The following is a 57,671-nucleotide window of genomic DNA, read 5'->3' on the forward strand; positions in this document are numbered from 1 at the left end:
TCACCTCACACTTCAAGTATGGACACATATAGAGAGGGCTAAAAGCTTATACCGTCTAAAGACGGTGGAGTTGGACCACGCATTTGTAAATTAAACAGCCGCTAAAGAAAACAAGGATCATTAAAGTACACAACCTCAGAAAGAATCTTGCAGCCTTGAATGTTTTCGAAAGCTTCTCTTGCTTCTTTTTCCGTGTCAAATTCAAACATGGTAATATTTAAATTTGAAAAGAGAGTGATGACCCACATAAAAATTTCCCCCAATTAAAAGATAACTTTTCCTTTTCCCATAGACTGATAGATAATTTCAACAGCAACATCATTTTTTCCTCATCATCATGAATCTACTTTTTTATTGCCATCATTATTATGTCAATACTTGATAGATTTCTGCACCCTATCAATCTGTTAGCGTTATATTTACAACATTATCGAATGACTCCTGCTTCTATGTACTCGTCAGTAGGAATTTAAGATTTGGCTTCTCAATAAGAATCTAGCGAGCTTCTTTTTGAGAAGCCATCTCTAAAAACTTCGTTTATTAAACTTTTACCCTTCTAATAATAAAGATTCCGGATCTTCAAGAAGCTCTTTAACAGTTGCTAAGAAACTAACTGCTTCTTTACCGTCAACAATACGGTGATCATATGAAAGTGCAATGTACATCATCGGACGATTTTCAATTGTCTCTTCATCAATTGCAACTGGGCGAAGTTGAATTTTATGCATTCCTAAAATACCAACTTGAGGTCCATTTAAAATTGGTGTTGAAAGCAAAGAACCAAAAACACCGCCATTTGTGATTGTAAACGTTCCACCTTGTAAATCAGATAAGCTTAGTTTATTGTCACGTGCTTTAGTAGCTAGGTTAAGAATTTCTCCTTCGATACTAGCAAAGTTTAGACGATCCGCATCACGAACAACTGGTACAACTAAGCCTTCAGGTGCTGATACAGCAATACCGACATCATAGAATTTCTTTAAAACAAGTTCATTCCCTTGAATTTCTGCATTTAATAATGGGAATTGTTTTAAAGCGGATACAACTGCTTTTGTAAAGAAAGACATAAACCCTAAACGCACATTATGTTGTTCATAGAACTTGTCCTTACGGCGTTTACGAACTTCCATAATCGCTGTCATATCAACCTCATTAAATGTTGTTAACATTGCCGCTGTTTGTTGTACTTCTACTAAGCGATTAGCAATTGTCTGTCTGCGTCTTGACATTTTAACGCGTTCAACAGGTTTACCTGGTTGTTCTAGCTGGACAGCAGATTGCTCAGGTGCTTTAGCTGCTGGCTTAGCTTGCCCGCTTTGAACTGGTTTTGTATATGCTTCAACATCTTGTTTACGAACACGACCAAGTGGATCAATTGTTTGAACATTTTGGAGGTCAATTCCACGTTCGCGCGCAAGCTTTCTTGCTGCTGGTGAAGCAATGACCGCCTGTTTTTTTACTTCCTCTTTTACTACATCGTTTTGTTGAGCTGGTGTTTCAGCAGCTGTTGGCTCCGCTTGTTCGGTTTTTGATTGCTCTGGTGTGGAAGCCAGGGCTTCTCCACTTTCGTCGATTACCCCAATCGTTTCTCCAACTTCAACAGTATCACCAGATTCTTTAAATAGTTCTTTTAAAACGCCAGAATATTCAGCAGTTAATTCTACATTAACTTTATCCGTTTCCAATTCTATAAGATAATCACCTTTTTCAACCGTATCACCAGGCTGCTTAAGCCATTGTGCAATTGTTCCTTCCATAATGGATTCTGCTAGTTCTGGTACTTTAATTTCAACCATGTTTGATTCCCCCTTGAGATCTTCGTTAAATAATTTTTATAGTTAAGTTTCAGTAATAAATAACGTTATATTTATCAAAACATTATTTGGAAAACAGCAAATTTCTTCATTTATTTTAATTCAACAAATGATTGGTTTCGTACTTTTTGCGTTAAGGCATCCGTTACAATTCTTTCTTGTGTCTTCTTATGAATAGTTGGATCTCCTTCAGCAGGACTCTGTCTTCTTCTTCTTCCAATATATCGAACCGGAACACCTTCTGGAGCAATTTCACGTAATCTCGGATCAATGAATAACCAAGAACCCATATTTTGCGGTTCTTCTTGAACCCAGACAATTTCTTCAAGAGATGTTAAACGATCAATAATGGATGTAATAATCTCTTTAGGGAATGGATAAAGCTCTTCTACCCTTAAGATGTGCACCCAATCTGTATTACCATCAAGTGTATTTAATTTATCAGCTATATCAATTGCGATTTTTCCACTACATAACACAAGTCTCTTTACTTTTTCAGGTCTATGACCGAGTCCTGGTTGTTCAATGACAGGTTTAAATCCTCCTTCACTTAATTCATCGATACTTGAAACTGCATGTGAATGACGTAATAAGCTCTTTGGAGTCATAATGACTAGCGGCCTGACTTCTTCACGTTTCAACAAATCTGCCTGACGACGTAAAATATGAAAATACTGAGCCGCGCTTGTAAGATTTGCAACTTGCCAGCTGTCTTCTGCTGCTAGCTGTAAGAAGCGTTCTAAGCGACCGCTTGAATGCTCAGGACCTTGACCCTCAAATCCATGTGGCAATAGCATAACCAACCCTGACTTTTGCCCCCATTTTGCGCGGCCCGAGGCAATGAACTGATCAAAAAATACTTGCGCCGCATTTGCGAAATCACCAAATTGCGCTTCCCATAAAACTAATGTTTCAGGTGCAAACACATTATACCCATATTCAAATCCAATTACAGACCCCTCAGATAATGGACTATTATGAACGACAAATGATGCTTTCGTATTTGATACGCCATGAAGTGTCGTGTAAGATTCACCATTTTCCACATCATGAAGAACAAGATGTCTATGTGCAAATGTACCGCGTTGTGAATCTTGTCCAGTTAACCGGATAGGAGTACCATCTTCTATAATAGAAGCAAAGGCTAATGCTTCTCCCAGACCCCATTCCACTTTCCCTTCTAAAGAAAATGCTTTTGCTCTTCTCTCGAGTATTTTTTTCAATTTCGGGAATACATGAAAGCTTTCTGGCCATTTGACTAGCTCATCATTTAATTGTAACAATCGCTCTTTGTCTACAGCGGTTTTTAATTCCGGCAGCCCGCTGTTCACAAATTCAGGAAGTTTGATTTCATGAGCCTGAGCCACATTTTTACCAGGTACTTTTTGATAGGCTTTTTCTAACGTTTCGTGAACATCCTCGTTTATTTTCTCAATATCTTCAGACTTTAGAACGCCAGCACTTTCCAATTTTTTAGCATATAATTCACGAACTGTTGGATGTTTTCGAACCTTTTCATAAAGCTTTGGCTGTGTTATCGAAGGTTCATCCATTTCGTTATGTCCAAAACGTCTATATCCGATTAAATCGATTAAGAAATCGCTTTTGAATTTTTTTCTGTATTCCATTGCAATATAAACCGCGGCCAAACATGCTTCCGGATCATCCGCATTGACGTGAACAATCGGAATTTCATATCCTTTTGCTAAGTCACTTGCATATTTAGTTGAACGAGAATCACGGCTTTCTGTTGTGAAGCCTATCATATTATTAGCAATAATATGTATCGTTCCACCTGTTTGATATCCATTTAACTTATTTAAATTAAGTGTTTCCGCAACAATTCCTTCTCCAGGGAATGCTGCGTCACCATGTATCAAGATGGCCATAGCCGCATTAACATCTTGTTTAGGTAATCCGCTTTCAGTGCGCTTCTCTTGAGCCGCGCGCGTATATCCTTCAACAATTGGATCAACAAATTCTAAGTGACTTGGATTGTTTGCTAATGTTACTTTTGCACGAGCTATATTTTCATCTTTAATTTGCTTGTAAGCACCTAAATGATATTTAACATCACCGCTCCAGCCGTAGTTAATACCAATTGAACCTTCTGAAGGAACTAACTCTTTATTTGGGGCATGTTGGAATTCAGAAAAAATAATTTCATATGGTTTTCCAAGGACATGAGCCAAAACACTTAGGCGGCCGCGATGTGCCATTCCAATATTTATTGTATCTGTACCAGCTTGAACAGCATTTGAAATCAATTCATCAAGAATTGGAACAAGCATATCCAATCCTTCAATTGAAAAGCGCTTTTGCCCTACAAATGTACGATGGAGAAATTGTTCAAATTCTTCGACCTCTGTCAGCCTTTTCAAAAGGCTTGTGCACCCTTCTTTTGATAACGAACGATGCAAAGAACCCGTCTCCACCATCTGCGTTAGCCATGTTCGCTCTTCGATATTGTGTACATGGTTAAACTCGTAAGCTAAAGAGGTCGTGTACACGTCTTTAAGCCGGTTTATTGCATCATATGCTGTTTGGACTCCTTCTGGTGCATCGGTCCACACCGCTTTTCCCGGAATCGCTTTCAAATCTTCCTCACATAACTCATATCTATCGGGACTCAACAAAGCGTGATCATTTGCTGACATCTCTAAAGGATTCATGTTTGCTTCCAGATGCCCGTATGAACGAATGGCCTCGAGCAACTTTACTACTTTCACGACTTTTTCTATACTCACCGCATTGTTAAGAACAGGAGATGAAGTTTCGGTATTTTTTTGAAATTGGTTTGTTTCAAAGGAAAGAGGAGAACCCCACTTTATAAAAAGTTCCTTTAATTCCAGATTAACAGGGTCATCTCCATTTACATACTTTTCGTATTGTTCCATTACATACCCAAGGTTTGGTCCATAAAAGTTTCCCCATGGATTTTGTTGGTTTTTCTGTATTACCATTTACATACCCCCATGATTGTGTTTCTTCTTACTATTTTGTATCGCATAATTTGGAGAAGTTATTATCGATTGTTTATGGATAAGGATAATGTAATAATTGAAATAAATAAAATGCTAAAAAATTATATTTAAATATAAATAATTTTTATATGGCATAGACTGGGGGAAAAAATGGATTACCGTGATTGGGAAATACTAAAGGTTCTCTATAACCAAAAAAACCTAACGAAAGCAGCCCGGATTTTGTTTATTACCCAACCCGGATTGACTAATCGTTTAAAACATATGCAGGAAGAACTAGGTGTTAAAATAATAACCCGTGAAAGTAGAGGCGTTCATTTTACCCCACAAGGAGAATATCTTGTCCATTGTGCTGAGGAGGCCCTTGCTCATTATCAAAAAATAAAAGAGAATGTTCGCAATATGAGTAAAAACGTAAGTAATGAAGTTGCAGGTACGTTGAAATTGGGTGTATCCAATTTTTTTGCAAATTATGAACTTCCTTATATTTTGAAATTATTTAAAATGCAGTATCCTCATGTGGAATTCAAAGTGATTACAGGATGGAGCAGAGATGTAACTCAACTAATTCACAATAAAGATGTTCATATTAGCTTTGTTAGAGGAGACTATGGTTGGAGGGGATTATTAAAACATTTATTATTTGAAGAAACAATATGCATTGCGTCAAAGGAAGAGATTGATATTACGGATCTCCCTCATCTTCCTAGAATCGATTATAGAGGGGATTACTTATTAAAATCATTAATTGACAATTGGTGGGCCGAAAACTATGCGCAAGCACCCTTTATCAGTATAGAAGTCGACCAAGTTGATACTTGTAAGGAAATGGTTATAAATGGTTTAGGCTATGGCATCTTGTCCAGTAGAATACTTACCGGGATAGAAGATATTCGTCTAATTGACTTAACTGATCAAAAAGGGAATCCTTTATTGCGAAGAACGTGGATGTATTATCATCAGGAATCTCTAGAATGGAATGTCGTTAAGGCATTCGTACATTTCATAGAAAATTTTGATTGGAAAGATAATTGAATAATCACTGATACTCCCACAGCTTAAGCAGTGGGGTTCTGAATCCATTGCTCTCATCCGACCAGCAGCCACAGTTCATACAAAAAAGTATGCTCGGCAATTAGGGTTGAACAGGATACTGGGACAATTTTCTTCAGAACGTTCACGGCCAAAGCAACCTTCTGTTGCCATTAGCGACCGCATCTTTTGGCTATCGTAAGCCCGGTTGTATCAAACCGCCTATTTTAAATCTATTCCTAATTTACGATGATTCCTGAATTGAGGTTCTCCTTTTTTTGTTTCAAAATCTGTTGAATCTTTTGATCGTGCAAGTTTTTAAATAAAGGAAAGGTTTCATGACAACGTTTTTGATCAGCTTTGGTCCCTGCGGAATTGGAGTTCATTAATAAGAAGGCCGAATATAAATCCCGCTGAATTTTCGTGGTGTTATCGATGATATGCCATCGCTCTGACAAAGGTTTTTTCATGTAGTCATTTCTGATATGACAATATTGACAGGTTAGACTTCCATCAACTAGCAATTAACCGCTTTCTGGGCACGCGTTATAAGAAAAACCGGGCATAAACCGCCCGGTCTTTTTTTGTCTAGCGAATGCCTGATAGCTTGTACTCTAGGCCATATACTCCCTTATAATATTCTGGATACATTTATTTGTTCACCACATTTCTCACATCCGAACATTGGAGGAGCCGTTGGATCTCCATCATCCATCAAGTCAAGATCTCTTACTACGTTTTGCAGGTTTTGTTATAATCGAGAACACTGAAACAGCTTTTGATTGTTCAAATGATTGTTAGCCTTTATAACTAACTTTTCCTGTCTCAACTAATTCCTTAAGTCCCATGAACATTAAATTCCAACCATGTTCAGATCCATCGTGATACTCTCCAAGAGCTTTTTCGATATCAGATTTTGTCCAATTTTCTTCATGAGGAACGATAATGTTTTGTGTAAATGTCATTTCACAACCTTGTTTTAGTTCTTTTAGCTCAACTGTAATCGTATCTTCTAATTCGCTAAACTGTGGCATTTTAAACGTAAACACTAATTTTTTGGGAGGATCAATTTCAAGGTACTCTCCTATTGCTCGATAATCTTTATCTTCTCGATGATCAATAATTTCCCAAGTTCCTCCTACTTGAGGATTACTGTGTGCCGCTTTATTTGTCCCCTCCAATGTAAACAACCATTTTCTCATCATTTCAGGGTTCAGCCATGCATCAAAAACTCTTTTAGGTGCTACATCAAAAATTCTTGTCATTTTTAAAGTCGTTCTTGAATAGTTGTCCATCTTCATGCTCCTCTAAGTCATTTAATGTTCTTTCTTTTTTGCTTTCAATAACTCATTCTCAAGAAGATCAAAACGATTACTCCAAAATTTCTCATAAAAACTCAGCCACTCTTTAGCTTGCGATAATGATTCGGCATTTAAGCGACATATGTGAGTTCTTCCATTTACAATCCTATCAACTAAATTTGCTCGTTCCAAAACCTTTATGTGCTTTGAAATTGCAGCCAAAGACATATCAAACGGTTTCGCTAGTTCGGAAACTGTCCTTTCTTTCAGAGCCATCATATGAACCATTTCTCTTCTTGTTGAATCAGCTAAAGCATGAAAAATTTCATTTAAATAATCTTCATTATAGTTAACCATGTAGTTAAATATAACAGATTATCCACCTATATTCAACTGATTAGTTAAATATAAGCAATAAAAATACAATTATTTGCTCGGCGTTAAGAGAAAACATGTAAAGAAGGAAAACTTCATTATAAAGAAAATGCTGAAAAAATTCCTGATTACACCAGAGGCTATCCGAAAAGGACAAATTCATTAAAAATTGAAAATCAAGAATGTTAATAAATCAGTCTTCTGAAATATGTTAAGGGGCAGTTCATTATTGGACTGCCCCTTTATTAAAGGATTTTCTTGCAATATTTGTTCATTATCGTATCTTTCATCGGATCCCCACCGGAATTAATAGACGTATCCACGTACTCAACTGCAACGTTTTTGTAATCCGAATAAGATTGGAATAAAGGCTCTGACAGTATACCGATGTTCAACTTGGAACTGTTTTCACATATAATCTACTTAATGAGTTTCATTTGTAATAACTATACACGATTCGTTGTAAAAAGCGCAGCAAGCATCTTATTTTTTGCGAAAAAAATCAAAAAAGGCATGCATAACCTCTACCCCTTGAAATAGAAATAAACTGAAGGCTGTGAATGAAAAGAATGTAATGAAAATAATTCTTACCCAAAACATCATCATGTTAAAATCTCCCTACTATTGTTTTCCTCAGGTCCAGGTAAAAGTTGCATGTTCTGAAGCGCCCAGGATGCAGCTGCTTCGTTTGGATTAAATGGCAGCAGCTACAGTCGAAATGAAAAGTCCTATTAAGGATATGACCACCACGTTTTCTTAACAGAGCCACTAATAAAGAGGCTAGGGCAAATTCATTGATTTTGTAATCTGCCTTGGCTTTAAGGTTTTAACTTTGATGGGTCGGCACCACAAACGCAGTAAGCGCAACCGCTTGCTTATCTGATTAACATTGGTCATATGAAGTCCGTTAACTGGCCTTCTTTAATTGATTTTGATTAGCTTTCATTCTCTTTTTAAGATACAGTAAGGCAGAAAGACATAACCCTGCTCCAATTCCCATTGTTAAATTCGTGAAGACGGTCAACATAAAGGTCATCATTAAAATCAATGAATGCTCTGATTTTTCTTTAAGAATACTAGCAAATTGTTCCTTTTTACATATATTCCATGACACGACCATCAAAACCGGAGCTAGGCTGGCAAGCGCAACATGTGAAGCAAAGGGTGCAAGTAATACTAATACGATCAAAACGAATAAAGCATGCGTTATTCCTGCAATGGGCGATGAAGCGCCATTTTTGATATTTGTTACGGTACGTGCTATCTCCCCTGCTGCCGGAATTCCATGAAATAAAGGTGTCACCATATTTACAATGCCTTGACCGATTAGCTCTTTTTTACTGTTATGCCTTGTACGTGTCATTTCATCCCCGACACGAGCCGTTAACAATGACTGCAATCCGACAAGCACGGCAATTACTATGGAAGATGGCAAAAGGGCTAGGATTTTTTCAATGGTCACCTCGGGAAAATGAGGGACTGGGAATTGATTTGGGATGTTCCCATAAATCGAACCGATGGTTTCAATTTGATTCGAAAAGAATAAAGACGAAACCAGACTTGAGACTAGGATACCAATTAGAAAGGAAAGTCCTCCAGCCTTAGGAAAAAAACGTTGAACCATCAAAATAATTACTAAACAAAGAAGGGCAGTGATGATACTATAGATGCCCACGTGGTGGAGATTCTTAGTAATTTCCATTATATTCAAATGAAAGAATTCGTATCTCTCAATATGATGCAGTCCCAGAAAGTTGGAGATTTGGCCGCTGAAAATAATAACCGCAATCCCAGACTGAAAACCTATAATAATTGGCTTGGGAAAATGTTTAATTAACTCACCGGCCTTGCACAGCCCAAAGATGATAAGCAAAATACCCGCCATGAACCCGGCAATTAATAGGTTTTCATATCCGAATTGTAAAATAATCCCCAGTAAAACAGGAACAAAAGCACCGGTAGGTCCTGCAATTTGAAATTTGGATCCCCCCAAAATGGCAATCAATAAACCGGCTACAATCGTTGTATAAAGTCCCGTGACAGGAGTTGTTCCCGAAGCAATCGCAAACCCTAATCCCAATGGAATAGCAATGATACCGACAACGATTCCCGATAACACATCTTTTTTAAAGTTGTGTAAGGAATAGTCTCTAAACGCTTCTAAATTCATAACCGTACGTTACCCTCCCTGCTTGAAATATTTAAAATTATTATGCTAAATAAAACTGCCTAAAAGTTGATACAAGCAATGCCAGCAACACTCCGGGGGTTTCCGGCAAATATTTCGGTGTCAAAATAACGATAGCTTAACTTATCAAAGCGAAAAGTACACGATAGACACACCATTTCTCCTGCTAGAGGTGTAAAGTCATATTCTGACCTGCCCCCTGGAGCCTTAGCAAATGCCATCGCTTACAGAATCGTTACAATCCCGACTGCCAAACCAGCAATCAAATCCATCCCGAAAACAGCCGGGATTGTACCCAAACCCGTTTGCCAACCTCATTCTTTACATACTCAATTGTTCTGTTTTCTTTAAATCGTCATGGCTGTATCCATCTGCGACGAGATCTAATTTACCCGTTTCAGGACAGATCACCATCCCATGAACGGCAATCTTGTCCGGCATTAGAGGATGATTTTTGATCAATTGAACACTATTCTCAACACTCTTTTCTACACATTGAAAACCCGTAAGCCATTTCGATACATCAATTCCGGCGTTAACAAGAGTATCAATTCGAGCTTCGCTAACTCCATTTTGCTTTGCGGCATCAAGAATGGATGCAGGCTCAAGGCCAACCATTCCACATCCGTGGTGCCCAATCACTATGACTTCTTCAGCTTTTAATCCATAAATAGCGACAAGAATACTGCGCATAATGCTGCCAAAAGGATGAGATACCACAGCGCCTGCGTTTTTGATGATTTTCGCGTCCCCGTTTTTTAAACCCATTGCTTTTGGAAGCAATTCCAACAAACGAGTATCCATGCACGTTAGAATAACGATTTTTTTATCTGGATACTTTGATGTCTGGAAGGCTTGATAATTCTTTTGATTGACGAAAGAATGATTCGTTTCCATAATTTCCTGAATAATTGACATAGATTTTCGACTCCTCTATAACAAGTTTTTTTATCCTTATCTTTTAAAACTTCATACTACCGAATGAAATAGATACAAAGGCAAATGGCAATTTCTATACGATGGACCTCTGCTGGCGGTTTAAATATTAGCAACAATGAAATGGAACGTCTATTATTCTCGGACAACAAGCTGCTTTCATAGGATAAGAGAACGTTACATTCGGATGAATGAATGGTTAATCTTTTTGTAAATTTTGATTGATCAGATTATTTACAATGTAATGATAATTTAACAAGATTATCAAATTGCAAATGAAGTCACCTTTTCATGGTTTCTTTTTTCCTAATTCTGTCCCTTTCCGTTAGGGAGATAGATAGGAATTTAGGTTTATGTAAGGGTCCATAGTACGAAGGAAGAAGAGGCGCTAATCAAAATTCGGTGAGAAAAGAAGCATCATTTAGGGATGATGTCCTAATTTCGAGCATAATTGATCAAAATCTACAAAATTTTTAGAATTCATGCTATGGATTTTTACATTGAGGCTTTATATTGAGAGTATCCGAAGGAAATCAAATCAATTGCCATATAAGCTGTTTTCGCCCCTGACAAAGTGATTGGAGTGCCATTGGATGGACTTGCATCTATGTAAGAGAATTTATACAATCTAACAGTAACCTTTGTGTGGAGGAGGAACCCTATTGATCGTTTTTTTGGTTTTCATCCTCAAATCTTTTGTCTATTTGTTTTTGACTTATATTCTGTTTGGTATCGATTGGTCCTATTTCAAGAAACAGATGATTTGGTGTATATTTCTATTTTCTTTATTTATGTTTTTATTACTATTTTTAAAATTGCCAATTGAAATGACCGTTGTTGCTTATACCGTTTTCAACCTTTTTTTATTCAAAAGTTTTTTTCCTTTCTCTTGGAATGTTGCTGCACTTATGAGTCTTTCACGTTCGGCTATCCAAACCCTGGTGGAAGGTTTGATGACTCATTTCGGAGTCATTTCCCGTCATTACATAGATAAACTAATGGATTTTCCAACACAGGAACTTATCATCACATGCGGGGTTTACTTTTTGATGTTATTGATCGGACTTTTTTTGTATACGAAAAAAATCTCACTCTTTAAATGGTTTACTGTAAGACATACAGAGTACACCAATTATTTGGTTGTGCTCATGATTATGTTTCTTTTGCAAGATGATCTTATCCACTTGATGAGCATACGAAATTCAAAAATGGCACAGTATACCGCTGATTATTTTTTAATCATCTCGATGATTTCAATTTTTATTATGGGGATTACCATATTTTCGATCTACTCATTTGGAAAACAGCTTGAATTTCAAACCATGCAAAAAACAGAAAGAGTGTATTTGCGGAATATTGAGGAATTGATTTTTTCCGTTCGTTCCCAGCGGCATGATTACCACAATCATCTGCAGGTGATCTCTGGTTTATTACACCAGAAGGAATACGAAGAAGCGGATGAGTATCTAAAGGAATTGAATCTTGAATTGCAGTCCCAGCAGGCTTTAATGCAGTTAGACCATACTCCTTTGGCCGCATTAATTCAGGCAAAAAAAGAGATTGCACAAATTCATCATATTGTGATGAAGGTCGAAGTATATACATTGATCCCCCCCTTGGAAATTAAATCCTATGAACTGGTACAAATCCTGGGAAATTTACTTGATAATGCCATTGAGGAAGAACTTAATGTTCCTCCAGAAAGGCGGATCATCACATTAACGATTGATCGAATGTTGAATTCATTGGTCGTTTTTCGCGTTCATAACGCTAATTCATGGATTGAAGAGAACAGGATCGAAAAAGTTTTTCAAGAAGGATATACAACGAAGGAAAACCATAAAGGGCTTGGTTTAATAACAGCAAAGCGGATCTCGTGCAAATATCAGGGGTATATTGACGTTGAAAGCGATCCGCATTCTGGAACCATGTTTTCTGTATTTATTCCATTTATCGAAAAGAACAGACAGGAGGTAAATTCGAAGTGTCCTATAACGTAGTCGTTGCCGAAGATCATGAGAAAATAAGGAAAAAACTGGTTACCTTTCTGAGAGAGAATGGATTTACCATTATGGCTGAAGCAAAATCGGGAAAGGAAGCAAAAAATCATGTTCAAAAGCTGCGCCCGCAGGTTTTGTTTGTGGATATTGAAATGCCGGATGGAGATGGGTACACGATAGCCAAGCAGCTGCGTTTACAAATGCCGGACTTGCTCATTGTGTTTATTACCGGCAAGGCAGAATTTGCTTCGAGGGCTTTTGACATTGAGGCTACTGATTATATTGTAAAGCCTTTTAGCCAGGAACGTTTATACCAATGCTTTAAGCGTATCGAAAACTCAATTGGAATTACAGAAACGCAGTCTTTTCCCCGCTTAAGTATCCGAAGCCGGAACAGTGTGGAAGTCATAGATCAGGAAGAAATCGTATTTATTAGTTCAGAAAATAAATCTACAAAAATTATCATGGATGGAAAAAAAGAAATCAGAACATTGGAATATTTGAAAAATTTGGAGGAAAAGCTTGATTCGGCTCTCTTTTTACGTACCCACAAAAGTTACATTATAAATATCAAACATATCAGCCGAATTGAACCTTCGGGTCAAACGTATATTGTGTATTTCAAAAACACATCAAAGATGGCGTTTGTCAGCCGGACTCATTTATCTAGCTTGTATAAGAGGTTACAGATATCGTAACCTTTGCCTTGTATATTCTCCTGTCTTTTACGCTGAAAAGCAGCGGCGAGTATTGATTGTAAGGTTCTTGAAGCCACTCGTTTTTAATGATCTATAGCTCACTTTAACCTGAGGAAGACTTAACTTTTCATTTAGATATTCTAATTCACAACTTATAAAAATGCAGAACGAAATCCCTCATCTACCAGAAATCCCATGCCTTTTAATTTATATTTTAAAACCTGTTTTATTATACATTTTTAACTTCCTCAACCAGTATGTTTATCATACTCCATTTATTTATCCACTTTTGCAGCATTTGTTAAAAAAAAGCTGTCGAAAGCGTCTCGACAGCCTTGGATATCCTTTTTAATTAAACTGGAACCGCTGCACTCTCATTGACTTTTTTCAAAGTTGGTTTCCCCTCTTCTACGATAAAAGAAGCTGCTGTTTCAATTGGTGCACCCGGTCTTGTTACGTATGGAACAGTCAAATAATCAGTTTGCCATTTTTGTTGGGTTAATTTGCATCTGACATAGCCGCGGCGGTTGCTGAAAAATTTAATATGGGGATTTTCTTGTAATATTTGTTCCGTATCGGGTCTTACATCAGATCCGTCACCACCGGAAGTGATGGACGTACCAACGAACTCAACTGCCACATTTTTTGAATTTTCATCGTCAAAGTCGGCTTTAACCTCATTCGCCCAGCTTGAATGAACATCCCCTGTTAAGACAACAGTATTTGTGAGATTCATCTCTGTAATATGATTTAGAATTCTTTGTCGAGCGGCAGGATAACCATCCCATGAATCCATCCCATAACGCTCAGCATCAGGACCTAATCCATAATCACGACGAGCAAAAAAGACTTGCTGTGCAAGAACATTCCATTTTGTTTTTGAAGCGGACAAACCATTTAGTAACCAGCGCTCTTGTTCTTCACCTAGCATAGTACGTGATGGCTCCATCGATTCAGGTGTCGGCGGGCCCCATCCGTCCCCATCCGCTTGGTCATCTCTGTATTGACGAGTATCAAGCATATTAAACTCTACTAAGTTTCCAAAGGCTAAGCGTCTGTATAATTGCATACTGTTTCCATTAGGATACGATGTTCTGCGGAGAGGCATATGTTCATAATAAGCTTGGAAAGCAATTGCTCTGCGTTTTAAGAAATCTTCTTTAGACTGCTTTTGCGGATCTTGCGGAACTTCCCCTGCCCAGTTATTATCCACTTCATGGTCATCAAGGGTAACCAGCCATGGAAAGTTGGCATGTGCAGCTTGCAGGTCACTGTCTAACTTATATAACGCATACCGGTTTCGGTAATCGTCAATTGTATAGATTTCAGGAAAATCCTGATCAATCGGCCTGACACCGCTGGAGTTATGTCGGCCTTCGTAAATATAGTCACCTAAATGAATAACTAAATCCAGGTCATCCTTCGCCATATGCTGATAAGCTGTATAATAGCCGGTTGGCCAATTTTGACAAGAAGCAAACGCAAATGCTATCTCATCTACTTGGCTATGCAGGGCAGGAGCTGTCTTTGTTCTTCCAACTGGGCTCAATTCTTTACCTGCTTTAAAACGGTAATAATACCATGTTGCCGGTTTTAGTTTATTGACCTCGACATGTACGGAGTGACCGAGTTGAGGCTTTGAAACCTCTGTTCCTCTCTTTACAACTTTTTTGAACTCCTCATCAAGAGCTACTTCCCATTGAACTGGAAATGGATGGGATGGCATTCCTCCTCCATTAAGTGGATCCGGAGCAAGTCTTGTCCATAAAACTACACCATCTGGCAGTGGATCACCAGATGCTACACCAAGCGTAAAAGGGTACTTTAAGTACTTCGGTGCAGCAGAAGCTGTATTCACAGGTAAGGAATTTGCGATTGAAACACCAATAGCCAGTCCAATTCCTTTTCCCGCATTTTTCAAGAAATCCCTGCGATTCGTCTTGCCTAACTGGTTAGCATCATTCACTTTTTTTGCCTCCTTTAGTTTTCTAAAACTATTGTAGGCTTGCAACTGTAAAGGGAGAATAAAGTGGTTGTAAAAAATTCGTGAATAATGCCGAAATAGAAATGTCCCTCTGAGGTTGCTCCATTCACCTCTTATTATTCATTAAGTATACAGTGTAGTTGGCAGTACTTCTTCATATAAAGGTCATAAATAAACGTTTGTTTAAACATCTGGACGATTAAAATTCGCTAAGGACACTGGATTTTTCTCCCTATTTCGCAGGTTATAATTACCAACATTGGACGAGATAACAAAGCAACAACATTCTCATATTAATAAAGTAGGTTTTCTAACCATTTTGAAACGTTCAACTATGCGATATGGCAGGTTTTCTAACATTACAGAAAGAATAAACTTTACGAGGGGGGTTTGAAAAATGAAATTCACTGGTATCGTTCGGAAAATTGATGAAGTAGGCCGTATTGTAGTTCCAAAGGAAATTCTTCGTACACTCAATATTAGAGTAAAAGACCCTTTGGAAATTTACGTGGACGGAGGTCACATTATTTTAAGTAAGTACCATGCTTATCAGGCATGTCATTTGACTGGCGAGGTTTCAGAGCAAAATATTGTTTTGTCTGGAGGGAAACTCGTACTAAGTCCGGAAGCGGCAAAAAGGTTAGTGGTGGAATTAAAAAAATACCTCAACACAAAACGATAATTAAAAAGGTGTGAAGGAGTTAGCGACGATTTATCGTAATTTTGGAGAGATTCTATGAAAATAAAAATAACAACATTAGATTACCATCTTCAGAAATTTCCATTAAAAAGAGCTTACCCATTTAAGGAATAAACTCTTTTGATCGATTAAAAATATTATTCAACCGGTGATCATTCACTTTCTGTTATCCATTTATGATTTTTAACTTTTTCTCCCCCGGTAGTCGGAGTGAAATCAACCATATATACAGTCGTTTCTTCGGCTGAGTCAATTTCTGCGGTTGCGCCATCCATTCCTTTCATATGACCTGCATTTACTTTAACTTCTGTTCCAGGTTCTAGTGGCGCATCACCAGCATCTTGTAACTCCTCATGAATAACCCACTTATGATTTTCTACTCTTTCTCCACCAGTTGTCGGAGTATATGAAATCGTATAAACGGTAGTATCATATGCACCCACAATCGTTGCCTCAGCACCCTTCATCCCTTCCATGTGATCTGACTCGATTATTGCTTGACTTCCAACTTCATAGGTTGGGTTTTCTGCCTCTTTCAAACCTTCAGGAACTTCACCTGAGCCGGAATGGTTCATATTATGATGATCCATTCCTTCCATGTTTTCCGTGCTTTCTGTGTTTTCATCGTTGGCGCAGGCTCCCAGTACTAAGAAAAGGGCTGCAACTAATAATACGATTGGTTTCCTTATTCTCTTTTTCAACATGTACATAACTCCTCCTTTGACGATTGACAATATTCTATCAAAAAAATATCGCGTAAGTTCAGGGGAAAACAGAACGCCTTACTCTATTTCCCCATAAAATATTAATTTATTCCACTTTTCTTCTGTGAGTTCACTGATATCATTCTTTGAACCTCGTCCCCAATCCAGCTGCTTTGTGTTTATACTTTTAAGTTACCATAATTCAATTATACGAAGATAGAAAAAAACAAACCCATACACGTATCAAAGAAACGTCTAATTGGCAAAGGAATCTTATTATTAGAAAAAGACCTAGAAGCTCTTAAAAAATGAATTTTTTGACTATGAAACCTGTCCAATCTAACTTCTACTATTTCCATATTATATATTGTTAGTTCAATTTAATAGAAGGGGGGGTCTTTAATGAGTTATCGTAAGAAAAAAAAGCATCATTGCGATTGTTGTGTTTGTTGTGATTGTTATGATCCTTGTAAGAAGAAAGATGATCATGATCATTGGGATGATTGCGATCCTTGTAAGAAAAAAGATGATCATCATTCTTGGAAGAAGAAATGCTGTTGCTGCTGGTATTATTAGTAGAAAAAAAGGAATATGTCAGCTCTCCCCCTAATGTATAGGGGGATTTTTGTGACTTACGGCATTTTTACATAGTATAAACATGTTATTCTTTGTATGTTGGTCACATGAATATATTTAGGTTTCGGGGTGAGAGATTGTGAGGGAGCTAAATAACCATGAGATACGAACAAAACGAAGCAAACATTTTGGAATATCTTTACACGAGTCCTGTCTGAGGTATTCTGAATGGTTGTTATAGGGCAACCATTATCTATCATGATAGTCGAGTAACCTGCTGCAAGATTTCTGATTTATTGAGATAAGGAATCAGAATAAAATACATATGTCTTGCTTTACGAAATCTTTATATACCTGTATTTATCATATTTATCAATACTTTTATTAATGAGTTTGAGTGAATTCTTCGTTTCCTTAATTTTTGTTTCAACACTATTTAGAAGATGTTTTAGTTCTTCAATTTTATTAGGGCTCATCGTTCAAACTCCTTTTCATGATTACCATTTTGTATTACCGACGACTTAGAATGATGTCATTTCTTTCAATAAAATTTTATAGGGCGGGAAGGATTTTTTCACCGAAAGGTTTTTGCATAACGGATTATACGGGACACCGCAAATAGCGCAATAGTCCTTTATTCACATCCACCCAAAACTTTCCCCCAATGTTAACACGTCCAAACAAGAAATTTCATTCTACTATTTCTGTGATAAATGCTTGCTTAAAAGGCCTTATCAACTTTCGATAAGACCTTTATTCATATCAACTATTTGTTTAAGATCCATATATTCTTCTCTATCAAGAATATCGATTTTTTTATTAGTCGTTAACAAGATTTGATCCCTGCATTTAGAAATTCTCTCAATCATGGGGTGAATATTTAAACTAGTTAAGCCAACAAAATCATAAAGGTCTTCTATACTTGTGGGCAGCTTATACCCTTTATTACTGCTCGCAATAAGCAGACCCTGGTCCCGCAATTTTGAAACAATGTTCGATCTAAAATAATGAATTTGCATTTTCCTTTTCCTAATAGCGTTTAGGTTCGCTAAGATTTCTTCGGTATAGACATATTCCCTTTGATTCTCTTTTAATTTGAACAAAAGAAATTTGATAAAATCCACCCGATCTCGCTCATCAATCTCCGGATTTTTATTATGAACCCGAATATAGTCGCAAGCGAGATCAATCGATTTTCTTGCAATGAGTTTATCCATTTCCGAAACATTAGGATCGTTTTCAAAGTCATAGTTGAAAGTTCCATAATCCAAAGGCCAATAATTCATTTTATTTATTTTGCTTTTCAGGATTTTTAAAAACTCTTTATTATTTTCTGCTATCTGAGTTTTATCATTACTTGTATCAAAACTCCCCGCAATAAAATTGGCAAGCTTCAGAATCTTATCCGATCCGCTTTCAGTAAATCCAAATGGAGTGTAATCAAATAAATCGCGAATACTATTTTTCTCAACGAATTTCTTAAATTCTCCCAAAAATTCTTTGTTATCATTTGCACTAAGGTCCAATTCCTCAAAAGCACCATGTAAATGATCATAGAGAAACCTTGTTAGAAAATGAATAAACTGTTCCTTATTACGGACGCCTAGCTCTTCTCTAATCCTTGTTTTATCAATTACATAAGCATCAACATAGAACGGCAGGTCTTTAAGCTGATTTAGAATTTCTATTCTCCTTTGATCGGTATTAGAATTCACTTCTTCCTTTTGAAAATACTTTATTTTTTCTAGCCCTATTTCCAAAGGTTGTTTATCATCACCTTTTACAAGTAAAACAACAATAATAAAATTCCTCGAAACATCTTTTTCATCAAAGTCCAGCCCATAATCACCAATCTCATCGATACATGCATATGGAATGTTGTTCAATTGGACCCACCTCTTTAAAAATAGATTGATCGATTTTTATCGTATTGTCCCTTTCATTCAGCAGATATCCTGTTCTTCTTAATATAATTCGTCAAAATTTGTATTTCACCTCTAACCTTCTGTTCATGCTTATAAACTACTCAACAGACTTTATCTGCCTATTATAAAAATTGAGCAGAGCTGCTTAGAAGTTTAGTGTATTTCGCGGTTTGGTTAAGGTTGACACTCAGCTAATACTCATACCTAACAAAATAGCAATCTAAAAGAAATCTCCAATATTTTAAGATGTTAAGATTTCTGTAGAGGATAGAACAACAAATGATCGAGAGGAGATTCCCATGACAAGTAAAATGAATGCACTTCCGAAAATCGTATCAAAAGATGAGTGGCTCACAGCTCGTGAGGAAATGCTTGTAAAGGAGCAGGAAGCAACAAGTGCGTTAAATGCGCTTGCCGCAGAGCGCCGCAGACTGCCGATGGTCGAGCTTGACAAGGAGTACTCTTTCGAGGGGCCGGAAGGTAAGGTGAGTTTGCTTGATCTATTCGATGGCAGGCGTCAGCTTATCCTATACCACTTTATGTTCGATCCGAGCTGGGACGAGGGCTGCGTCGGCTGTTCCATGCTAGTCGACAGCATTGGCCACCTCGCTCATCTGCACGCTCGCGACACCTCCTTGGCCCTAGTATCCCGTGCCCCGCTTTCCAAAATTAAGCCGTTTAAAGAACGTATGGGCTGGACCGTGCCGTGGTTTTCCTCGTATAGCAGCGACTTCAACTACGATTTCGGGGCCACGACGGACCGCGGGGAGCAACCAAGCTTGAGTACCTTCCTCCGCAATGGAGACAGAATCTTTCAAACCTACAACACAGCGGATCAAGGGCTTGCAGGGATGAATGGGATTTTAAACTTACTCGACATCACTCCATTTGGACGGCAGGAGAACTGGGAGGATTCACCTGAAGGGTGGCCGCAAACCCAGCCTTATGAGTGGTGGCGCCACCATGACAAGTATAGAAATGACCCTAAAGGTCCGGAATCCTGTTGCAGTTCAGGGGATCAATCGTAATAATTGGTGATGGAAAGTCAATGATTCGAAGCATCTTCTTTTTAAAAATGGAAGTTTGATTAAGTGGACCACCTGAAAAAAAGTAGATTTATATAAAGCTGTCTTCAAACTCACTTCATTGGTGTTTTATTGGATAACAGGGCTGCCCCAAAAGTCTTTTTTGTAGACTTTTGGGGCAGCTTTTTTCTTCTTCAACAAACTTCTATTGTGATTAAAAAGAGTACAAACAAAAGTTGGTTTTCCATTAAAAAACAATTTATTATACTTTTACCTCTCGTTTGTATTATAATATTATATAACGACTTATTCAGAAGGGAGAGACCTCATGAAGTTAAACAATTCAAGTTCACGACCTTTATATGAACAATTATTGTTAAATATAAAGGATGAAATAAATAATAACGTATACCGCTTGGGGGAAAAAATTCCAAACGAAGCTGAACTATGTGAAATTTATAAGGTTAGTCGAATTACTGTAAGAAGAGCGATTCAAGAGTTAGTGGATGAGGGGCTGCTAGAGCGAAAGCAAGGAAAAGGTACGTTTGTATCAAGAAAAAAAGTTTCAAGAGAATTAGTTACTGTCGAAGGGTTCTCTGACTTTAGCAAACAGCTGGGCAAAAACTCCTCGAAACGAATTTTAGCGTGCGAAGAAATAAAAGCTACCAAGAAAATAGCAAATAAACTGCAAATCGAAATGAATTCACCAGTTTTGAAACTTTCAAGGTTAATGTTACTCGACGATCAGCCATTTACAATTGATATTACCCATTACTCACTTGATCGTTTTCCAAAATTGACCGAACGTATTTTTGACTACGAATCTACTTACGATGTTCTAAAAAATATCTATCATATCGATATGAAAACTACTTCTCAGACCAAAATTCTCACAGCTGTACCAGCTACAGAAATAGAGGCTGAATATTTAGCTTGTGACATTGGGGATACCCTTTTTAATATTGATAAAACGGTCTATGACGAACAACGTATCCCTATACATCTTTCTACTTTTAAAACACCAACAACACTTATCGCTTTTACCATTTCAACATAGTCAAGCGCTAGTAATAATATACACAAATGTATTCAAAAAGGAATGGAACTAACCATTGACTACCTGGATAGTTCCATTCCTTATTACAGAAAGAACAGGAGAATCGGGGCTATCTGATAAGTCCCTAAAAATAAAGCAGATCAGGAAAACAGTTTGTTTTTCCTGATCTGCTTTTTCGTTTTTTCTTTAGTTCAGGGCAATAGCGGGCGAATACCTGCTACCTTGAGCAGATTGTGTGCTTGTGCCACAATCCAAATCAGGTTATTAATTGTTTCCCATGTCCAAATGCACCATTCACTTCACATGTTAGTGCCGCTTTCACTGCACCAACTTTCAAAGAGTGTTTAACAGAAAAACCATCTAGATAGCTCGTTAAAAACCCGGCTATGAAGGAATCACCTGCCCCTAAAGTGTCAATCACATTTGCTTTTTCAATGCCTTGTAAAAATCTATTATGTTGATTGGACATGATTATTCCTTTAGAACCTCTTGTGACAATTACATTTAAGGTACCTAATTTATGAATGAAAAGGATTAAATCTTCAATTTCTTGGTCTGAGAAGTCGCTCCCCGAAACAAATGCAAAGGTAATATACGGACATACCTTTTTAAGTGTCTCTTCTGTAAAGTGATTCGAGAAGTCGTATGAAATTGGTAAAAGCTTTTGCAATTGCGGAAGTTCTTCATCCAGATTGCTGTATATACTTGTGTGTAAAACATCATAGTCTTTTATATACTCATAATCTTCTTGACTTAACCTTAGTTTGATCTTTGATTGAATTCCTCCTTTATTGGAGCAAACAAAAATCCGATCCCCTTCATCATTAAGATCTACATAAGCCTTTCCGCTTTCACCGTATGCTTTTCGAATTTTACTGATATCCACATGATTTGACTTTAGAGATTCTACGATATGCCCGCCTTCAACATCATCTCCAACAATCCCTATAAATGCGGTTTCTGCAGCACCATATTGTCTTGCTAAAACCGCTACATTCAATGCATTTCCCCCAGGAAACATTTCATTACGATCTTTATATATATCAACAACGTTATCCCCAATTGCAATTAGTTTCATGTCATTCAACCCTTTCTTATCCTTTCACACTGCCTGAAGCAAGACCGCGGATGAAATATTTTTGCATAAATAAAAACAGTACGATAATCGGTGCCGCAGATATCATTAATCCTGCTAATAAAACGCCCCAATTTGTTTGTAAGGCATCCCGAAATTGCATTAACCCTGCCGGAATCGTTTTTAATGCTTCCGAATCAACAAAAATTAAGGCAAACATAAATTCATTCCAAGTAAAGTAGGCTGTTAAAACGATTGTTGTTAATAAAATCGGTAAGTTAAGCGGAATAAAAATTTTTGTAAAAACTGTCCACGTATTACATCCGTCTAGAAAAGCTGATTCTTCCAATTCTTTAGGTACTTCAAGAAAAGCAGCTCGAATAAGCAGGATCGTAATTGGAATCCGATAAGCAACATACGGCAGAATTAACGCTAAATACGTATCGTGTATTCCTAATGCCTGGATCAATTTGTATAAAGGTACTAAGCTTACTTGAGGGGATAACATCATCCCGCCCATACAAAAAATAAGCAGGAGATTCTTCCCTTTCATATCAAATCTCGTTAGTCCGTATGCGCCGAGTGCACTTAGGAAAACGGTTAGTAAACAAGTGCTTAACGTTACCAATGTACTATTAAAGAAATAACCAGAAATACCAGTATTCCATGCATCAATATAGTTTGAAATAAGCCAATTTTGCGGCAGGGACCAGCTGTTAGAAAAAATCTCTTCCGTTGTTTTAAACGAATTGATAATCATCCAAAATAATGGATAAGCAATGATAATGAAATAAACAAGTAATATTGTATACAAGGGAACAGATCCAAGGATGGCTGTTTGCTTGAATGGCATTTTAATATCCGAACGATATTGGTAGTTTACAGTTTCTTTATTCGTTTCCATGTTAACCATCCTTTCCTGTTCGGAATAATTTCATTTGTACTAACGAAACAAGTAAAGTAAGTAGTAAAATAACTGTTGCAATTGCGGAAGCGTAGCCCATTTGATCTTGGAAAAATGCTGAATGATAAAGAAGTGTTCCCAGCACTTCACTTGAATTTCCGGGACCTCCGCCTGTTAAAATGTATGGTTCATTAAAGACAGTAAAAGCTCCTGTCAGCGTAATTAACGTGGCAACAAAAAACATTTCTCTCACTTGAGGAACTGTTATTGAAATAAACTTACGAACCTTACCAGCCCCGTCAATGTCGGCTGCTTCGTATAATTCTTTCGGAATATTCTGAATTGAGACGATAAATAGCATCATAATATAGCCGATACTTTGCCATTGTGAAACAGCAATAACTGCGAAGATCGCTGTTTCCGATTCTCCTAACCAAGCTCTCGCCCATTCCTCTGCTCCTATTAAACTTAAAAAACCATTTAATATTCCTATATCAGGGTTATAAACAAAGCTAAATAATAAGGCAATAACCGTTATTGAAATAACGACTGGCAAGAAAAATATCGTTCTAAAAAAACTGCTGACAAATCTAGTTACTGGATCCTCAAGAATAGCTGCTAAAACCAGTCCGCCAAATACTTGAAAAATGATGGAGATAACCGCGTACCAAATATTATTTTTTAAAGCTATATAAAAAACCTCATCTTTAAACAGATTAAGGAAATTTTCAAATCCAACAAATACTTTATCTGGAGAAAATGCTGAGAATTCATAAAAACTAAATCTGAAATTTTCTAAAATCGGATAATACACGAAAAGTCCCAAAAAGAGGATACATGGAGTAATATATAAATAGGGAACGATTTTATTGCTAGGCAATATTGATCACCTCTTCATTTTGAGAAAAAGGTGGCCAACATCCAAACCACCTTTTCCACTGATAGTTTTATTTCTCTTTCACTTTTTTGTTAGCTTCTATTACATCAGCCATCACTTCTTCAGGGGTTTTCTTACCGTCTAACATCTGTTGTGTACCATTTAGATAGGCGTCTACGATTGAAATATCAACTGCAGTATCAAACCATAGATAGGTTTTTTCAGCATTAACAATTAAATCAATTGCTTCTTGCTGAAGGGGGGAAGCGTTTTCAGAATTGGTTGTCCCTTTCACAGCACTATATTCGCTTACTTCAGTCAGTTGTTCTGTTCCCTTTTCTTTAGAAGTTAAGAACTTGATAAATTCCATTGCTTCCTCAGGATGTTTTGTTTTTGAAGCGATCATGATTCCTTCAGGTGCTGCTGTAATGGAATTAGGGTTACCTTCCCCATCCCTAATCGCAGGAGTATTAAATACACCTAAATTTTCTTTAAGAGAAGGCTCTATCAAGCCAATTTCAGCCAATTGAAAGTAGCCAATTGCCGCTTTTCCACCATTAAATAACTCACGAGCATATTGGTGATCGACAGAGTTAACTCCGGTATTAAAGAAAGGCTCAAGCTCCATGAATTTCTCCAGAGCCTTCACATATCCCGGATGGGTAAAGTCACCCTCTGGATTGTTGCGATCATAGTCTTTGGCAATCACCTCTTCTGGAACCATCAGTTCATTTAATGAGCCAATATAATGAGAGATCGTCCAAGGTGCCTTGCTTCCAAACGCAATCGGTGTCATGCCGGCTTCTTTTATCTTTTCTGAGACTGTAATTAATTCACTCCACGTCGTTGGAACTTCAAGATTTAAATCTGTGAAAATCTTTTTGTTATAAAAGAAGGCTTTTCCATCAGTGGACCAAGGTATTCCATAAATCTTTCCGTCAAGGGTAAATGGTTTAAACTGGGACTCAATGATTTGGCTTGACCATTCTTTATCGTCATTCACCGCTTGTGTTACATCTAATGCTTGGCCGGCACGAGCAAAGTTATATGCAAACTCACCGCTCCAAGAAAAATAAACATCTGGTGGGTTTTTAGAACCTAATACGACTCGAATTTTTTCTTTATATGAGTCGTTTAACACGGCTTCCGTTTTAATTTTAATATTTGGATGTAATTCCTCAAATTCTTTTACTGCGTTTTCAAAGTACTGCTTTTTAGGCTCGGTAGGCCAGCGGTGGAAAAATCGAAGTTCGACGGTATCATCATTTGAAGAAGTTTCAGTAGATGAGGAACAGCCTGCAATCATTGAAAGGAATAGAATGGACACAATACTTAGAATTAATAACTTTTTCATAACCTTCCCCCTCCTAATAAAGCTATCAAACATCATGTATTTAATAGTGAAAAAGTGAACGCTGTTCACTTTTTCACCTTTTATTCTAGTATTCTACTTTCCACATATATCTCCGTTTAGATAAAGGATGGTTACGGGTTTCTGCTAGATTATCCGCGTACTTCCTCAGCACATAATTTAACACTAGAGGAGCAATATATCCTTTTACCTCTTCCTTAATTCCGCTAAAATCAAATTCTTTTGCATCGAGGACAACAAGTTTTTTCCCATATCTCTTTGAGAACTCTAAGGCTCTTTCTTCCAAATGTCTTGTTTCATCCAATCCAAGGAGTATGATAAATGGTGTTTCTTCATCAATGATTTCAAAAGGACCGTGGAAGTACTCACCTGCATGAATGGCATGAGAATGGATCCATTGCATTTCCATTAAAATACAAATGGCATAAGAATAAGCTACACCGTAATTTGCACCGCTGGCCATTGTATAAATTATTTTTTCATCTTTATAATCTTGACCAAATTTTACAGCTTTCTCGTGTGATTGTGAAGCAGCTTTTTCATAGACGGTTTGGAGGTTTTCCAAGCTCTCCTCTATCAAACCGAATTTATCATTACCTTCTACCGTTTTAAGGATTCCAAAGACCAATTGATAGAGTACTGAATAATTCGTCGTAAAAGCATTTGCCTCTTGACCCCATTCATATTTCAGGACAACATCTGATGCCTGTGCTAAAGGAGAACCTATTTCATTAGTTAAGGAAACTGTCAACGCACCTTTGGATTTAGCAAATTTTGCTGATTCTACTGTTTCAGGAGTCTTTCCAGAATGAGAACATAATATGACAAGAGAGTTTTCACCAAGTTTAGAATGATTGCGATAGATAAATTCATTAGAACTATAAAGGTGAGCATCCATCTTCTCAGCTTCCCGATCTATTACATATTTTCCCGGATACATAAGAGCGGAAGAACCTCCACAAGCTACAAAGAAAACGTTTTCAAATCTTTTTTTCTTAACCTCTGCTAGTGCATGTTTTATTTGATTTTTTACATCTACTACTAATTCAGTTCCCATTTATTGAAGCCTCCCTAATAATTTTTGGATAAGTAATTACTACTTACCATTTAACAAACAATTCACAACGTTATAATACGTTATATATTGTTATATTTGATCATATAATATAATAACGTTTTGTAGATGTCAATATAGTTTTCAGAAATTTCAATCGACATTTTTTGCAACAGATTTACTTCTCTTGGACTGCTATATTTAAACACAGCTTTTTTTCGTTACACTGCGGAAATGATTATAATTGGAGTTTTACGGGAGACAGTATTTGTATTCTGCATTTTGGAGGAATATAAAACCAGGGGATGTGCAGCTTGAAAGAGTAAAACGGTTTTTAAGTTTTTCACATTCAATCTCATGGTTAGAAAATAGCAATCCGAGAGAAATCTGAATTATCCGATAATGGTATCCTTGAAGATAGAAGAACAACTTAAAATATACCAGAAAGGGGAAATGATGATGACAAAGAGTAAGATTGCCCTGCCGAAAATCGTTTCACGAGATGAGTGGCTCGCATCTAGCAAGAAGCTGCTCGCAAAGGAGAAGGAAGCCACCCGTGCGTTAGACAGGTTGGCCGCTGAGCGCCGCCGACAGCCGATGGTTGAGATTGACAAGGAGTATTTTTTCGATGGCGAGAATGGCAAGGCGAGTTTGCTCGATCTGTTCGACGGCCGCCGTCAGCTTATCGTGTACCACTTTATGTTCGATCCGAGCTGGGAGGAGGGCTGTGACGGCTGTTCGATGCTTGTCGACAGCATGGGCCACCTCGCTCATCTGCACATCCGCGACACCTCCTTGGTATTGGTGTCTCGTGCGCCTCAGGCAAAGATAAAGCCGTTCAAAGAGCGAATGGGCTGGAACGTGCCGTGGTTTTCCTCGTATGGCAGCGACTTCAACTACGACTTTGAAGCAACGACGGACACAGGCGAGCATCACGGCTTGAGTATCTTCCTCCGCGATGAAAGCCGCATCTTTCAAACCTACAACACAAAGAATCGCGGCGTCGACAGATTGAACGCCAACTTCAACTACCTCGACCTGACTCCGCTTGGCCGGCAGGAGGATTGGGAAGACTCACCTGAAGGGTGGCCGAAAACCCCGCGTTACGAATGGTGGCGCCATCATGATAAGTATAGCGATGACCCTGGAGATTCAGAATCCTGTTGCGGTTCGAGGGACGACTTATAATAATTTTGTGACTGGGATGGAAGGTTAATTATGGAAAACTCTTCTTAATTATAGTTTAATCCTTAAACATAATTTTTCTTGGTTCATAGAAAAGAAGAGGATGTTCGTCCATATATTGAACGAACCATCCTCTCCTTTTCTTCCCGGTTGGACATCATAACTGACCTATGATTCCCGGTTTTCCTTTTTCGACCCGGATTCGGGCACCATAACCGATTTATGATTCCCGGTTTCCCTTTTTCGCCCCGGTTTCGGGCATCATAACTGACTTATGATTCCCGGTTTTCTTTTCAAGTATGGACACATTTTATCGTATGAACTCTCTCTTAAAGAACCGCCCCGTTTTCTACTAAATATGATTGAAGCTTAGTAATGTCTATATCTTTTGGTGCAACACTCTCTATTATTGAAAGTGCTGCAGCTGTTCCGGCAGCTTGCCCGGTTGCCATTGCGCTTGGAGTAAGTCGTGTCGTCGCTAATGCCTCGTGTGTAGTGGAGATACATCTCCCTGCTACTAATAAATTTTCAATTTGTTTTGGTACAAGACTTCTGTATGGGATGCCATAGCTTCCATCTCCTTCGATGTCGTTCGCTTGCACACCTTTTCCTGTTGGATCATGGATGTCAATAGGGTAGCCGCTAAGTGCAATGGTATCCTCGAATTTCTTACCAGCAATAACATCGTCGATTGTAAGGGCATATTGCCCGTCAATTCGCCGTGTTTCCCGAATACCTATTTGCGTCCCAACAGCAGATATTGAAGCTTTTTCAAATCCGGGAATTTCCTTTTGCAGAAACTCCGCCATCATGAGAACTTGTTTTCTTCCTTCTTTTTCACCTTCTGATAAATCAAACACGTCTGTTCCATCTAAGCCTTGAACACGCGTGCAATTGATCAGAACCTCATCTTCCTCTGGCCCAGCAAAAAAGAGCACCTGATCTCGGTTTATCGGTACACCCGATTCATTCCATTCCTTATAAAAGCCTTGTACTCCTGTTAGTGGTAGTTCATCTAATTCATCAATCGGAGTCTTTTTGTAAAAGTTACTTGGATCAGCTTTCATAGCCTCTTTTACTTTTGTAAGATCCACGCCTCTCATCCGAAATTTCATCGTCATTGGCTGTGTTTTATGATCACTGTCTCTTCCTTTTAAACAAGGAGCACCGGAAAGGTAAGCGATATCAGCATCTCCGGTTGTATCGACAAAACGTTTTGCAGATACACTTATTGGGCCCGATTTAGTTGTTAGATTGATTGAGGTAATGATATGACTCTCGACTTCCACCTTATCTACAAAGCTATGAACGAGGACATCAACACCAGCTTCTTCTAGCATTTCTAAAGCTAATAATTTATATTTTTCAGGGTGATAAGGGGTAAGTGTATTCGTAAATCCTACAGTATCACGCAAATGCCCGGGAGAACCGCCAGCTTCCATTAACCGTTCGACAATTTCCTGTGCAATCCCCTTAATCACTTGTTTACCAGATTCCGTGTGAAACGTCATCCATGGGTAGACAAGGGCAACCGTAGACATTCCACCTAAAAAACCATATCTCTCAATCAGAAGCGTTCTTGCCCCTGCCCGTCCTGATGCAATCGCTGCATTGATCCCGGCAGGACCTCCTCCTGCTACCACGACATCAAATTCTAGTTCCTTTTTCAAAATCGACACATCCTTTCTAGAGATCAGAGGTGTAAGGTGGGAATAGATGAAATCAGCGAAAGAGCTGATTTCTTTTTTAAAAACCACCCTTTAACCTTTTAGTGCTTAATAATTCTGAATTTATGGCAATCGGTGGCTTGCCGATTGTTTCGATAAAAACCACCTTCCACCATTTAGTGCTTTTTAATTTAAACATTCCAATCTTATAAAATCATGGACCCAATTACTTTCCACCTGTCATTGTCACTCCCTCAATAAACTGCTTTTGGGCGAAGAAGAAGACAATTAACAATGGAACTGTGGCCATTACAGATGCACTCATTAACAGCTCCCACTTCGTTCCGACTTCATCCGTAAATAGAGCCAGTGCTAATGGTAAGGTCATCAGTTCTTTTGAATTAATGTAAATAAGTGGTTCGTAAAATTCATTCCAGCTTGTTAGGAACGTAAAAATTGTTAGTGTAGCGATTGCTGGTTTTGCCAGCGGCAGCATGATATTCCAATAAATTCGGAAATAAGAGCATCCATCCAATTTAGCTGCTTCCTCTAATTCTTTAGGTACCAACAGGAAAAATTGTCTCATGACAAAGACGCCAAACACTCCCGCCGGACCTAAAATAGGAATGGCTATTAACGGGATATGTGTATTGATTAGCCCTAGATCTCTCATAAATAAGAAGAGAGGGATCGTAATGACTTCTACAGGGATCATCATTGTGCTCAACAAGCATAGAAACAAGACTGAGCTTCCCCAAAATTGTAATTTTGCAAATGCGTAGCCTGCTAAGGAACCAAAAAAGATTGTTCCGATTGTTACTAGAATAGCAATATATAAGCTATTAAAATAGAAAAGGTGAAACGGAGTAGATTCCAACACATTTAAATAGTTTTCCCACCGAAATGGGTCAGGAATGAACTGAAAGGTAAAGATTTTTGTTGAATCCTTGAATGACGTATTCATCATCCATAAAAATGGTACGACCATAATAAGAGAAACGAGTGTTAATATTCCGTAAAATGAAATCTTCGTAAGGATTCCGTTTTTCTTTTTATTGTTCATGGAAGACCCACTTTCTTCTCGCACCCCATTGAATGAGTGTAAAGAATAAGATAATCACAAATAAAACAATGGCAATCGCTGAAGCATAACCGAAATCAAATAGCTTAAATGCATTTTCCCAAATATAATAGACTAACACCTTTGTGTGATTTCCAGGTCCGCCGTTTGTCATGACATAGATTTGCCCAAACACCTTCATCGATCCAATAACGGTTAAGATTAACGTTAAAAATAATGTAGGCGTGATCATCGGCAGTGTTACATGCCAGAATTGCCTTACTTTATTAGCTCCATCTAAATAGGAAGCTTCATAGAGATTTTTATCTACCTGCTGTAATGCCGCTAAGAACAGGACCATATTTAGTCCTACATTTTTTAAGGCACTTACAACGATAACAGCTCCCATCGCAAGATTTGGATCATATAACCAAGCAGGACCATCTATACCGAAGACACCGAGGATTTGGTTAATGAAACCTTCATCGGTACTAAACATGTACTTCCAGATGATCGACCACACAACAATCGAAGTCATGACTGGAATAAATATGGCTGTTCGGAAAAGACCGATACCAGGTAAATTACGCTGCAAGAGCAGCGCCAATAATAGGGCAAGAACAATATTGATCGGTACTAGGCCTCCTGAAAAGAGAAGCGTGTTTTTCAAGACGACTAAAAAGTCTGGATCATTTACTAAACGCTGATAATTTTCCGCCCCGATAAAACTCGGATCACCTAGTAGCTGCCAATCTGTCAAACTAATATATAACGAATAAATTAAAGGAAATAACATCACTAATAGGAAACCCAGCACCATCGGACTGACAAATAAATATCCGTAGAACGCTTCACTTCCTAAAAATTTGCGCCGCCTTTTGATACGTTTCAAAGACAGGACTCCAGTTGCTTCCACTTTTGATTCCAACTTATCCAGCCTCCCTTATAACGAGTCGATTGCATTTCTAAAAGATGCTATTGCTTTTTCTATCCTTTCTTCGGTATCTCCGATTACGATTGCCCCCAGCATAACGGCCTTTATGCCCGCTTTATGCAGCAAGGGAATATCAGAAGGCGCGAGCTTCCGTTGAGACGGAACTAGGACAGGAACGTCCACATTTTCCACGATTGATTGATAGGTAAGGACATCTTTGAATGAGAGCGGGGTTCCGTATTCCTCTCCGGGAATAATCGATGCCTCAATGCCTGAAGCTCCAAAATGCTTCACTTTTCCTAAGCCGGCTGCTGAATAATCGCTTGTTATGGCAAATGTTTTATCCATGTTGTCGAGCTCAAACATCCAGCTTAGCTTATGGTGTGCGTATATGGAATAAAAGTTAAAGCCCAGATCTATTAACTGCTCCATTTCTGTTCGTTTAATCTTTTCAATAGAGTCGCCCGGTACAATTCCGAGTGGTCCTCTGAACTCGCTCCTAATTGTGCGAAAAACCTCCTTATAGGCTTCAACTGGTTCAAATCGATTTCCTGATGCACGATGATCCACATTGACATGCATTTTGACAGCATCTACCCCAGAACGAATCGCTGCTTTGGCTAGCTCCACATTATTCTCAGGTAAGCTAACAAGCAGCGTCATTTTTTTCTCTTGTAACAAACTGCCTAGAGAAGTTGACAACCTTCATCACCCCTTGTAAAAGGTAAGCGGTTAATCCTGATAAAGGTTAACCGCAGCCTTTTCGTTATTTCATTAATGGATTAATCTTTTCTTCCATGCCTTTTAATATGTCGTCAGGTTCTTTCAGCTGTCCAAACAATTCATCAAAACCAAATTGGATCGCACTATCAATTTTTTGCCACTCAGAGTGACCTGCTTGTAGTCTTGCGTTATCCATTTCATCAATAACCGCTCTTTGAATGCTTTCTACCGGCGGATTATTTGGTTGATTGACAAATTCATCCGAGCTTAGGACTGACTCACGCGGCGGTACAAAGAATGTAGAGGTTGCTGTGATACCCTCTTGACTTGTAAAGAATTTAAGAAGCTCTTTTGCTTCCTCTGGATACTTTGAACCTTTAAATAAGCCATATCCCGCTTGTCCTAACATAGGGAATCTGCCTTCCGGACCTTCTGGAAGAGGGGCAATGTCCCAAGCAAAATCTTTTACTTCACGAGCACGTGAAACGTAGCTGTACACATCAAAGAACATCCCAATTTTTCCAGACTCGAAGCTAACCTGCTCTCCCGCTTTTGGGTGTGAGGTATCTTCAAACATCATTCGATCAAGCATCTTAATTGTCTCTTCACCTTCTGGGCTGTTCCATGTGAATTTCGTTTGCTCTTTATTAAATAGGTCTCCTCCATAACTCCATGTATGTGAAAGTAACGCAATCCATGTATTCCAGTCGCGAAAGAAGTTCGCCCCATAGACACCATCAGCTGAAACGGCCTTTGCAGACTTTTCAAATTGCTCCCAATTCCATGTTCCAGCTTCTACATGTTCATTTGGTGTTTTTTCTCCCGCATTCACAAACAAATCTTCGTTATAAAACATTACCATTGGAGGGGTAGAGAACGGAATTCCGTACAATTTATCCTCTTTCTCAAATAAATCCAATGTGGATGGGAAGAAATCATCCATGTTATATTCCTTATCCTCCTTGAAAGAAGAAACATCATCTAAGAGACCATTATCCATAAATTGAGGCACCATACGTTCCGCAACCCAGCCAACGTCCGGCAATTCCTTACCAGCAGCTAAAACTGTAATTTTCTGCTGATAATCTGGAAAAGGTACACTTTCCATTTTCACTTTAATATTTGGGTGCTTTTCTTCAAATTTTGCAATTAAATCGTTGTATACTTCCTGGTGAGGTTCATTCCCCCACATCATAAATGTCAACTCAACTTTTTCATCTTTTCCATTCGAGCCGCCTTCTGTCGTTCCACTTGTTTCAGCTCTGTTGCACGCCACTGAAAACGCTGTCAAAATTATAGCTAGAAAAATAATCCCCAGTTTTCTCTTCATTTGTAATACCTCCCTTTGTGTTCATTTTAAGAAAAAAATGCAGTTAAAAATATCCTCTAAAAAAGAGATATAGTTCGGTAATCATAGAATTTTATTTATGTTAAGAAAATTTACGGAATTGTACGGGAGTCATCCCTACCTCTTGTTTGAACACTGTCATAAAATGCTTTGGGCTTTTGTATCCTGATAGCTGTGCAACCTCATATACCTTTAACCTTGTATCTTTTAGTAATTTTTTCGCACGTTTAAGACGTTCTTCTGTGATGTATTCTGTAAAGGTTTGGTCAAGCTCTGACTTGAATAATTGTCCGACATACTGCGGGTTAAGATACACATATTCCGCAATATGCTTTAATGTAATTTCCTGTCCTAAATGATCATCTATATAGTGAAGAATCTTTTGAAACTGTTTTGAGGTTTCTATACTTTCTTCCTCATTTTCCTTAAATAACTTTGAAATGGCCTCTGATAATTCAACTCGGTTGATCGGTTTTAGAAGATAATCCGTTATACCATAACGCATAGCCGTTCTTGCATATTCAAAGTCACTATGCCCGCTTAAAATAAGAATTGGAACATCATTAGATACTTGTCTTACCTTTGAAATAAAGGTTAGTCCGTCCATGCCTCCCATTCGAATATCAGTAATAATTAAATGAGGCATACGCTGGTGAAAAAATGATAACCCTTCTTCTCCACTTTTTGCTTCCACGACTTGATACCTGCCAATTACTTGTTCTAGCAGCACCTTTAGTCCCTGTCTAATAATTGCTTCATCTTCAACGACTAATATTTCCTTCACTATCCTCTTCCCCCTTTTGCCTGATTGGCAATGTTAACGTAACTGAAAAACCCTTTTGTTCTTCGCTAACAATTTTAATTCCGTATTGTTTTCCATATAAAAGCTGAATCCGTTCATGAACATTTGATAATGCAATTCCATTGTGTTTTTCTGATGAAGGACTTGGTGCATTTTCTATACATCTCTCAATTTGACTCAGTTGTTTACTCGTGACCCCTTTGCCATTATCAATAATCGCAATATGCAGCTTTTCGCCCTCAACATAAGCCTTTATAAAAATGTGGCCCCCCGATTCAAAAATACCGTGAACAATCGCATTTTCGACCAGCGGCTGCAGCACCAGCTTTGGAATTAATGTTTTACGCAGAGATGGTCCTATGTTTTCGCTATACTGTAGTTTTTCTCCCATCCTTACCTGTTGAATGGAAACATATGAATGGATAAAGGCTAATTCCTCATCCAAGGTTACGATTTTTGCCGAATTATCAATCGTATAACGCATTAATCTGCCAAGCGATATGACCATATCAGAAACATCCAAATTACCTTTTGTTATTGCAAGCATATTAATCGATTCTAATGTGTTGTAGAGAAAATGCGGATTCATTTGACTTTGAAGCGCTCTGATCTCTGCTTCCTTTTCTCGTAAACTTGTTTTGTAAACCTCTGAAACGAGGCGGTCAATTTCATTAATCATATGGTTAAAGCCTTTGCCGAGCTGACCAATTTCATCATCTGAGTGAATGGAAACTCTTTGAGCTAAATTTCCTTTTTTAACATTATCCATGGCTTTTCTTAATGTGTGAATAGAGCCTACTAATGGCTTTGATAGAATGATTCCTAGTAAAAATGAGATTAAGATTCCTAATATAACAACGATAATGATCACTTTTCGTAAATGATTCACTTCACTAAATATACTTGACCTCGGCGTAAGTATAATGGTTTTTACCCCTGAATAAGTTGACTCATTGTAAACCATCATATAGTCCGTTCCATTAATTGGTATGTTCGTATAGTTGTTCACCTTGATCCCCTCTATTTCAGAAAGAAAAGAGTTCTCAATAATTTTGTCCTCCTTATTTGGGTAAATGAATTGGTTATGCTTGTCCAGAATAAAAATATGACTTTCCGTGTTTATATTACTGACGATTTCCTCGATTAAATCCTGTTTTAAATCGATTTTAATCATTCCAAGCGGCTCGTATGTCGCAGGATCTCTTATAAGTCTAGCAACAGAAAAAACAGCGACATCCTTGCTTAAATAATAATTTGGTTGATGAAGAGGAAGAAGCACCCACTCTCCATCTGCCTTCTTAATTTTCTTCACCCACTCATTATTCATCTCAAACACTTTAAGCATGACTGTATTCGAATCTAAATTACTAAAGATCGTCCCATCATTCGCCATCATATGAATTCCTTTTATCTCGTTTCTCATGTGTATCAAACTGGAAATATATCTCCACATCTGTATCCTTTCATTAGCCGGCGGAAACGAGGTTTTATCACTCGGCGTTCGATGTTCTTTTAAAATATTCAATATCTCCTGGTCATAAAGAGGTGACAATGAAATAATCTGCATCTCTTTGAAATACCGATTTAAATTTCGATTCATTTGATCCGCTAATTGAATTTGATACTCTTCTGTCCGTTCCTGGCTGGACTTTGCAAATTGATAATAAGTAATACCGCCAAGAATGGAAGCGGTTAAAAAAATAAGCAAAGAAAAAACGAGAATTAATTTAACCCGATACGGAAGGGAAAGCAAGGAATTTTTAAAATGCTGCTTGATCGCTTTTATCTTCATGGAGGTCCCCTTTTCCAAATGAAATGATAATATTTGGATTCTACATTTTTCGAGGAATTTCCTTTGGGGGTTTTTGGAATTGAGTAGGGGGACTATTTCAAAATGGAGATCATTAATAAAATCCGTAGTTGATACAATCTATTCCTACGGATTTTAAATTGTTTTATGATTTACAAAAAGGTATGTATCTTGGCTAAACAATCGTTCACAGTTTCTTCAGGAGCTTGTCCTCTTACTCGAAGATTACGAGTCTGCCAATCTATACTTTTCACTTGATCGGTTAAAATTACACCTTGAAAAGCCAAGCCTTTAGGGAGCTTGACTTCGTATCCCCATCCCCTAGTGGTGTTTGTAATCGGACATACGGCCGCAAACCCTGTTGCTCTATTAAATTCTTTTGGCGATAAAACGATTCCAGGTCGATTTCCTGCTTGTTCATGTCCTGATTGTGGATTGAAATTCACATAAACAAGATCGCCACGATCTGGTGCTGACATTAAATGGATTCATTCCCCTCTATTCCAAAATCAATTTCTGTATGACGATTTTCGGGTTTACATTGTGCTAAAAGTTCTTCTAATGAATATTTCTTTGGTTGTTTTTTAGGAGTTAATTTGATTGTTCCTTCATTCTCAACAACTCTCATTTCTATTTCAGAGCCTTGGTGAATCTCAACTCGTTCAGCAACTTCCTTAGGAATTCGTATTGCAAGACTATTTCCCCATTTTTGAATGGTTGTTGCCACCGTCATAATTTCCACCTCTTTTTTCTTATTCGTTTCTTTCCTTTCCATTATAACACTCTCCGATCCTTTTCGTATATACTCAGTATATACGAACTCTTGGAAAATGATACTGATAAAAAGACTATTTTAATGAGTTAATTTAACTTTTAATTGTATTGTATGGACTTTATATCTTCTTTTGCTTTATTTTTTAAAGGATTCTGATAGAAATAATAAAACCCTGATAGTCGAAACAATTCAGGGTTTTTGATTAATTAAAAGAATTGAAGTTTCCAAATTATAATTTAACACGATAACAATCCACTCAAGTATAATTAAATGCTAAAACTTCTTCTTCCTATAACATGTAGCCATAATGCCAATTATAGTTAATTTATAATTTTCACTAATTCCAATGTATTAGCAAAACTTAATTCCTCTTGTGCTAATTTTTCAATTTCTATCACTTATATTGTTAAGCCATTTTTCACATAAAATTATAGCAGTTCCTCCACCTCTATTATTGATTTTAATATTCATCTCCTATTCCTAATATTACTTCGATATTTATATGATTTTGAGAGAAATAATTAAACCTTAGTAGTTCATTATAAGAAATTAAGAGTATTTAACACTTCCTAGATACTCGAAAACATAATCTTTATTTCTAATCTCTTTTTTTCTACCTTGATAATCAAAATTGTAGAGTAATATAGCAGAGTTTGTTTTATCAGGAAGTACCGTTCTATTTTTTCCTCCAAAGAGCGGAATAACAATATCGTCGTATGAACATCCCTCAATTAAACACTCTAAATTTCCCACCGACTCACCGCGAAATACAGCCTCAATAAAGTCTTCGTCAAAGTCGCTTAATTCGATTTCAAAGTCCTTGAGGAATGGAGATGGAAGGGATTCACCATCATCTGTATAAACCAATTTCAAATAATCATTTAAATCTTCCTCGGTATTTATTTTACCTATCCATAATGAAACATTCCCTTGCTTTTCCATATTTATCACCCTTTACTATTAAATTTTTACACCGACTATAAATCTATGGTTAGTCACACAATAAACCCTAATAGAGATTTAGAAAAATAAGGGTAATTTATAATTTAGGAATATCAACAATTCTTCCTGGTGAATTTCTAATAAAAATCTCTGGAATATTAGGTTTACCTTTTTTTAATTTAAATATTTGAATATTAGTTAATTCAGGGTTAAATGAAATACTCTGTGACATAAATTCAGTATGTAACAATTTATTATATAGTTTATAAAGAAAGTCTTTCCATTCTTTAGAGGTAGATTTTGTAATATCCTCTGGATTTTCTATTAGGCGAAGGCCATCCGCATAATGGAACATTAATAATCCAGTGCCCAAATCACAATTCTCATTCTCTAGGATTATTTCAGGGACATCAAAACCACTGTTCCAATTATAATTTGCAGCAAAATAATGGAGGATTAAAGGGCTATCCAAGTTATTTAATTTGCTTATTAAATCATCTTTTTCAGTATTATAAAGCAACTCTTTAAGAAATTTAATCTCTTGAAAATCCATTGTACTCAACTCCCTTTAAAAATATCTATAGGCTAAAAACCTTCCAAGGTAGTATTAAAAAATATTTTTATTTTCTTTATTAATCTTGTTTTCTTATTTCTAACTATCACAAATTAACCTACAAATTTTCCACAAAGTTCCTTTATTCAATCGGTCCTATAACCTGAGTTATTAAGTAAATATGTTCGACAAATTTCACTTTTTTCAAATGATCGACTTTTTCTGTATTTCTTTTACCTTGTTCATCGCCACGAGCTTTGTTATTCTAGTTAGTTTATTGGCTTTGCAGTATCATAAGTACCCCTGCATGTGAAATGTCATATCGCCTAATTATCGTACTATCCATGCATTAAAACAAAATCCATGATAGTACAACCTTCATGAGTTATGAATTTCAAGAAAACAAAATTTATGTTCTCCTATAATTAAATTTCATAAAAAAAGCAAAAAGCACTTGTTGCCTAAAAGACAATCAAATGCTTTTTGTTAGCTATAGTAATTCTTTACTAATCCTATCTTTAAACCAACGAGCATGTTTTGTTTCGTAAGCTTTTTGCTTGTACCCTTGATAATACTTCATACATTTAAACTGTCATATCGCCTATTTCTCATTCTTTTCACCCTTAACTTGCTTTAGGTATATATTTTTTCTTTATTCCAGTGTGGAAAGATATTTTTCTAAATGCTTTTTTCCAGAATTGCTTTTAGGTGTAATGCCAAGATTCTTATACTTCCAAATAGTTTTTCTTTCATGAGGGTCTATATTTGAAAGATCTTCATAATTAAAATCAATATTAAACTTTCCTATCTTATCAAAAACCAAAGTAAAATTTGTCCAAGGCTCTTGACCATTATCTTTAAACTCTCTCCATAGTTCTTGAATAAAATCTACTAATCGATGCCATTTTTCTGAGTATTCAAGCTCACTTACTGTAAATAGTTCAGTTATCTCATGGCTGTATATGGGTTTATCACTACCTTCAGGGTAATAATAAAAGTAAGCAGTCTGAGATCCTTCAACAACCTCACCGTATAAATAAACCTTAGACCATTCTTCTGGAACAGTGTCTGCAACAACTTCTGCTATCTGTTGATATAATCTATCTAATTGTTCTTCATTCATCTAACTTTCCTCCCGGTACATTATCAAATCGTCTAATTTCCCATTCATCATCACCAATTTTATACTTAATATCAAAACTTACTGGACGTTGTGAGTCTCCCTTATAGTTTGGAGTTACCTTTACCTTCACTTCATCACCTTGTTTAAGTGCATCTGCCCATGTATTCTCAAGTTTCTTCCATTCACCTTTATTTAAATTTCCATTCATTGGAACAAGATTATCAAGATTTCCTGATCCTTTGAAAATACTTGCTATTAAATGACCACCGTCATCATCAGGTAATCTATCTTCTCTTCCCACTATCCTTTGCGCATGGTTGTTTCTTTTTGCATTACCCAAGTTAAGTTTCCCTTCACAACTTACTATCCGACCCTTGTCATCCGTTTTATAAACGTATCCTTCCTTACTTGAATATTGAATATTTGGTTTTAATACTTTTCTTCGACTTTCTCTTGTATAATGCTCACCGTATTGAACTGTAGTAATAACTCTTTCAGTGCCTCTACCACCTATTCTACCAGAAGAACCCCTCTGAAGCACGTCCCTAACCGACCTTGTCTCCACATTTAGAACTGGCAGAGGCATGCCTGGGCCGTTATTCGTCGCCATTTTTAAAACCTGCGCCTTCACCGGCACTTGGATATCACCAATTCTTCTGCCAATGTCTTTCAATGATTCTTGAGCTTTCGCTAATTTTTCTTTTATATACTTGTTGCTATATGGTGCTTTGGTAGGAGCAGGGACTTTGTTCCTCAGCAACCGATCTACTCCATACCCTGCCGCACCGACTCCCAGAATCGTAGTTGCGTTGATTAGGCTTTGCTTACGCTGTTCATCGGTTAACTCGTTTCCAAACATGTCTTTGCCTGTGATCGCTTCTGAGAAGCCGTTGGCGGAGACTAATCCGTAGATCCCCATTTCTGTTTTGTTTAGAATCGAGAGCGATTTGCTTGTTTTTAAGGCGTCGAGTGCATGCGTGGCGGCGTTGGCGCCTTTTACTGTTTTATAAATGGCACTTCCGCCTTTGAGTGCCCGGCCTGCCCAGCCGACGATGGGGATGAAGCCGGCTGCTGCCATGGCCCCTGCTGCTACCCTTTCAGCGTCTGATAGCTTTCTTCCTGTTACAGGGTCGACGCCTGTTGCCGCTCTTTTGGCGTCATAGTAGCCTGTGACTTCTCCGGTGAAGGTGGAGACGGTGTCCCATGCCTTTTCGTACCAGGGACGGTTTTCCATTTCTTCGATTTGCTTTTGAACTTCTCTTGCTTCTTCCTGATCTTTCTTGTAGTTTAAATAGTCAATGGTTTGTTTTTCCGCTTCCCCTTTGAGCTGGTAGACTTCACTGTTATGATAGGCGTTCGCATTAAAGTATAAGGGAGAGATCTCATTTCCCTGTCTTGTCGCCTTCATTAATGAAGCGAATAATCCGTAAACATAATTTTCTTCGCTTTCGGACATCGCATACTCGTTTTTCAAATCTTCATCCAGCTTATTGACCTTCTGAACCGTTTCTGAGCGCTCTTTTTCCGCTTTTTCGATCTGGGTGTCAAACGATTCTCTTGAAAACATGTTCAGAGAGACTAAGTCACTGACGTCATTAAAAATCTTTTGCAGAGCGTCCTGCTGCTCAGAGACTATGTCTTTGGACAATTTATTGGCTCGCTCCAAATTTTCCTCAAGGAAAGGGAGCTGCACGACCGTGTCTCCCGCTAAATCAACGTCCTCCGTCATGCCTGAAATCCCTTCAAAGAAGGCCATGTTGCGATCAATCAAGCGGTGCCATGCCTCGACAACATCAATATGACCCTGATAAAAGCCTTTGATCGCCTCTGCGCCTTTTCCTTTGAATTCCTCGTTATCTACTATACTTTTAAACGCTTTTTTTAATTGTTCCAGCTGTTCCTTTAAATCCTTATATTGCTTGGCTCGTTCTTCCATGGCAGACGTCAAAGTCTTCGCTTCATATACCTTCATTTCCACCTGGCCTTTCTTTATTTTTGGCTCTTTTCGTAAAGATAGTCACTTGAGTTTTAATAGAGATGTTAAACTAAGCTGTGGTCCGACTGTTTTAAGTCTCACTTCCCATCTCAAAAGACTCGTAATCCTGAGATTTTGGCGAAAACAGCCTGCTTTTTTTATCAACTTCCATATTTTCCATTATAAGGTGTTATGACTAACAGCTGAATAGGGCGATTGACACAGTACCTGGTACCAAAGGTACGTGGTACCGCGATAAAAGTAAAAAAGAAGCACTAAGCATTTCTGCTCAGTGCTTCTTTTTTTGCTATTTAATTTTATAATTGGCTTCACCATTTGTTTCCATTCTAGTTACAGGCGTAAACTTTTTTAATTTGCACGACTAGGTCATCTAACATTTCTTTTGTTGTGACGTCTTTCGATTGTTCGCCTTTAGTTTTGGCTTCCTTAAGGATTTGCAAGAACGCTTCTTGTACTAATTTTGATTGATTCATCTTACAAAATTCCCTTTCATTTGACATTTTTATACAAGGATGAAATCATTATACTGCTAGTTTGCTAGAAATGCAACGGACATTCATACCATTCGTGCCACTTTTTATTTTATGTCTGATGAGCACAAGATGGCATCCGCCCCCCGAAATGTATCCTCTAGAATTTGCCCACTCTCTATACGCCTTCCTCTTTGACCACCTTTTACGTTATAATTAAGGAATTGGAACTTTGAACGTTGGAAAGGAGCGGCCGCAATGTCCGAGATGTTACCTTCTAAAGAACAGGTGCTTCATGCAAGTGATCAGATGATGAACCTCCTCTCGCCTTCTAATGAACAAGATCGGAATTTAATCAAAAAGGGACTGATCCTTTATCGCCAAGGCAGTGTTTCACAGGTTCGATCTCAAGATGATTTAGTCAAAGCACGGGTTCAGGACGTAAGTCCAGTGAATGTTGAGCTTGATCTAAATTTTGTCTCAATGAGCACATGCACTTGCCCGGCAGATGAGCTTTGCCGTCACATTACCGCTGTATTTCTATATGTATATGCTCATAAGGAGAGGTTGGGAACATTTGTGGATCAATGGAAATCTGCTCCAAAACCAGATCAAGTCATAAAAACATTTAGTCCGCAAAAGCAAGCAAATTCACATAAAAAAGACGAGCCTAAACAGGAGTCTATTGCCTCTTGGTATGAATTTTTCGAGCGGGAATTTCAAAGCTGGCAAGCAAATACCGGCTACTCGTCCGTTCAGCTTGCTCAAAGTTTACACCATACATTTTATGCGGGAATAAAGCGAAAAACACCTATGAAACCAGAAGTTAAGCGGCTTTATCTCATTCATGCTGCAAACGCGGCAATTGAAAAATTGCTCCTTCTAATAGAACAGACGAACCCAAACGAATATTTGTTACAGCAAATTTATTTTCCTTATATGGATCAGCTTCAGGATGATTTGTACTATGAGCTCCAAGAATTGAAACGGTATGCGCTTCCCTTTTCTATGGACCCATTATTAGAAGACAGTCCTGAAAAATTTCATGGTCTTTTGATTGGGGGCAAAGCCTTTCAATATGACCGGATATCGATTTATCGGATGATTTGGTCCTCCTTATTCCGTAAGGAGAAGTGGATTGATCAGGAGAGAGAATGGCTTGAGAAGCGAAAACAGCATGAAATGAACCAAGACAATAAGTTTTTGGCCGAATGTGAAGTCGCGTTGATGCATTTACATTTTCTTCAGAAAAAAGATGACCTTGTCATCGAAAGATCCTTGAAGCTTACTGAAGCTTTATTTCCGTTCACATTAAATTGGATCGAAGAGCTTGCTGATAAAAAAGAATGGAACCGATTGAACACATGGCTGAGCTATATTGAGAAGGCGGCCCCTGCGTACTTAGAGAACGACCTTCCATTTGATGAAAAAAGAATGCCTGTTCGGTTTTTATTACGAGTCCTGACAAATTATTGCCAGGAAACCAAAAAGGAAGAGCAATTTGAACGGTATTGTGAAATGCTGCTTCCTTACAGCTATGCAGAATTCCAAACGTTTCTGTTTGTCCAAGGCAGGTATGAGAAATGGTTAGAGCTGCAATCTCTGATTGGTTTTGGGGTCTATGAACTGGACCGTGATTATCTAAAGGAAATTGAGAAACAGGCACCAAAAACACTGCTTCCCTTCTATCACGAGGCAGTTCGGGATGAGATCGAGCAAAAATCCCGCCAGCATTATAAACTTGCCGTCCGTTATTTGAAAAAGCTCAGAACCCTTTATAAGAAGATGAAAAAAGAAGATGTGTGGGAACACTATTTAATGAAATTAATGGAAGAGCACAAGCGTTTGCGGGCTTTTCATGAGGAGCTAAAGAAAGGAAAGTTGGTTCATGATTGAATCGAAAACGATTTTACTGCATTCTGAACAGCTGGATGATCATTATTTTTACGTGTGGGCAACAGATGAAGACGGAGCATTTCTTGGCCTTGAGGAGGTCAAAAAGCTGTTGTTCACATGGCATGAGTCCTCTTATTATGGGACATTTCTTGAAGATGTGAGCTTTATCGGGACACCTGCCTTTCTTCTTTCTCCTTGGATGATGGCGGAGCTGCTTGGCAAAAACACGTTTAATTCATTAGCAAAGGTTGGGTTTAGTGAAGAGACGGAAGCACTGCTTGAACCTGCTTCGACAATTTATGAATACATAGCTGACGGCGATTTTATGCCTGATTTCAATGCATTCAAACATGGCAGGTTTGGATGGCGCGATTATGAACATACATTAGAAGGCTATACAGGTGATTGGTTTTCCCTGGCAGTATCTGATTTTATTGATAAAGATGGCCAGCTTAAGGTTGTTTGGCATGAGATCAAGCAGAAATACCCTGCCATCCAGCATGTAGAGGGGCACTTTTTAGATGAGGAGGATTTTTTAGAGAAAATCGGCTGGATCTCAGATGAGACCCCTTTTACAATTGGACTTCGCTTAAATGAGCCCGACCTTGACGGGGATGATTGGCGGCTAGAATTGTTTCTTCGCGGCAAGAAAAATGAAGAAGAGTGGATGGTCTTTAGAGGAAAAGCCAGTCTTCCTTCCAGGTGGAAACGGTTTTTCCCAAGGATTGAGCGGGAACAAGTGCGATTTAGGGAAGTTATTCCTTGGTTAAGCTTCGAGTCTGGAACAACGTTTATCACAGAGGATGAGGCGTGGCTCTTTTTAACCGATGCGAGTGAAACACTCGTCAACATGGGGGTTGAGATTCTGCTTCCTTCCTGGTGGAATGTGGTGAAGGAGTCGAACATGCTTCTGAAGGCACAGGTTTCCTCTACTCCACGAGGTCAGTCATTTGTTGGGATGAATTCCCTTATTGATTTCAACTGGAAGCTTTCGACAAATGGGGTAGAGCTTTCTGAGGAAGAGTTTTTGCAGATGGTCAATGATAAGCGAAGGCTTGTGAACTTTAGAGGGCAATGGATAAAGCTCGATCCTGCTTTTATTCGCCAAGTCCAAGCTTTGTTAAAAAAGGCCGAAAAGGAAGGTCTTCATTTTTCTGATATTTTGCAGCAGGAATTATCTGCTCAAGATCTTGACGAGGATGTCGATAGTAAGGATCCTCGCTTGTTTGCCAATATTGAAATTGAATTAAACCAGCAAATGAAAGGACTTTTGAATCAGCTTAGGGAAACAACAGATATTCCTGAGGTAACTGTCCCCCAGACGTTTTTAGGAGAGCTGCGTCCATATCAGCAGCAGGGTGTCAACTGGCTTTCTTTTCTGCGGAATTACGGCTTTGGGGCGTGTCTCGCCGATGATATGGGACTTGGAAAAACGATTCAAATGATTGCTTATTTTACGGCAGTCAAGTCACAGGAACAGCCGGAGCGGCCGGCATTGATTATTGCTCCTACTTCTGTTCTCGGCAACTGGCAGAAGGAAGTGGAAAGGTTTAATCCTGATCTAAACGTCCATCTGCATTATGGGCCGAACCGGGCAAAAGGGGAACTTTTTCTGGGATCTGTAAAGGGAGCCGATATTGTTCTGACGTCTTACGGCCTGTCTCACGCTGACTATGAAGAGCTTTCTCAAGTAACGTGGAGCACGGTTTGCTTAGATGAGGCCCAGAATATAAAGAATGCGCAAACAAAACAATCGCGGGCAATTCGGAAACTGAAGGGCAAGCATCACATTGCGCTGACCGGGACTCCGATGGAAAACAGACTAACAGAACTATGGTCGATTTTCGACTTCTTGAATCATGGCTATTTAGGCAGCTTGCATGCATTTCATAAAAAGTTTGTCCTGCCGATTGAAAAGGACCAAAAGGCGGACGTCATTCAAAATCTGCAGCAGCTTATTAAACCGTTTTTATTACGGCGGACAAAACGGGATGAACAAGTGGCATTGAATCTGCCTGACAAGCAGGAGCAGAAGGAATATATCCCGCTTACGGTGGAGCAGGCCTCCTTGTATGAGCAGCTGGTAAAGGACACATTTTCTGAAGTCGCTCAGCTTGCGGGAATGCAGCGAAAAGCATTAATTTTGAAAATGCTCGGGAAATTAAAGCAAATATGCAACCACCCTGCCTTGTATTTGAAGGAAAATGTCCCAGCGCAAGTTGATACCCGCTCACATAAAATGGAGAAGCTGCTTGAGCTTGTGACCGCCATTCGCGAACATAAGGAAAGCTGTTTAATTTTCACCCAGTATATTGGCATGGGTGAGATGATTGGGGACTTGCTCGAGAAGGTGTTAGATGAAAAAGTGCTGTTCCTTAATGGCAGCTTATCTAAGGTGGAGCGGGACCGGATGGTGGAAGGGTTTCAAAATAGAGACTATCCTATTTTAATTCTGTCCTTGAAGGCTGGCGGAACGGGCCTTAATTTAACGGCGGCGAACCATGTCGTCCACTATGACCGCTGGTGGAACCCTGCGGTTGAAAACCAAGCAACCGACCGCGCTTACCGAATTGGGCAGGATCGCTTCGTCCATGTCCATAAGCTGATCACAACCGGAACCATCGAAGAAAAAATCGACGACATGCTCGAAAAAAAACAAACTTTAAACGATCAAATTATAACTAGTGAAAACTGGATCACCGAGCTAACCACCAACGAGCTGGAAGAACTATTTACGCTAAGGTAATTTAGCAGAATTGGCGGGGTTAACGGTACCAGGTACCTTTGGTACCTGGTACCATTAGAAGATTTTTGATAAGGAGAAGTGCTCATGGTTGAAAAAAAGGAAGAGAAAAAGCCGCCTGTTGCAAAAGTTTTTGATAGAAACACACCGAAGTCGAAGGAGTGGGAGAAGCTCTATCGGCTTGTGCAGGAGAAGGTCACTAGATAACGGTATGTGGAAGGCTTCGCGCGTAGGCGAAGCCTTTTTGTTGTGTGCTTTTATAAGGAAATGCAGCGATAATTAAATAGTTGCATCGTCGGCATATTTGCACCGTTAAAAAAATATTTGGACCCTCGCCAGATTATTTGCACCGTTATCGAAATAATTGTACGCTCGTCAGGTGAACACGACTTATTGTTAAATTTCTTTTACCAGCATTTCTTGCCTCTTCTTATTGCTTAGCCGACAAACCGTTTCACAATTCGTTCCGCGTGGGCTAAGTAGCTTGTTCCAAATTTATTCAGGTGCATATATACATAAAATAACTGGTAAAGCGGCCAAATCTCCTGATCAAGCTTCTCGCCTGAGGCAGTTTCATATGCCTCGTAGAAGGTATCTGAAAAGCCGCCGAAAAGGGCTGTCATCGCTAAATCCATCTGGCGGTCGCCGTAAAGGATGGCCGGGTCAATTAGGACGGGACGGCCAAGTTTATCTGTCATCTTGTTTCCGCCCCAAAGGTCCCCATGGAGGAGCGAGGAGCCAGGTTGATCGGGTAGCCAGCTGTTAAGCTTATCAGCCAGCAGGAAATGGTGTTTTGCCTGCTTGTCATCAAGATAACCATTGCTTTGAGCCAGCCTGATTTGAGTGAGCAGGCGCTTTTCTCTGAAATAATCGACCCAGCTAACGTACTCTCCATTTTCCTGTTTGAACGTGCCAATATAATTATCATAGGAAAGACCGTAAAACGATTTAGTAACATTATGTAAACTAGCAAGCTGTTCTCCCAGCATTTTATCAGACTTCCTTCCAGGACTGCTTTCAATGTAAGAAAGCACGAGAAACCGCTCTTGGTCCTCTTCCCTGTTATAGGCAAGTACTTCAGGAACGTGGACAACACCTGAATTTCTCAATTCCTCCAATCCACGTGCCTCCTTTTCAAAAAAATCAGCCGGGACGCCTGTATTCACTTTAACAAAAAGCCTGTCCTTATCAGTTTCAACGACAAATGCATCGTTTATATCACCGCCGCTTACAGCGTTCATCTCCCTAATTTCGACGCCGGCAACAACTGTTTGGGCTGCTTTTCTAATTGTTTGCTGTATATCCATTATGCTTCTTCCTCCTTCATTTTGTCTGTTATCCAAATTTATACCATAAAAATAGAGTTATAAAACATAATGAAAATACTGAATTTTTTTGTCAATTTTTCATGATAACAAAGAAGGAAATTATATTGGGTCACCTAGCAAATTTCCTTCTAAAATCATTTCATCTATTAAATAACCATTTTATCATTGGTAATGAAGGGTTTCCCTTGGAGTTTGAGAATCCCCAATGAGATGCAATAACACATTCATTTGTTCTTTAAAAAGAACATTTTGCCCCAGAAAAACCCAGCCAACCTTCGACTGGTAAAGAGAGGGACTTGAGAGGGTACCATTGATTTTCTATGATGAGGATTTGAATGTGGATAAGGGCGATTTAGTTGGCTGCTGCTTCCGGTTCAGCTAATTCACGGGGCTTTCCACCCATGAAACGGACAGAGTCAGCGACAACTTCTGTAACGTAAATTCGTTTACCTTCAGAGTTTTCGTAGTTGCGGGTTTGAATTCGGCCTGATACGCCGACGACAGATCCTTTACGGCAGTAGTTCGAAGTGTTTTCTGCAGTTTTTCGCCAGAGGGTGCAGTTTACAAAATCTGTTTCAATTTCTCCTGCTGAGTTACGAAATTGTCTGCTGACAGCAAGCGTGATGTTCGCTAATGGAAGACCTTCAGCTGTGTAGCGAATTTCAGGATCCTTCGTCAACCGCCCAACAAGTGTGACATTATTAATCACGTCAATCCTCCTTTCCTTTAAGCTACAAGCAGATTGTACCAAAAGACAAAAAATAACAAAAACTGGCGAAATGCAGATTTCAATTTACGCCTTCTGTAAATTTTAGTGTTTATTTAATAAAAAGTTCATTTTACACACACTAATGCTGTTTTTAAATATTTTTGAACTATTTTCATAAACAAAGAAAAAAGATGTTCTTTTACTAACTAATGGTTCATGGATTATAGAAATACGTGGAATTTTTTGATATCTGTCAAGGTATGGTATAATGAGGAAAACTGGACGAAAAAGCACCAAACAAGAAAGGTGGCAAATGATGAAAACCTTTAAATTGGTAGGCTTGGAAATTGAACGGAAAGTCATGCAAAATAAGAAGTTTGAAGAGCTTCCCCTTGAGGGCGGTTTAATTATCAATCGGGAGGATGGCGAAAATCGCTGGCTCATTGAAGCACTCTTAGACAAGCAATACCTAGAGCTTTTTGAGCCTCTTTTGCAGCAACATACTGAAATTCACCTGCTTGCAACCATTTCAAAGAAAGCAAATGTCCCAGCAAAGATCTTCGGAAACGTAAAATCAATCACAGTATTGGAAGAGCACATCTCTATTCTCATTGACGGAAAAATAGGCCGCGGAAGCTCTATCGAGGAAGCAGAGTCTATTCTCGGCGGTTTGCTTTCAAAAGGACTAGAAGGCGACACCCTCCTAAAGGAATTCAAAACCGAACTGCACCGGAGAAAAAAGAACGTTAGAAATACGAGTGTCTAAGAACCAATTAATAGCTATATGGGATTCTGTAATAGGAATTAAAGACTCCGAAAAAGTATCTTAATCCAGATTGAAATTGAACAATCTAATTAAAAACCTGGTCTCTTTTTGAGAGCTCAGGTTTTTTCTGAATTGTGAACTCCCCTTCCCTTTTCACTGGGACTCACTTTAGTAAACACAAGCAAAAATTCAACAGCGCAACATTTTCACCACTGAAGATTTGAATTAATTCTTAAGGTTTGAAAATAATTTCCCCTATTTTGTGAACAACTTGTGAACTCCGCCTCATGAGAACAAATTTTTTCGCAAATTATTTAATTTCAAGCTAATACTATTATGACCGATAATTCTTGAATTGAACGAGAGTACATAATAGATTTTATATAGATAATCAAGTTTTTAATGGCTCTACACCTTCTCCAAAAAATAAGGTATAGTAGAGTTATGTTTAATATTGCAACAGAAGGAGATAGGGAATGAAAATATTAGCTATTGCTCCCTATGAGGGATTAAAAGAGATTATGCTGGCGATGGGAAAAGCGGAAAATTTTGAATTACAAGTGGAAATAGGAGATTTAAAGCAAGGGGTAGCACTTTCTAAAGAGGCTTTGCTAAACGGAACGGACATTATTATTAGCCGTGGCGGGACTGCAGCCATGATTCAAAAAGAGATCTCACTTCCTGTTGTGGAAATAGAAGTTTCAGGATATGATATGCTCCGAGTGCTTACCTTTGTTAAAGATTATCCTGGTAAAACAGCTATTGTAGGTTTTTCACAGATATCCGAAGGTGCTGCTACTATATGTGAAATTCTTAATATTGAAATCTCTTCGTACACTATTAATAGTGAAGGAGAGGTAAAACCAAAGCTTGAAGCTTTAAAAAAAGAAGGATACCAGGTTATTATCGGTGATGTTATTACGGTTTCTGAAGCTGAAAAGCTTGGATTAAACGGATTTTTGCTGACCTCTGGGGAAGAAAGTGTAGGAAAAGCTTTTTCTAGTGCTAAAAAGTTGTATTCCTATATAAATAAAGTGAAGCAGCAATATACGATTCCATACCATCTGATAAAGGAAGAGGAAAAAGGAATTGTTGTGCTGTCAGAGAAGAAAAGTAAGCTGTTTTCTAATAAATATTTTGATAGTAAGATTGGTGAAGACCTCTTAAAAAAAGAAGAATTTAATGTCGCTTTTGAAAACACCCACAAAACAGGAAGCTATTCTTCAATAATTGAGGACCAAGGGTTTTTTTGGGAGATTACTGGGGATCAGTTATCCATTGATTCTTCAAAAATGATAACTTTCAAGCTTACACAAAGCCCGTTTAATCAATCAAGCCTCCCTTCTGGATTGTCCATCGTATCTTATAATCAAGCGATATCAAAAGCGATTAAAGTTTTTTTGTTAACGGACAATGATAAATTGAAGAAGACGATTGAATCAGCGTTGGCCTATCGTTCTAAAATTGAAAATATATGGATTTCTGGAGAAAAAGGAACAGGTAAAGAAAGCCTGGCATATTTTATTCATTTTCATGATACAACCACTTCTGAGCCTCTGCTAGTTCTCAATTGTGAGTTGATTGAAGATGACAGCTGGGTTTCATTAGTAAACAAATCAGGATCAGAGAAAAATAAAACAACCGTGCTTCTTAAAAATATTGAAGCTATGCCTCTTCAGCTACAAAAAAAGCTTATGAATCAACTGAAAACAAATTCTTTACATGCTAATTTCATTGTCACTTCAAATGGTGACATTCATAAATATGTCCGCGATCATAAAATACTTCTTGATTTATATGACGAGCTGGCAAAATTGACGATTGAGCTCCCTCTTTTAAATGAAAGGATAGAGGATATTGAGATCATATCCAGACTGTTTATCCATGATTTCAATACCCTGTACGGCAAACAAATCGTCGGAATCAGGAAAAACTCAATAGATATACTCCAGCAATTTAATTGGCGTGGAAATATTAATCAATTAAAGCAGGTTATTGGTAAATGTGTACTCTTGGCAAAGCAGCCTTATATTGAAAAAGAACTTATCCAGCATGTCCTCGATTCCGAGCAGATAAATAGTGGAAATGAAGAAATTGATTTGTCTGGTACTTTGGAGGAAATTGAAAATAGAATCATTCAGAAGGTTTGGCTTGAAGAAGGAATGAATCAGACCAAGACAGCTAAACGATTGGGAATTAACCGCACTACACTTTGGAGGAAGCTTAAGGTTTAATGAAGTGAATCGGCATCTATACATGAGAGCTCGTCATCCCGACGAGCTTTTTTATTGTTTAAAAATGAAACAATTTTGTTGATTATCTATTTATTTATCACAATAATGTTGATTATTGTAACACTTAATAATATAATAACCTTGAAAACGCTTTTAGGAGGTATATGTTTTGAAATTAAAAGGGATTTTTCCTGCTATGCTTACTCCCCTAACCAAAGACCAACAAGTTAACGAAGATGTTCTTCGTCAATTGACGAACCACTTTATCCAATCAGGTGTCCATGGCATTTTTGCCTTAGGAACAAATGGTGAATTTCATTTATTTAATAATAAAGAAAAAGTTCGTATTGCAAAAGTCATCATTGAAGAAGCAGCCGGAAGAGTACCTATTATGATAGGTACAGGAGGAAACAGTACTGAAGAAGTCATTGAGCTTTCAAAAATGATGGAAGAGGCTGGCGCAGATGCACTTTCCATTATTACTCCATTTTTTATACCGCCTACACAGAAAGAATTGTTGGATCACTACAAAGCAATAGCAAATGAGTCAAATCTTCCTGTGCTTTTGTACAACATTCCTTCAAAAACCGGGATAAACATTCATGCTGAAATTGTTGCAGAGCTTGCAGACGTTCCAAATATTGCGGGAATTAAGGACAGCAGTGGTCAATTTGAAAATATTTTAGCCTTTATTGAGGCAACTAAGAACAAGGATTTCGCTGTATTTGCCGGTACAGATTCGCTTATTTTGAAGACCTTGTCAGCAGGCGGTAAAGGAGCGGTTGCCGCTACAGCCAACATGCTTCCTGAAACGGTTGTAGCCATTTATAACCATTGGCACGAAGGAAACATCAATCAAGCAGAAATTGAACAAGAGAAGCTGCAGCCGCTAAGAGATACCTTTGCATACGGAACGATTCCATCTTCATTAAAGAAAGCAACCGATCTATACGGAATACCTGTAGGACCACCTAAGCTTCCAGTGAAGGAACCGACAGGCGATGCGTTAGAAAAAATTAAACTAATGGTAGATTCCTATAAAAAGAATCTCAAATAGATTAAGAGGTGATCCAATGCAGAATCTATACCAATTTCAAACAGCAGAACGAATCATAGCAGGAGAAAATTCCTTTCAAAAGGCAGCAGATCATATTTCCTTGTTAGGAACGGACATAAAAAACATTCTGCTGGTGACACAGCCATCGATGAAACGATTAGGCTTTGCAGATGAATTAAAAAACCAATTAACGAATAAAGGCATCCATGTAGATGTAAATATCCAAATTCAACCTGAGCCAACCCTTGAAAACATTGAAGAAGTATTTTCCGAGGTTTCGAAAAACAGCTATGACATTGTCGTTGGCTTAGGCGGCGGAAGTATTTTGGACAGTACGAAGATTCTTTCAGTCTTAATGACAAACGATTGTTCCATCGAAAGCATTCTTGGGACAGATTTGGTCCAACATCCAGGAATTCCAACTGTTCTAATCCCTACAACTTCCGGAACAGGTGCAGAGGTGACCCCGAATGCAATTGTGACCCTGCCTGATAAAGAATTAAAAATAGGTGTAGTCAGTAAGCATCTCTATCCAAAACTGGTCATTATGGATCCAGTTTTAACCGTCAGCCTGCCAAAAGAAATTACTGCCGCAACTGGAATGGATGCTTTCACTCATTCTTTAGAATCCTTTATTAGTAACAAAGCAAATCCAATCAGTGACATGTTTGCTTTAGAGTCCATACGCCTAATATCCTCGAGCATTCTAGAAGCCTATCAACAGGGAGACTCTGTAAGAGCACGTGAAAATATGCTAATTGGCTCAATGTATGGCGGAATGGCATTGTCAAGCGCTGGAACTGCTGCCGTTCACGCTCTTGCCTATCCCCTTGGAGGCAAATATAAGATTACCCATGGTGTAGCAAACTCAATGCTTCTGCCGCATGTTATGGAATTTAATATGGATGCTGTTGTTCATCGATTGTCCTTGGTGGCGGAGCCAATGGGCATTATCACTTTAGGCATGTCAAAAGAACAAGCAGCAGCTAAAGTAGTGGAGAAAATTAAAAGCTGGACTTATCACCTGAACATCCCTCAGGATTTAAAAGAATACGGCGTGAAAGACAAGAATCTCGAGGAGCTCGCGTATTCCGCTTCTCAGGTAACAAGACTTTTGAACAATAACCCTAAGACTGTAGAGATGAAAGATATGAAAATGATATACAAAAAATTACTAGCATAGTAGAGTGATAAAACCATGAGATTCGCAGTAATAGCAGATGACTTAACAGGTGCAAGTGATTGCAGCGGACAGTTGATCCAATTTGGGTTACATGTTTCTGTGATGATAAAACCTTCTTCAGGATTGATTCAGGAACGAGATGTGTTGGTCTTTAATTCTGACAGCAGATCTCTTTCTGGGAGCGGGGCCTATCAAAAAGTCAGGGATATCTGTGACAAAATAAAGGGTTTACCCATTGATATCCTTTACAAAAAAATAGACAGCACGATGAGAGGGAATATCGGTCAGGAGCTTAATGCAATAAAAGATGTGTTTCAGCCTGATTTTGTCTTTATAGCACCAGCTTATCCACAAATGGGACGGCAGGTGATCGATGGAATTCATTATTTGAATCACACTCAGATTCATGAAACTGAATTTTCGACAGATCCTAAAACCCCTGTCACTGAATCATACATTCCAAAACTAATCCAATGCCAATCTAATCAAAAAACCGGCCTTTTATCATACAGGGATTTACGAAAAGGAATCACCCATGTTTCAGATCGTCTAGTTGGATTTAAAAAAGAAAATATCTCTTATATAGTAGTGGATTCGATTGAAGATTCAGATTTAGAGCTCTTCACCCAAATGGTCAGTCAAATGAAATACTCAGTTATTTGGACAGGATCTGCATGTCTTATGAACTATCTACCAAAGGCTTACGGATTAGAATCGGTGAACCCTGAATGGTCAATATCAAAATCAAATACACCGGTATTCCTTGTAATTGGCAGCGTTAGTAAAGTGGGAAGAAAACAGCTCAGCCATTTACTTCTTAGCAAAGAAGCTATCGGGGTAGAATTGCAATCCTCGGCAGTTATTCAAGATGAAATGACCAAGCAGAAAGAAATAGAACGTTTGAAAAAAGAAATAAAAGAAGCGTTTTTAGCCAATAGAAATGTAGCGTTCTTTTCTTGCGGGAATGTAAAGGAAACACATGAAGCTGGCGAAAAATACGGATTAAACCAAGTTGAAATCAGTAATGAGATTTCTAGAATCCTTGGGCAAACAGCAGCTCAGGTTATTAAAGAATGTAAGGTTCATCATCTATTTCTCACCGGTGGTGATACCGCTTATCAGGTAATGGATCAACTGGGGGTCAATGAATTTCAAGTTATTAATGAAATCGAGCCCGGTATTCCAATTGGAAAGCTAAGTAATTATGAAGATATGTATGCTGTAACGAAAGCAGGAAACTTCGGGACAGTAGAGGTTTTATCAAAAGCAGTACATCTATTGCAGGGGAGGATAAATACATGAAAAAGCCTGTCATAGGAATTACAATGGGGGATGCATCCGGGGTTGGGCCTGAAATAATTATCAAAGCACTTAGTCATTCCTCCATCTATGAAATATGCACACCAATTGTCATAGGAGATTTTAAATTATTAGTACGAGCCGTTCAGCTAACTGAATCAAGGGCTGAACTGCACCGTATCGCAGATGTTAAGGAAAGCAGGTCTCAATATGGCATCATCGATTGCCTTGATATTGATTTACTTCCACATGATTTGCCCATTGGAGCTGTGTCTTCTGAAGCTGGCAATGCCGCATTTCACTTTTTGAAAAAAGCTGTCAATCTCGCACAAAACGGCGACATACAGGCTATTTGCACTGCGCCTTTAAACAAGGAAGCCTTGCATAAAGGCGGGCATATTTATCCTGGCCATACAGAGATACTTGCAGATTTAACCGGCACAAAGGATTATTCCATGATGCTGTCTTCACCCAACCTTAAAGTCATTCACCTGACAACCCATCAGGGATTATTAGAAGCTATTCAGTCGATTACACCTGAGAGAACATATAAAGTTATTAAACTAGCGCATAAAACTCTTACAAGTGCAGGAATGGAGAATCCTAAAATTGCTGTATGCGGAATTAATCCGCACGCTGGTGAAAACGGTCTATTTGGAAATAGAGAAGAAGAAAAGCAACTGATTCCAGGTATTGAAAAAGCAGCTTTAGAAGGTATTGAAGTAACTGGCCCATATCCCGCAGATACATTATTCTTTAGAGCGGTCAGAGGAGATTTTGACATAGTCATTGCCTGTTACCATGATCAAGGTCATGTTCCAATAAAGGTATTGGGTCTTGATGAAGGCGTCAATATTACATTGGGATTAAACGGAAACATTATTAGAACTTCAGTCGACCACGGAACAGCATTTGATATTGCAGGAAAAAACTTGGCCGATGAGCGCAGTATGATAGAAGCCATTCGTGCGGCCGCAAATCTATCACCAAAATAAAATCATGGAGGTTTTTAAATGAAAGTGGTTTGTACTTCACCTTCATTTGCAAAGTATTCTGACGAACCCGTTCAATACCTCACAGAAAATGGCATTGAACTAATCAGGCTGCCTGCAGATATTGAAGAGGAAGAATTTATTAGGCAATCAAAAGATGCGTATGCCGCAATCGTAGCTTTTAATCGAATCAACGAAAACGTTCTTGAACAATTGCCGAACTTAACAATCATCTGCAAGCACGGTGTTGGCGTCGACAATATTGATCTTCCTGCAGCAAAAAAGAGGAATGTATTCGTAACGAATGTCCCTAATGCCAATAAGCATGCTGTAGCAGATTATGCTTTCGGTTTAATGCTGGCTCTTGCGAGGAAAATCCCACAAGGAGTTCAGCAGACCAAAAATGGAGAATGGCCAAGAATTTTCGGTTCAGATGTATATGGCAAAACCATTGGAATTGTAGGACTGGGGATGATTGGGAAAGAAGTCGCCAAAAGAGCTAAGGGCTTTAATATGAATATTTTGGCATTTGATCCATACCCTGATCAAACTTTTGCAGCAGAATACCAAGTAGAATACGTTGAGTTAACAGAACTGTTAAAGAACAGTGACTTTGTCACCCTTCACATGCCTTTGATTGAGGAAACGAAAAATCTGATTAGCAAAGCCCAATTCCAACTAATGAAAAAAAATGCTTTTTTAGTTAATGCTTCAAGGGGTTGTATTGTTTCAGAAGAGGACTTATACGATGCCTTAATTAACAAAGAGATTGCTGGTGCTGCGTTGGATGTATTTGCCTTAGAGCCTTTGGAGAGTTCCCCTCTCTACGACCTTGACCAATTCATTGCAATGCCTCATGCAGCAGGTTATACAAGTGATGCAGTAAATACACTCGGTATGGTTTGTGTTAAAAATATTGTGGATGTTTTAAATCATCGAAAAACACCTCAGTATATGGTAAATACTTAATAACAGAGACAAAGGGGCGTAAAGAAATTGAACACAGATCATCTGTCTGGTAAAAGAACAAAAGTTAGGTGGATTGTGGCATCCATGATGTGGACAGCCATTGCCATTAACTATATTGATAGAACAGTATTATCTGCGGCAGCACCTTATATTACAGAAGAATTCAATTTAACTGCGGGTCAAATGGGAATTATCATGTCAGGATTTTTCTGGTCTTATGCTTTGCTGCAGCTTCCATCAGGTTATGCAGCAGATAAATACGGCCAGAAAAAAACACTAGGAATTGCAGTTGTATGGTGGTCTTTAGCAACTGCAGTTACAGGTCTTGCAACTGGCTTTAAATCTTTACTTGGACTTCGAGTGGCACTTGGGGTCGGAGAAGCAGCTGCTTATCCAAGCAATGCGGGTATTTCATCAAAATGGTTCCCGGATAAGGAAAGGGCTACAGTTGCAGGAATTTTTGACAGCGGTTCCAAATTTGGAGGTGCTGTGGCTATGCCTTTAATTGTATGGCTTATCTCTTTAT

The 57,671-nt window shown here is 38.3% G+C and carries 50 protein-coding genes and 1 pseudogene (1 of these 51 running past the window's edge); 18 read left to right on the forward strand and 33 right to left on the reverse strand.

The features are described 5' to 3' along the window. Window positions 1-101: 101 nt before the first annotated feature. The 3 genes from IC621_RS20560 to sucA form a co-directional block, all read right to left on the reverse strand. Window positions 102-248 carry a hypothetical protein gene (locus IC621_RS20560; protein ID WP_191160951.1) on the reverse strand — a complete coding sequence of 49 codons (147 nt, stop codon included), beginning with the start codon at window positions 246-248 and terminating at the stop codon, window positions 102-104. A 300-nt stretch (window positions 249-548) separates the two neighbouring features. Continuing rightward, the gene (gene odhB / locus IC621_RS20565; protein WP_191160953.1) at window positions 549-1,796 is read right to left on the reverse strand and encodes a 2-oxoglutarate dehydrogenase complex dihydrolipoyllysine-residue succinyltransferase; all 1,248 of its coding nucleotides are present in this window, start codon (window positions 1,794-1,796) and stop codon (window positions 549-551) included. 110 nt (window positions 1,797-1,906) lie between these two features. Continuing rightward, on the reverse strand, window positions 1,907-4,777 hold the full coding sequence (sucA, locus tag IC621_RS20570) for a 2-oxoglutarate dehydrogenase E1 component (RefSeq protein ID WP_191160955.1): 2,871 nt from the start codon (window positions 4,775-4,777) through the stop codon (window positions 1,907-1,909). 171 nt (window positions 4,778-4,948) lie between these two features. Between sucA and IC621_RS20575 the strand changes: the two genes are divergently transcribed. Beyond that, complete coding sequence (locus tag IC621_RS20575) at window positions 4,949-5,833, forward strand: LysR family transcriptional regulator (RefSeq protein WP_191160957.1); 885 nt, start codon at window positions 4,949-4,951, stop codon at window positions 5,831-5,833. A 794-nt stretch (window positions 5,834-6,627) separates the two neighbouring features. Here IC621_RS20575 and IC621_RS20580 read toward each other — a convergent pair. The 4 genes from IC621_RS20580 to IC621_RS20595 form a co-directional block, all read right to left on the reverse strand. Beyond that, the gene (locus tag IC621_RS20580) at window positions 6,628-7,125 is read right to left on the reverse strand and encodes an SRPBCC family protein (protein WP_191160959.1); all 498 of its coding nucleotides are present in this window, start codon (window positions 7,123-7,125) and stop codon (window positions 6,628-6,630) included. Window positions 7,126-7,146: 21 nt separating this feature from the next. Beyond that, complete coding sequence (locus IC621_RS20585; RefSeq protein WP_191160961.1) at window positions 7,147-7,488, reverse strand: ArsR/SmtB family transcription factor; 342 nt, start codon at window positions 7,486-7,488, stop codon at window positions 7,147-7,149. Window positions 7,489-8,413: 925 nt separating this feature from the next. Continuing rightward, window positions 8,414-9,676, reverse strand: coding sequence for a SulP family inorganic anion transporter (locus IC621_RS20590; RefSeq protein ID WP_191160963.1), 1,263 nt, complete (start codon window positions 9,674-9,676; stop codon window positions 8,414-8,416). 339 nt (window positions 9,677-10,015) lie between these two features. After that, a complete protein-coding gene (locus IC621_RS20595) occupies window positions 10,016-10,612 on the reverse strand; it encodes a beta-class carbonic anhydrase (RefSeq protein WP_191160965.1) in 597 nt (198 codons plus the stop codon). A gap of 680 nt (window positions 10,613-11,292) precedes the next feature. Between IC621_RS20595 and IC621_RS20600 the strand changes: the two genes are divergently transcribed. Both IC621_RS20600 and IC621_RS20605 read left to right on the forward strand, forming a co-directional pair. Further along, a complete protein-coding gene (locus IC621_RS20600; protein WP_191160967.1) occupies window positions 11,293-12,630 on the forward strand; it encodes a sensor histidine kinase in 1,338 nt (445 codons plus the stop codon). Continuing rightward, window positions 12,615-13,328, forward strand: coding sequence for a LytR/AlgR family response regulator transcription factor (locus IC621_RS20605; protein ID WP_191160969.1), 714 nt, complete (start codon window positions 12,615-12,617; stop codon window positions 13,326-13,328). The genes IC621_RS20600 and IC621_RS20605 overlap by 16 nt, the downstream gene beginning before the upstream one ends. Window positions 13,329-13,680: 352 nt before the next feature. Here the strand turns inward: IC621_RS20605 and IC621_RS20610 are convergent, their stop codons facing one another. Then, the gene (locus IC621_RS20610; RefSeq protein WP_191160972.1) at window positions 13,681-15,294 is read right to left on the reverse strand and encodes an alkaline phosphatase D family protein; all 1,614 of its coding nucleotides are present in this window, start codon (window positions 15,292-15,294) and stop codon (window positions 13,681-13,683) included. Between the two features lie 415 nt (window positions 15,295-15,709). Here IC621_RS20610 and IC621_RS20615 point away from each other — a divergent pair, with 415 nt between their 5' ends. Further along, on the forward strand, window positions 15,710-15,994 hold the full coding sequence (locus tag IC621_RS20615; protein ID WP_191160974.1) for an AbrB/MazE/SpoVT family DNA-binding domain-containing protein: 285 nt from the start codon (window positions 15,710-15,712) through the stop codon (window positions 15,992-15,994). Window positions 15,995-16,164: 170 nt separating this feature from the next. Here IC621_RS20615 and IC621_RS20620 read toward each other — a convergent pair whose 3' ends face one another. Next, window positions 16,165-16,716, reverse strand: a complete 552-nt coding sequence (locus tag IC621_RS20620) for a YdhK family protein (RefSeq protein WP_191160976.1) — start codon at window positions 16,714-16,716, stop codon at window positions 16,165-16,167. A gap of 487 nt (window positions 16,717-17,203) precedes the next feature. Between IC621_RS20620 and IC621_RS26925 the strand changes: the two genes are divergently transcribed. Beyond that, entirely contained in the window at window positions 17,204-17,326 is a 123-nt protein-coding gene (locus IC621_RS26925; protein WP_263576004.1) for a hypothetical protein, read from the forward strand. Window positions 17,327-17,627: 301 nt separating this feature from the next. On the opposite strand, the gene IC621_RS20625 is transcribed toward IC621_RS26925, so the two are convergent. Together IC621_RS20625 and IC621_RS20630 are read right to left on the reverse strand one after the other, a co-directional pair. Beyond that, window positions 17,628-17,768, reverse strand: a complete 141-nt coding sequence (locus tag IC621_RS20625; protein ID WP_191160978.1) for a DegQ family regulator — start codon at window positions 17,766-17,768, stop codon at window positions 17,628-17,630. A 258-nt stretch (window positions 17,769-18,026) separates the two neighbouring features. After that, window positions 18,027-19,178 carry a hypothetical protein gene (locus IC621_RS20630; protein WP_191160980.1) on the reverse strand — a complete coding sequence of 384 codons (1,152 nt, stop codon included), beginning with the start codon at window positions 19,176-19,178 and terminating at the stop codon, window positions 18,027-18,029. Between the two features lie 338 nt (window positions 19,179-19,516). Here IC621_RS20630 and IC621_RS20635 point away from each other — a divergent pair, with 338 nt between their 5' ends. Both IC621_RS20635 and IC621_RS20640 read left to right on the forward strand, forming a co-directional pair. Beyond that, window positions 19,517-20,245 carry a DUF899 domain-containing protein gene (locus IC621_RS20635; protein ID WP_224752690.1) on the forward strand — a complete coding sequence of 243 codons (729 nt, stop codon included), beginning with the start codon at window positions 19,517-19,519 and terminating at the stop codon, window positions 20,243-20,245. Between the two features lie 325 nt (window positions 20,246-20,570). Then, the gene (locus tag IC621_RS20640) at window positions 20,571-21,299 is read left to right on the forward strand and encodes a GntR family transcriptional regulator (protein WP_191160981.1); all 729 of its coding nucleotides are present in this window, start codon (window positions 20,571-20,573) and stop codon (window positions 21,297-21,299) included. 256 nt (window positions 21,300-21,555) lie between these two features. On the opposite strand, the gene IC621_RS20645 is transcribed toward IC621_RS20640, so the two are convergent. From IC621_RS20645 to IC621_RS20665, 5 genes are all read right to left on the reverse strand, one after another. After that, complete coding sequence (locus IC621_RS20645; RefSeq protein ID WP_191160983.1) at window positions 21,556-22,377, reverse strand: PfkB family carbohydrate kinase; 822 nt, start codon at window positions 22,375-22,377, stop codon at window positions 21,556-21,558. 16 nt (window positions 22,378-22,393) lie between these two features. Then, window positions 22,394-23,227: a carbohydrate ABC transporter permease gene (locus tag IC621_RS20650; RefSeq protein ID WP_224752699.1), complete on the reverse strand. Its 834-nt coding sequence runs from the start codon at window positions 23,225-23,227 to the stop codon at window positions 22,394-22,396. A gap of 52 nt (window positions 23,228-23,279) precedes the next feature. Then, window positions 23,280-24,161, reverse strand: coding sequence for a carbohydrate ABC transporter permease (locus IC621_RS20655; protein ID WP_191161065.1), 882 nt, complete (start codon window positions 24,159-24,161; stop codon window positions 23,280-23,282). A 64-nt stretch (window positions 24,162-24,225) separates the two neighbouring features. Next, window positions 24,226-25,509 (reverse strand): ABC transporter substrate-binding protein, encoded by a 1,284-nt coding sequence (locus tag IC621_RS20660; RefSeq protein WP_191160987.1) that lies wholly within the window; start codon window positions 25,507-25,509, stop codon window positions 24,226-24,228. A gap of 85 nt (window positions 25,510-25,594) precedes the next feature. Then, window positions 25,595-26,584 (reverse strand): SIS domain-containing protein, encoded by a 990-nt coding sequence (locus IC621_RS20665; protein WP_191160989.1) that lies wholly within the window; start codon window positions 26,582-26,584, stop codon window positions 25,595-25,597. Between the two features lie 456 nt (window positions 26,585-27,040). Here IC621_RS20665 and IC621_RS20670 point away from each other — a divergent pair, with 456 nt between their 5' ends. After that, complete coding sequence (locus IC621_RS20670) at window positions 27,041-27,769, forward strand: DUF899 domain-containing protein (RefSeq protein ID WP_224752692.1); 729 nt, start codon at window positions 27,041-27,043, stop codon at window positions 27,767-27,769. Window positions 27,770-28,095: 326 nt separating this feature from the next. Here the strand turns inward: IC621_RS20670 and IC621_RS20675 are convergent, their stop codons facing one another. The 15 genes and pseudogenes from IC621_RS20675 to IC621_RS20740 all read right to left on the reverse strand — a co-directional run bounded on the left by IC621_RS20675 (window position 28,096) and on the right by IC621_RS20740 (window position 41,972). Continuing rightward, a complete protein-coding gene (locus IC621_RS20675; RefSeq protein ID WP_191160991.1) occupies window positions 28,096-29,436 on the reverse strand; it encodes an FAD-dependent oxidoreductase in 1,341 nt (446 codons plus the stop codon). 223 nt (window positions 29,437-29,659) lie between these two features. Next, complete coding sequence (locus IC621_RS20680) at window positions 29,660-30,496, reverse strand: carbohydrate ABC transporter permease (RefSeq protein ID WP_191160993.1); 837 nt, start codon at window positions 30,494-30,496, stop codon at window positions 29,660-29,662. Then, entirely contained in the window at window positions 30,486-31,421 is a 936-nt protein-coding gene (locus IC621_RS20685) for a carbohydrate ABC transporter permease (protein ID WP_396653090.1), read from the reverse strand. The genes IC621_RS20680 and IC621_RS20685 overlap by 11 nt, the downstream gene beginning before the upstream one ends. A 15-nt stretch (window positions 31,422-31,436) precedes the next feature. After that, a complete protein-coding gene (locus IC621_RS20690) occupies window positions 31,437-32,129 on the reverse strand; it encodes a hypothetical protein (protein ID WP_224752693.1) in 693 nt (230 codons plus the stop codon). Window positions 32,130-32,193: 64 nt separating this feature from the next. Then, window positions 32,194-33,480 (reverse strand): ABC transporter substrate-binding protein, encoded by a 1,287-nt coding sequence (locus tag IC621_RS20695; protein ID WP_191160995.1) that lies wholly within the window; start codon window positions 33,478-33,480, stop codon window positions 32,194-32,196. Window positions 33,481-33,580: 100 nt separating this feature from the next. Then, window positions 33,581-34,282: a response regulator transcription factor gene (locus tag IC621_RS20700; protein WP_191160997.1), complete on the reverse strand. Its 702-nt coding sequence runs from the start codon at window positions 34,280-34,282 to the stop codon at window positions 33,581-33,583. Further along, window positions 34,260-36,092, reverse strand: a complete 1,833-nt coding sequence (locus tag IC621_RS20705; RefSeq protein WP_191160999.1) for a sensor histidine kinase — start codon at window positions 36,090-36,092, stop codon at window positions 34,260-34,262. Before IC621_RS20705 ends, IC621_RS20700 begins: the two co-directional genes overlap by 23 nt. A gap of 170 nt (window positions 36,093-36,262) precedes the next feature. Continuing rightward, the gene (locus IC621_RS20710; protein ID WP_191161001.1) at window positions 36,263-36,589 is read right to left on the reverse strand and encodes a type II toxin-antitoxin system PemK/MazF family toxin; all 327 of its coding nucleotides are present in this window, start codon (window positions 36,587-36,589) and stop codon (window positions 36,263-36,265) included. Further along, window positions 36,589-36,885: an AbrB/MazE/SpoVT family DNA-binding domain-containing protein gene (locus IC621_RS20715; protein WP_191161003.1), complete on the reverse strand. Its 297-nt coding sequence runs from the start codon at window positions 36,883-36,885 to the stop codon at window positions 36,589-36,591. The genes IC621_RS20710 and IC621_RS20715 overlap by 1 nt, the downstream gene beginning before the upstream one ends. A 549-nt stretch (window positions 36,886-37,434) precedes the next feature. Beyond that, window positions 37,435-37,827, reverse strand: coding sequence for an immunity 22 family protein (locus IC621_RS20720; RefSeq protein ID WP_191161005.1), 393 nt, complete (start codon window positions 37,825-37,827; stop codon window positions 37,435-37,437). A gap of 97 nt (window positions 37,828-37,924) precedes the next feature. Further along, window positions 37,925-38,380 carry a DUF4274 domain-containing protein gene (locus IC621_RS20725; protein WP_191161007.1) on the reverse strand — a complete coding sequence of 152 codons (456 nt, stop codon included), beginning with the start codon at window positions 38,378-38,380 and terminating at the stop codon, window positions 37,925-37,927. Between the two features lie 142 nt (window positions 38,381-38,522). Next, window positions 38,523-38,618: pseudogene (locus IC621_RS27365) on the reverse strand (T6SS immunity protein Tdi1 domain-containing protein); the annotation flags it as partial. A gap of 414 nt (window positions 38,619-39,032) precedes the next feature. Beyond that, window positions 39,033-39,503 carry an antitoxin YezG family protein gene (locus IC621_RS20730; protein ID WP_191161009.1) on the reverse strand — a complete coding sequence of 157 codons (471 nt, stop codon included), beginning with the start codon at window positions 39,501-39,503 and terminating at the stop codon, window positions 39,033-39,035. Beyond that, window positions 39,496-41,475 carry a T7SS effector LXG polymorphic toxin gene (locus tag IC621_RS20735; protein ID WP_191161011.1) on the reverse strand — a complete coding sequence of 660 codons (1,980 nt, stop codon included), beginning with the start codon at window positions 41,473-41,475 and terminating at the stop codon, window positions 39,496-39,498. Before IC621_RS20735 ends, IC621_RS20730 begins: the two co-directional genes overlap by 8 nt. 350 nt (window positions 41,476-41,825) lie before the next feature. Beyond that, complete coding sequence (locus IC621_RS20740) at window positions 41,826-41,972, reverse strand: hypothetical protein (protein WP_191161013.1); 147 nt, start codon at window positions 41,970-41,972, stop codon at window positions 41,826-41,828. Window positions 41,973-42,227: 255 nt separating this feature from the next. On the opposite strand from IC621_RS20740, the gene IC621_RS20745 reads away from it, so the two are divergent. Together IC621_RS20745 and IC621_RS20750 are read left to right on the forward strand one after the other, a co-directional pair. Next, window positions 42,228-43,865, forward strand: a complete 1,638-nt coding sequence (locus IC621_RS20745; protein ID WP_191161016.1) for an SWIM zinc finger family protein — start codon at window positions 42,228-42,230, stop codon at window positions 43,863-43,865. Further along, complete coding sequence (locus IC621_RS20750) at window positions 43,858-46,611, forward strand: DEAD/DEAH box helicase (RefSeq protein ID WP_191161018.1); 2,754 nt, start codon at window positions 43,858-43,860, stop codon at window positions 46,609-46,611. The genes IC621_RS20745 and IC621_RS20750 overlap by 8 nt, the downstream gene beginning before the upstream one ends. Window positions 46,612-47,045: 434 nt before the next feature. Here the strand turns inward: IC621_RS20750 and IC621_RS20755 are convergent, their stop codons facing one another. Both IC621_RS20755 and IC621_RS20760 read right to left on the reverse strand, forming a co-directional pair. Further along, window positions 47,046-47,915: a fructosamine kinase family protein gene (locus tag IC621_RS20755; protein ID WP_191161020.1), complete on the reverse strand. Its 870-nt coding sequence runs from the start codon at window positions 47,913-47,915 to the stop codon at window positions 47,046-47,048. 373 nt (window positions 47,916-48,288) lie between these two features. Continuing rightward, window positions 48,289-48,645 (reverse strand): single-stranded DNA-binding protein, encoded by a 357-nt coding sequence (locus IC621_RS20760; RefSeq protein WP_191161022.1) that lies wholly within the window; start codon window positions 48,643-48,645, stop codon window positions 48,289-48,291. Between the two features lie 316 nt (window positions 48,646-48,961). On the opposite strand from IC621_RS20760, the gene IC621_RS20765 reads away from it, so the two are divergent. From IC621_RS20765 to IC621_RS20800, 8 genes are all read left to right on the forward strand, one after another. Continuing rightward, window positions 48,962-49,411, forward strand: a complete 450-nt coding sequence (locus IC621_RS20765; protein ID WP_191161024.1) for a YwpF family protein — start codon at window positions 48,962-48,964, stop codon at window positions 49,409-49,411. 476 nt (window positions 49,412-49,887) lie between these two features. Continuing rightward, window positions 49,888-51,645 carry a sigma-54-dependent Fis family transcriptional regulator gene (locus IC621_RS20770; protein WP_191161026.1) on the forward strand — a complete coding sequence of 586 codons (1,758 nt, stop codon included), beginning with the start codon at window positions 49,888-49,890 and terminating at the stop codon, window positions 51,643-51,645. Window positions 51,646-51,814: 169 nt separating this feature from the next. Continuing rightward, window positions 51,815-52,702 carry a 4-hydroxy-tetrahydrodipicolinate synthase gene (gene dapA, locus IC621_RS20775; RefSeq protein WP_191161028.1) on the forward strand — a complete coding sequence of 296 codons (888 nt, stop codon included), beginning with the start codon at window positions 51,815-51,817 and terminating at the stop codon, window positions 52,700-52,702. 16 nt (window positions 52,703-52,718) lie between these two features. Beyond that, window positions 52,719-53,885, forward strand: coding sequence for an iron-containing alcohol dehydrogenase (locus tag IC621_RS20780; protein WP_191161030.1), 1,167 nt, complete (start codon window positions 52,719-52,721; stop codon window positions 53,883-53,885). A 15-nt stretch (window positions 53,886-53,900) separates the two neighbouring features. Continuing rightward, the gene (locus IC621_RS20785; RefSeq protein WP_191161032.1) at window positions 53,901-55,187 is read left to right on the forward strand and encodes a four-carbon acid sugar kinase family protein; all 1,287 of its coding nucleotides are present in this window, start codon (window positions 53,901-53,903) and stop codon (window positions 55,185-55,187) included. Then, the gene (gene pdxA, locus IC621_RS20790) at window positions 55,184-56,179 is read left to right on the forward strand and encodes a 4-hydroxythreonine-4-phosphate dehydrogenase PdxA (protein ID WP_191161034.1); all 996 of its coding nucleotides are present in this window, start codon (window positions 55,184-55,186) and stop codon (window positions 56,177-56,179) included. The genes IC621_RS20785 and pdxA overlap by 4 nt, the downstream gene beginning before the upstream one ends. An 18-nt stretch (window positions 56,180-56,197) precedes the next feature. Further along, a complete protein-coding gene (locus IC621_RS20795) occupies window positions 56,198-57,145 on the forward strand; it encodes a phosphoglycerate dehydrogenase (RefSeq protein WP_191161036.1) in 948 nt (315 codons plus the stop codon). A gap of 27 nt (window positions 57,146-57,172) precedes the next feature. Beyond that, window positions 57,173-57,671 carry the beginning of an MFS transporter gene (locus tag IC621_RS20800; protein WP_224752695.1) on the forward strand. It continues 788 nt past the right edge of the window, so only the first 499 of its 1,287 coding nucleotides appear in the window; its start codon is at window positions 57,173-57,175; its stop codon lies beyond the right edge, outside the window.

The sequence above is a fragment of the Metabacillus arenae genome (genome assembly GCF_014773385.1).
GTDB lineage: Bacteria > Bacillota > Bacilli > Bacillales > Bacillaceae > Metabacillus_D > Metabacillus_D arenae.

Excerpts from the sequence above, each read along its gene's own strand:
- IC621_RS26925 (WP_263576004.1), top strand. The coding sequence starts at position 17,204 with ATGATCATTGGGATGATTGCGATCCTTGTAAGAAAAAAGATGATCATC.
- IC621_RS20755 (WP_191161020.1), bottom strand. The coding sequence starts at position 47,915 with ATGGATATACAGCAAACAATTAGAAAAGCAGCCCAAACAGTTGTTGCC.
- IC621_RS20730 (WP_191161009.1), bottom strand. The coding sequence starts at position 39,503 with ATGAATGAAGAACAATTAGATAGATTATATCAACAGATAGCAGAAGTT.
- IC621_RS20660 (WP_191160987.1), bottom strand. The coding sequence starts at position 25,509 with ATGAAAAAGTTATTAATTCTAAGTATTGTGTCCATTCTATTCCTTTCA.
- IC621_RS20785 (WP_191161032.1), top strand. The coding sequence starts at position 53,901 with ATGAGATTCGCAGTAATAGCAGATGACTTAACAGGTGCAAGTGATTGC.
- IC621_RS20620 (WP_191160976.1), bottom strand. The coding sequence starts at position 16,716 with ATGTTGAAAAAGAGAATAAGGAAACCAATCGTATTATTAGTTGCAGCC.
- IC621_RS20710 (WP_191161001.1), bottom strand. The coding sequence starts at position 36,589 with ATGTCAGCACCAGATCGTGGCGATCTTGTTTATGTGAATTTCAATCCA.
- IC621_RS20795 (WP_191161036.1), top strand. The coding sequence starts at position 56,198 with ATGAAAGTGGTTTGTACTTCACCTTCATTTGCAAAGTATTCTGACGAA.
- IC621_RS20625 (WP_191160978.1), bottom strand. The coding sequence starts at position 17,768 with ATGAGCCCTAATAAAATTGAAGAACTAAAACATCTTCTAAATAGTGTT.
- IC621_RS20560 (WP_191160951.1), bottom strand. The coding sequence starts at position 248 with ATGTGGGTCATCACTCTCTTTTCAAATTTAAATATTACCATGTTTGAA.
- IC621_RS20575 (WP_191160957.1), top strand. The coding sequence starts at position 4,949 with ATGGATTACCGTGATTGGGAAATACTAAAGGTTCTCTATAACCAAAAA.
- IC621_RS20670 (WP_224752692.1), top strand. The coding sequence starts at position 27,041 with ATGACAAAGAGTAAGATTGCCCTGCCGAAAATCGTTTCACGAGATGAG.
- IC621_RS20715 (WP_191161003.1), bottom strand. The coding sequence starts at position 36,885 with ATGGAAAGGAAAGAAACGAATAAGAAAAAAGAGGTGGAAATTATGACG.
- IC621_RS20615 (WP_191160974.1), top strand. The coding sequence starts at position 15,710 with ATGAAATTCACTGGTATCGTTCGGAAAATTGATGAAGTAGGCCGTATT.
- IC621_RS20695 (WP_191160995.1), bottom strand. The coding sequence starts at position 33,480 with ATGAAGAGAAAACTGGGGATTATTTTTCTAGCTATAATTTTGACAGCG.
- IC621_RS20590 (WP_191160963.1), bottom strand. The coding sequence starts at position 9,676 with ATGAATTTAGAAGCGTTTAGAGACTATTCCTTACACAACTTTAAAAAA.
- IC621_RS20765 (WP_191161024.1), top strand. The coding sequence starts at position 48,962 with ATGAAAACCTTTAAATTGGTAGGCTTGGAAATTGAACGGAAAGTCATG.
- IC621_RS20750 (WP_191161018.1), top strand. The coding sequence starts at position 43,858 with ATGATTGAATCGAAAACGATTTTACTGCATTCTGAACAGCTGGATGAT.
- IC621_RS20725 (WP_191161007.1), bottom strand. The coding sequence starts at position 38,380 with ATGGATTTTCAAGAGATTAAATTTCTTAAAGAGTTGCTTTATAATACT.
- IC621_RS20580 (WP_191160959.1), bottom strand. The coding sequence starts at position 7,125 with ATGGACAACTATTCAAGAACGACTTTAAAAATGACAAGAATTTTTGAT.
- IC621_RS20735 (WP_191161011.1), bottom strand. The coding sequence starts at position 41,475 with ATGAAGGTATATGAAGCGAAGACTTTGACGTCTGCCATGGAAGAACGA.
- IC621_RS20595 (WP_191160965.1), bottom strand. The coding sequence starts at position 10,612 with ATGTCAATTATTCAGGAAATTATGGAAACGAATCATTCTTTCGTCAAT.
- IC621_RS20635 (WP_224752690.1), top strand. The coding sequence starts at position 19,517 with ATGACAAGTAAAATGAATGCACTTCCGAAAATCGTATCAAAAGATGAG.
- IC621_RS20650 (WP_224752699.1), bottom strand. The coding sequence starts at position 23,227 with ATGCCATTCAAGCAAACAGCCATCCTTGGATCTGTTCCCTTGTATACA.
- IC621_RS20665 (WP_191160989.1), bottom strand. The coding sequence starts at position 26,584 with ATGGGAACTGAATTAGTAGTAGATGTAAAAAATCAAATAAAACATGCA.
- IC621_RS20645 (WP_191160983.1), bottom strand. The coding sequence starts at position 22,377 with ATGAAACTAATTGCAATTGGGGATAACGTTGTTGATATATATAAAGAT.
- IC621_RS20720 (WP_191161005.1), bottom strand. The coding sequence starts at position 37,827 with ATGGAAAAGCAAGGGAATGTTTCATTATGGATAGGTAAAATAAATACC.
- IC621_RS20740 (WP_191161013.1), bottom strand. The coding sequence starts at position 41,972 with ATGAATCAATCAAAATTAGTACAAGAAGCGTTCTTGCAAATCCTTAAG.
- odhB (WP_191160953.1), bottom strand. The coding sequence starts at position 1,796 with ATGGTTGAAATTAAAGTACCAGAACTAGCAGAATCCATTATGGAAGGA.
- IC621_RS20780 (WP_191161030.1), top strand. The coding sequence starts at position 52,719 with ATGCAGAATCTATACCAATTTCAAACAGCAGAACGAATCATAGCAGGA.
- IC621_RS20680 (WP_191160993.1), bottom strand. The coding sequence starts at position 30,496 with ATGAACAATAAAAAGAAAAACGGAATCCTTACGAAGATTTCATTTTAC.
- IC621_RS20745 (WP_191161016.1), top strand. The coding sequence starts at position 42,228 with ATGTCCGAGATGTTACCTTCTAAAGAACAGGTGCTTCATGCAAGTGAT.
- sucA (WP_191160955.1), bottom strand. The coding sequence starts at position 4,777 with ATGGTAATACAGAAAAACCAACAAAATCCATGGGGAAACTTTTATGGA.
- pdxA (WP_191161034.1), top strand. The coding sequence starts at position 55,184 with ATGAAAAAGCCTGTCATAGGAATTACAATGGGGGATGCATCCGGGGTT.
- IC621_RS20640 (WP_191160981.1), top strand. The coding sequence starts at position 20,571 with ATGAAGTTAAACAATTCAAGTTCACGACCTTTATATGAACAATTATTG.
- IC621_RS20585 (WP_191160961.1), bottom strand. The coding sequence starts at position 7,488 with ATGGTTAACTATAATGAAGATTATTTAAATGAAATTTTTCATGCTTTA.
- IC621_RS20770 (WP_191161026.1), top strand. The coding sequence starts at position 49,888 with ATGAAAATATTAGCTATTGCTCCCTATGAGGGATTAAAAGAGATTATG.
- IC621_RS20705 (WP_191160999.1), bottom strand. The coding sequence starts at position 36,092 with ATGAAGATAAAAGCGATCAAGCAGCATTTTAAAAATTCCTTGCTTTCC.